Source organism: Collinsella sp. TF08-11AT (genome assembly GCF_003437035.1).
In the GTDB taxonomy this organism is placed as follows: Bacteria; Actinomycetota; Coriobacteriia; order Coriobacteriales; family Coriobacteriaceae; genus Collinsella.
Genome location: NZ_QSRL01000009.1, coordinates 20,007 through 77,677 on the forward strand (window position 1 = coordinate 20,007; position 57,671 = coordinate 77,677).

Consider the following 57,671-nt stretch of genomic DNA (forward strand, 5'->3'; position numbering starts at 1 on the left):
CGGCACGTTTTGTTTGGGCTGCACGTTTTTGTTTTGGGAGATCCATTTGAGCCTCATAGTTATGTTCACGTTCGGGAACATAACGCCAGTTGCCTTAGCTAAGTTCACGTTCGGGAACATAGCCGTCCGCAGCGCAAGACGGCCCGGCTACTCAAAGTATTGGAACTTGTTCGTCGAGAAGGCGAACGTTACGACAAAGCCTTCGCCGGAGTCGGATGCCGCCGTGACGTCGATGCCCATCTTGGAGCATAGGCGCGCCACCAGGTAGAGGCCGATGCCCGTTGCGCGCTTGGTGGTGCGGCCGTTGTCGCCGGTAAAGCCCTTCTCGAACACGCGCGGCAGGTCTGCCGCACACACGCCGCAGCCGTTGTCCGCAACGGTGAGCTCGATGCGCTCGCTCGCCAGGCCCTCGTCCAGTAACGCGCCCGAAAACACGATCTTCGCGCCGTCCTCGCGCGCATATTTAATGCTGTTCTGAATGAGCTGGCCCAGGATAAACTCGAGCCATTTTTCGTCGGTAAAGACCTCGAAGTCGAGGTTCTCGCACACCGGAGCCACGTGCGCCGCAATGAGCTCGCGCGCGTTGGCCTTAATCGCACCCGTCACCAAGGTCTTAAGGTCCCAGCGGCGAATCAGGTAGTCGCGCTCCACGACTTCCGAGCGCGCGTAGTACAGCGCCTGGTCGATATAGCGTTCCACGCGAGCCAACTCGCGACCCAGGTCATCGACACGTGTTGGGTCATCTGCGCCGCCGTCGAGGTTTTCCAGAATCAGGTGAGCCGCCGCCAGGGGCAGCTTGGCCTCGTGGACCCAGCTCTCGATATAGTCGCGATAGTCTTCGGTCTGACGCCGGCCCTCGGCAACCTCGTCGCAGGCGGCTTTGCCCACCCGGCACAGGACCTCGTACTCGAGCTCGCCCTCGGCATAGGTTGGGCATTGCACCATCTCCTGCACCCATGCGGGACTCTCGAGCTCCTCTGCCGCGCGCTCCAACTGACGCAGAAAACGGCGACGGCGAGCGTACTCGATCACGATGCCGAGCATACCGAAGATAAAGGACACGCCAACCGCCACGACCACGATAGAAACGGGTGCGCCGGCGACCGTCAGCACAAAGCAGCTCAGCAGCACGCCGCACGTCCACACGGCGACGGGAAGCAGTGCATCTTTAAAGAACTTGCCAAACGACATAGCCGGCCCCTAGACCGAATAGCCTTGGCCGCGATGCGTCGTCAAATACCCCTTGATGCCGATTTTTTCGAGCGTGGTGCGCAGGCGGTTGATGTTGACGGTGAGCGTATTGTCGTCCACGAAGGCGTCGGAGTCCCACAGGTCCTGCATGATGGCCGAGCGCGAGACGATCTTGCCCGCGCGGCTCAGGAGCAGCGAGAGAATGCGCAGCTCATTTTTGGTGAGCTCGGTGCTGTCGCCGGTCGCCGTGTTGGTGACCATAGAGCGGGCGAGGTCGAGCTCCAGCCCCTTGTGGACGAGCGTGCTGCGCTCGCCTGACGCCGCGGTGCGACGCAGCAGTGCGTTGATGCGCGCCACGAGCACGCGCGCGCTATAGGGCTTGGGAACAAAGTCGTCCGCGCCGAGCGTCATGGCCATGACCTCGTCGATCTCGGTCGTGCGCGAGGTGAGGACGATGATGGGGACCTCGGATTCGCGGCGAACCTCGTGGCAGATATGCTGGCCGTCCTTGACGGGAAGCGTGAGGTCGAGCAGCACCAGGTCGGGCGCGGCGGCGAGAATATCGCGCGAGACATGCTCGAACGATTCGCAGGCCTCGATTTCAAACCCGGCGCGGGCAAGGATGTCGACAAGCTCACGACGAATGGGCTCGTCGTCCTCAACGATATAGATTAGCGCCATGGATTCCGCTCCCCTCTTGGTTGTCTTGCCACCATTATGGCTGCGAAACTGCAGGTGCGCGCCACGCACGTCGCCAAGGTGACAGAACTGTTCGCGAGCGGGGGCGTTTTGTCCGCCTCGCACTCGCAGCGGTGGCGGGAACCAAAATGATTCTTTAATCCCCGTCCCAGAATAATCATTTAGCGGCGGGCGCGAAGCTTTTCGTAGCCGTCGGCAAAGAAGGCGACCGTCGCGGCATCAGACTCGGCGGCGTCGGCGTCGGTGGCAGGCACCACGCCGTGCTCGTCGCTTACCAGGAACAAGGCGCCCTTGAGCTGTGCGGGAATGTCTACGCGCGTGACCGGGATGCCCTTGGTCTGGGCCAGCTGCTCTATGAGCGTCGCCGTGCCACACAGGCACTCGTCCGCCGGCGCCACAAAGGCCAGCTCGCCGTTGTTGACGGCAGCGAGCAGCTCGGGCGCCACGCCGGTTTCGTCGGCCTCGGAGCGGGCCTCGGCGGAGCGGGCACGCAGCGCCTTGGCCGAAGTATCGGCCAGCGGCTCGTACTCACCCACCGTCATGGCGGCATTGCCGTTAACGTCGATCACCAGCATGAGCACGCCGTCGTGCGCGGTGTAATCGCCCTCGGCAAGCGACCACTCAACGTGCTGCTTGGCCCAGCTGAGCATGTTATGGGCAAGCGGCTCGCCCTGCACCAAGCGCTCGGACAGCGCGCGAATGTGACGGTTGAGCATGGGCACCTTTTTGTTGGACATGCGCCAACGGCAGATAAGCGCGGGCTTGTCGAGCGTAAACTTCTCGACCGCCTCCTGATTGGCGCAAAAGTCCTCGTACGCACGCTGGTCCTCGGCATTGCCAAACAGCTCTGCATCATCAATCTGGGGCATGGTCATACCTTTCGTGTTAGTCATTCCGTCCTCTTATACCAAAAAGACGGCCCTCCAAACGGAGCGGCCGTCTTTTGCAGAGATAATTTTAGAAGCGAGGCGGTCCAAGGGACGAGATAACATCCCATCCTCCCCAGTCAACCTAACAGGTCGGCGAGGGTTGCCCAGGTGCCGCAGATTGCCGTGAAAGAGGAGCGACGCGTACTTGGGTACGCGGGCGACGAATGAGCGACAAGGTGCGGTGGTTGGGCAAGCCGCAGCGCCACCTCCCTACTTAATGGCGGAAGTGGCGCGCACCCGTGAAGACCATCGCAATACCATGCTCGTTGCAGGCCTGGATGCTCTCGTCGTCACGCTTGGAGCCGCCGGGCTGGATGATGCAGGTCACGCCGTGCGCGGCAAGCACGTCGACGTTGTCGCGGAACGGGAAGAACGCGTCGCTTGCGCAAGCAAAGCCGCCCTTCTCCACGCCCTCGCGCTCGCAGAAGTCCTCGGCACGCTCGCAGGCAAGCAGTGCAGAGTCAACGCGGTTAGGCTGACCCGGGCCCATGCCAATGCCGGCCTTGCCCTTGGAGACCAGGATAGCATTGGACTTGACGCCCTTGCAGACCTTCCAGGCAAACTCGAGCTCGGCCATTTCGGCATCGGTGGGCTTGCGGTCGGTGGGGAACGTAAAGGTCGCGGGATCCTCGGTCACGTGGTCGACTTCCTGCACCAGCATGCCGCCGTCGATGGAGCGCAGCTCCACTTGGGCACCGTGGTCCACGCCGCCGGTAGCCAGCACGCGCAGGTTGGGGCGCTTGGCCATGCGCTCGAGCGCCTCGGCGGTATAGCTCGGGGCGATGATGACCTCGACGAACTGCTTGTTCTCGTCGGCAAAATGCTCAACCAGCTCAAAGGGAACCTCGCGGTTGCAGGCGATGATGCCGCCGAAGGCGCTCTTGGGATCGCAGGCGAAAGCGCGGTCGTAGGCGGCCGTGATGTCCTCGGCAACGGCGGAACCGCAGGGGTTCTGATGCTTGAGGATCACGCAGGCCGGCTCGTCGAACTCGCGGACCAGGTTCCAGGCGGCATCGGCGTCCAGATAGTTGTTGTAGCTGAGCGGCTTGCCCTGGATCTGCTCGGAGCCCACAAGCGGGAACTGAGAGCTCGCGGTGTTCTCGCAGCCCTCGGCAAAGCGATAGACCGTGGCCTTCTGCTGCGGGTTCTCACCATAGCGCAGGTCGTCGACCTTCTCCAGCGAGATCTCGAGCTTGGCAGAGGTGTCCGCCACGTCGCTTGCCTGAGCGGCAAGCCAACGGGAGATAGCCGTGTCGTAGGCGGCGGTAGTCTGGTAGACCTTCACCTGCAGGCGGCGACGGGTGGAAAGCGTGGTGCAGCCACCGGTCTCGCGCATCTCGGCCAGGACGGCATCATAGTCGGCCGGGTCGGAGATGACGGTAACGCTCGCGGCGTTCTTGGCGGCAGAGCGCAGCATGGAGGGACCACCGATGTCGATGTGCTCGATGGCATCCGCAAAGGTGACCTCGGGGTTGGCGACGGTCTTCTCGAACTCGTACAGGTTGACGACGACCAGGTCGATCAGCTTAATGCCGTGCTGGGCGGCCTCCTGCATGTGCTGCTCGGAATCGCGGCGGGCCAGCAGCGCGCCGTGAACCTTGGGGTGTAGGGTCTTAACGCGGCCGTCCATCATCTCGGGATAGCCCGTGAACTCCTCGATGGGGGTTACGGGAACGCCCGCGTCCTCGATGGCACGAGCCGTGCCGCCCGTAGAGATGATCTCGACGCCAAAGTCATCAACCAGCGTCCGTGCGAAATCGACGACGCCCGTCTTATCGGTAACCGAGATCAACGCGCGTGCGATCTTCACATCAGATCCCATGCAGTCCTCCTGTCTGGTACGCCGCCGTGCTCTGTGAGTCGGTGATACGTCGATCTGCAGCGCTCGCGCAGCGGCATTGAAAATACTGATTCAATGTAGCGCATCGAGCGCATCGATGCACCCCGCAACGGGCGCATGTGCAGAAAAAGTTTGCGCGCGGAGGGGATGGGCGCAGCACCGGGCGCGGTGAGTTCATGGAACACAGGGGCACCATAATTAGATGCCAATGGCGTGGTAGAACTGTGCTCGATATGCATCCGCAAAAGAAAGAGGCACTATGGTCTCGCGGGTTCTCTACCGACCGTTTGACACCGAAGACTTCGACGCCATCGCGCTGATTCTGCAGCAGCTTTGGCATAACAATTCGGATAACGATGAGTACAACCGCCTTGAGGCCGCGTGCGACCTTGCCTACTGCCTTTCGTCGTCGACGTTTTCGCAGGTTGCGGTGATTGACGGTCAGGCGCGTGGCATTTCGCTCGCGCGTGCGGGACAGAGCTCCGGCGCCACCGTTAAGGAACATTGGATGGATACCGAACGCGCGCTGCTATCGCAGATGCGTGAGCTGGAGCCCGATGCCTGCGCCGAGTATCTCTCGTTTGTACGCGCAACCATCCGAACCAACAACCGTCTGCTCGAGAGCAGCCCGTTGCCGCACGACAACGAGGTCACGCTGCTTGCCGTGGATCGCGATGTCCATGGTCTGGGCGTTGGCACGGTTCTGCTCGATGCCGCAGTCTCGCACCTGTCCTCGCTTGGAGCGACGAGGGCGCACCTGTACACCGACTCCAACTGCTCGTGGAAGTTCTACGAGTTGCACGGCTTTAAGCGCACGGCCACGCACCGCGCCAACCGCGAAGAGCGCCGCCACGCCATGCCGCGCGAAAGCTTCCTCTACGAACTCGATCTAACAGCCTAGCCCAAGCAGCCACACCTAGTCATTTAAGAACGTCCCCAATGACTGATCCCCAACAACTAGTCATTTAAGTCTGTCCCTAATGAGTGGCCTAGGGGGTTTGTAGATAGCCGTGGTCAAAATACATCAAATATGAGTACTGTTACCTTTTTAGTAGCAGCGATTCGGGGCATTTTTGATGCTTATAGGCATGACGACCAGCTGCACGAGCTGACGTAACTCCCCAAATGTTCAATAAAATGAGCTCCTAACGAGAAGTACTCTCATTAGGAGCCCATTATTATGTGCAAACATATGTGACCAACGCAGCAACAGTACTCATATTTGACATTTTTTGTCCACTGCCCCTTGCGCGAAGGTCCTCAGCGGAAAGTTTGACCCGTTTCGATGCACAAAAATGGGATGAATCTTCCCTGGCAACCGCCCAGAAAGATCCACCCCAAAGCAAGCGCTCGCTAGAACGTTCCGCCGCCGCCTCCGCCGACGCCGCCACCGCCGCCACCGGAAAAGCCGCCACCGCTGCCGCCGCTCGAGCTATCGGAACTCGAAGCCAGCTCGCGGATGGTCTCGTGATACACATCGTTGAACGAATCGAGCGGAGACTCGTTGCCGTAGTGATGGTAATACCACCAGTAGCAGGGGTAGTTGTCGTAGAAATCGTCGCTGTTGCGCAAATCCGCAGGCACGGCCTCGGCCAGCTGTCGCAGCACTTCTTTCGAAACGCCCAGGGCAACGCCCATCACCAGCAGCTTGTTCCACAAGATCAGGTCGCTGGGGACGGCCTCCTTCAGGCGCGTAAAGTCCTCGAGCCAATGCTTGAGCGCCTTGCAGCGAGCCGCCACCTCGGCGCCCTCCGGCGTGTAGCGACGGAAGGTGCAGCTCAGGACAAAGCCCACGATCGTGACGGGGATCGAGATCATAGCGGCGCCGACATTGGCATCCGCAAAGTCGGTATAGATCAGAGAGCCCAGAATGCCAAAGACGATGATGATGCCGAGAACCAAGCCGGCAACCAGGGCGATGGTGCCATCCGATGCGATAAACTCGCGCGCCTCCAGCTTGCCCTTAACCGTGCTCTGATAGTCCTCGAGCTTGTCGCCAACAGATGTGGTGCGCTCGCTAGCGTACTCCTCCAGCTCGCTAAACGTGCGCGAACGGACTCCGTCCTTATCGGGCTTAACGCCGGCGAAGAAGACCTTGAGCACATCGCGATCGATGCCGTCCTTCTTGGCAGCCTTCCAGGCCTCGTCGGTCACTGTGATGCGATACGTCTGCTCCTCTTTTTCGCGACGGAGCAGACCCTTCTTCTTGGTCTCGGTCGCTTCTTCCAGCTTGATCACGCGGTCGTCGGTAAGCTTCATAAGCGTGGCGATATATGCCTGATCGGGCACCTCGTTCCAGCTCATGAGGGCCGAAAGCACGGCGGGATGGTCGGCCGAAGGCACATCGCGGAAATATTCGTCCTGGAAAAGCGGCTTGGGCTTGCGGCGGCGCAGCTTGAGCACAACGATTGTGCCGGTAAAGGCCACCGCCGCGACAACACTTAGCACGGCAAGCGCATTGGCAATCATGCGAGCGTGAGCGCGGCGAGCGTTGGCCTCGTCGGCCCATTCCTTCTCTTCGCTCAGAATCGTCGACATGCGCTTTTCGCCCGAGACGGCAAGCTGCGGCACCCAGTCGCTGGGGAAGGCGATGCGTGCCTCGGCGAATTCGCCCTCATGCACGCAGGGAATGGTATAGGTGACCATGGGCTCGTCCGCATCGAGCGACACGTCGCCCGTCAGCGGGCCGTGGCCCCATGCGCGGAAGTTATCGCCCTTGACGGCAGCCGTCCCGGCAGCGGCATTTGCAAAGTAGACTTCCATCTCGACGTCATCGGAGTCCGCAGACCAGCCGTCACCCACGAACTTCCAGTAGAGCTCGGCGGTATCGGCCCAGTTCATAACCGCACCGGTCATGGTGTAGCTCACGTAGTAGATTGCGCTGTCGCCGCTCTCGTGAGGGCTGAACACCTTAATCTTTACGCCGTCGTCGGACTGTTCCACCGTGTAAACGCCGTCGTCGCCTTTATTTGCGCTGTCGACCTTGTTAAACGCAGTGTCGTCTTCCTCGACGCTCAGCACATTGACGACCACCGAGCCGCCTTGCTGGTTAGAGCCTGTATTGATATCCCAATACACGCCGTTAATGTCATCGTCGAAATCGAACTGGCGTCCCTCGACAACGGTCAGCGAGCCATCGGCCTCAACCGTGGCACCGATATAGGTTTGGCTCATGGAGTAGCCGTCGGCGTGCGCGACGGCAGGCAGCAGCAACAACGCAAGCGCGACGAGTGCGCAGACGGAAGCGAACCGCGCAAACAGGCGGCGCTGCCGACAGGGCTGGGCAACGGGGGCGTTCATAGGCACATCCTTTGTCTGTGGTACCAGTAGCGTCATTGTCCCACGTTTGCGAGTTCATGTGACGAACATCTAGGTCAGCGGAGCGTCAAAACGGGACAAAAGTCACGCCCGCCGCCGGCACCTGGGGACGTTCCTTATCTGCCGGCAATCTGGGACACTCCTTGGCATAGCCCGCTCCGGCAATAGATACCACTTCATAGCTCCATCACAGGTGTAGCGGCTTTGTGTGGGCGCGGCATGCGCTGATTGAGCCGCCAGTTGAGGGGCATAAAGCAGTTGAGCGAAAACGGTTTGCCCCTTTGCCGTCCGCTTGAGGATCATGTCCCCCTTTTCCGCGGAAACCCCGGCAGTTGCGAAGAGCTGCCGGGGTTTCCGTCGTTTGAGGGCTAGATTGATTGACGACGATTAAGGCGCCGAGCCGGTGGTCCGGCACGCGCAACGTGTGGCCTCAGCAACTTGCAGGCCACGGCAGCGTCTCCCCCACCACGCCCCGCGCTATACTCGTCCGCATGGACATCAACGCACGCAACATAGCAACAACCGCCGCCGACGCGCCAACGACGCCGGCCGCTCCCGCGCCCGTCGTGGGGCGCTTCGCCCCGTCGCCCTCGGGCCGTATGCACCTGGGCAACGTGTTCAGCTGCCTGTGCGCATGGCTTTCGGCCCGCAGCCAGGGCGGCAGCATCGTGTTACGCATTGAGGACCTGGACGATCGCTGCAAGCGCCCGGAACTTGCCGCCCAATTGATTGACGACCTGGCCTGGCTGGGGCTGGAGTGGGACGAAGGCCCCTACTACCAGCACGACCGCCTAGACCTGTACGAGAGCGCCTTGCGCCGGCTGAAAGACGCCGGCCTCACCTATCCCTGCTTTTGCACACGCGCCGAGCTCCACGCCGCGAGTGCACCGCACGCGAGCGACGGCACGCCCATCTACCGTGGCGCCTGCCGAAGTCTTTCGGCCGAGGAGGTGGCCCGCCGCAGCGCCCTGCGCGCCCCGGCCACACGTCTGCGCGTGCCCACCGTCGACGACCTCGCAGACGACGTGATCGAATTTGTGGATCGCACGTACGGCGCCCAATGCGAAGCACTCGCCACCGAGTGCGGCGACTTTTTGGTGCGCCGCAGCGACGGCGTGTTTGCCTATCAGCTAGCCGTGGTGGTCGACGACGCTGCCATGGGCGTCACCGAGGTCGTGCGCGGATGCGACCTGCTGGGGTCCACGCCGCGCCAGATCTATCTGCAGCACCTGTTGGGACTGCCCACGCCGCACTACGCACATATTCCGCTGCTCATGGCACCGGACGGCCGCCGCCTTTCCAAACGAGACCGCGATCTGGACCTGGGCGAACTCCGCGCCCGCTTTGGCACGCCCGAAGCGCTGCTGGGCTGGCTCGCCGGGCAAACGGGCATCGCGCCGGACACCACGCCGCGCTCTGCCGAGCGGCTGGTCGAGCACTTTAGCTGGGACGTCATCCGCGCGCACCGCGAGAACATCACCGTAATGGCCGAGTAGTCAAACGCCCTGCCCCCTTCACTACCCCCCCCCGACGAGTGCGTAATTCTGTATCTTGTTATGTACGGAATAGTTCCGTACAATGATGCAAAGGAGGTTTTACCATGCCAACGATTGAGAAACAGCGCCGTATGGATCTAAGGCTGACCGAGCGTCAACGCCTTACTTACGAGCGCGCCGCGGCCTTGCGCGGGCAAACTCTCACCCAATGGGCCACGGCTCACCTTGACGAGAGCTCCGCACGTGACATCGCCGAGGCGTCAACAACCTATCTTTCTCCTGATGGTTTTGATGCATTTTGCGAAATGCTCGACTCAGCCATGCCCCAAGCCGCAAAAGCGTTGCTCGACCGTAAAGCGATTTGGGAATGAGCACGTTTACCAAGCCCGTTCAACTCCCCGTTGGTCAAGGCATCGAGGCTTTCCACTGCGGTAATACCCTTGTAGACGGATGGGCTAAAAACAGATCAGCCTCGGCGCGAAGAAGAGGGTCGGCGGTTATATACGCATCGTATTACGACGGCGCAGTCGCCGGGTTCTATACGCTATGTACGCACTCCGTAGCTCGCGAAAATGTTGACGGAGGATGGTTCGTTCGGAACTCCCCCTCCCAAGTTCCCGCAGTGTTGCTTGGAATGATGGGGGTTGATGAGAAATTCAAGGGGCTTGGTCTGGGAGCATCGTTGCTCAAAGATGCCATCGAAAACGCCTTGAAAATTTCTGCCCTAGCGGGAGCGCGAGCTTTGGTTGTCGATCCAGTAGATGATGAGGCGGCAGCGTTCTATGCGCATTTCGGCTTTGCAGCCCTACCCGGCACCAACCGAATGGCGTTGAAACTCTAGACCGCCAGCAGCATCTCCTCCAGCTCCCAGTATGCCTTAAGTTACCCTACAGATAATGACTATTGCCAAAATGTAGGGTAACTACCCAAGGCATCATACGAAGAGCTCGCTATGCCTGCCCCTACGCAACGTCCCAGGGCTGGAGCTCGCCGCCCAGGCGAACGATGCAGTCGTAGAGCACGGTGTGGCGCTCGGCCGGGTTGGCATCCCGATGAAAATGCCCGTAGTACCAGCGCTTGTAGTCCAAGCGATCTTCCAGCTCGTCGAAAAATGCCGTAAGCCGATCGACAGCTGGATAATTCCAGCCAGGTGCCGGATAGAGCGTGGGCGAGAGCATGCGCGTGGAGCAGGTGTGGGTGATCACGTAGTCGACCTTCCAGCCCACGCTATCGAGCTTTGCCCGCGCCTCCTCAAAGTTGCGCTCGCCCGGCAGCTCCTGCGGCCACCAGCTGGAATACGGGATGCGGTATTCCTTGTCCACACTCGTGGCGCCGCCCATGGTAAAGATCGTCGACCCACCGAGCTCAAAAACCTCGCCGCGCGTCAGGCGCCGTATAGGCGAGGTGTCCGACAGGCGTTGCGTCAGTCCACCGTGCCACAACTCCAGGGGGCGCTCCGCCCAATGGTCGTAGCGTTCGTGGTTGCCGTCGACGAACAGCACGGTATAGGGGCGCGACTCCAGCCAGGCGATATCGGCGCATTCCTCGGCAGAAAAATCCCACGGAAAGCCAAAGTCTCCCGCGATAATCAGATAGTCGTCGCTCGTCAGACTATCCCCAAGCTCCCAGTCGCGGAGCTTTTGCATGTCGATGCCACCGTGGACATCACCCGTCACATAAACCGTCATCGGATCACCACTTCCCTCTTATAGGCTTCGAGATCGTGCTCGATCTGCTCGTCGCCCGTGGCGTTGACCCACCACGGCCATTTAACGCAACACGCCGGCTCGTCGACCTGCGCAAACCACGACTTGAGCTCCTCCAGGCTCACCGGGGCGTAGCCGTTGGCGTCCACGCCCACGTCATAGCGCAGCAGCCCCTGCCTAAGGTTGAACGTGTTGTACGCGCCGCCGCAGCTGTGGATATGTCCGTGAAGATGCCAGCCGCCGTGCGACATGCCTTGCCAGTCGACCATGGGATAGTGGCTCAGCACGATTTTTTGGCGGTCGATCTTGAGCACACAAATGGGCGGCTCGACGATAAAAGCATCCGCCACCGCAGGCTGCGTCCAGTCTTTGTCGTGGTTGCCAGGCAGCAGATGGACGTGCTTGCATGCAATGCTCTTACGCAGCTCGTAGGCGTCTTGCACCGTCATCTTAAAGCTGAAGTCGCCCAGAATATAAAGCTCGTCGTCCAAAGCGACCTTGCTATTAATGTTGGCGACCATGGCGTCGTTCATCTGCGCACCAGTCGACCAAGGCCTGTCGGCGAGCCGCAGCATGTTCTCGTGTCCAAAGTGGGTATCGCTGGTAAACCAGATCATGGGAACCTCCTAACGCTGTTGCCCAGAATTTCCACTCGCCGCCCCACCCTACTCATCGGTGCATCGCGCCTCAATCGGCACGATATCTTGGTAGATCAGGCGATGCTTGTCGTCGCGCCATTCATCGTCATGGTAATGGCCAAAGAACCAGGTGCGGTAGTCGAGTCGCCCGTCGAGCTCGCCCAAAAAGGCCTGCAGCGAATCGTCGTAGAACTCGCGATTGCACTCCATGCACAGCTCGTCTGCCAAATCGACCGGCGCCTCGTGAGTCACAACATAGTCGACCTTCCAGCCCACACGATCGAGCGAGGCGCGACAGTATTCCATCTCGCTCTCACTCGGCATTTCCTCGGGCCACCACGTCTTTCCCTCCCGGCGCCACTGTTTGTCATGGCTCGCGGCGCCACCCATGGCGAGCACCGTGTTCCCCGCGATGTCGAACACCTCTCCGCGCATCAGGTGCAGCACATGCGGGCGAGCCTCGTGAACGAGGCCCCCGTTCCACTCTCGGATCGGCAGCCCCGCCAGCAGATGATAGTTCTCGTGATTGCCGTCGACAAAACACGTAGTCCAGGGCTTGGACTCAAACCAGTCGAGCCAGTATTTGTCGGTGTTTGAGCCACTCCATATAAAGCCAAAGTCGCCGGCAACGATCACCACGTCATCGCGCGTCAGCGTACGGCCCAATGGCCAAACGCGCGACGAGAAGCGGCTCGCCCCGTACTCGGCAACACCGTGAACGTCTCCGGTAACGAAAATGGACATTAAGCGGCACCTCCGTGCTGTGCGACTCTAGACAAATCGATGGCAGAAATTGCGGGTCTGCCCCGGCATCTGCATCCCTTAGGGCTTACCCCTCGTTCTTCCATCCAAACGGGTCAAACACCCAAAAGATCAGATCGAGCACGCCGCCGGTCATCATGGCACCGGCAAGGGCGATGATGACGTGCAGGGAACTGGCACTTCGGAGCACGTCGAATGGCCCCAGAACAGCCAGCAGCGCGATCGCTGCGCCGGCTGCGCACAGCGCGAGACACGGCCCCGCGTCCTTGACGCACTTCTTTGCGAGATGTTTGGTGTTGTCACTCATCGATATCGAACTCCTTAGAGGGTCGCTGTTCAGATGCATGCCGCCGCGACGGAGCATGACGGCAGGTTAAGTGTCACATGTCGTGCGGACACGTTTTTAAACCCACGCGTCCGCAGGGACCCATATCCTTGCAGAGCAGCCCTGAAGAATCTCCTAAACCGCCGACGGGCAACATGCTGAACAGGGGATCTTTCCTCGCTTGAGCGCGGTCGCCAAAGGCACGCTTGTTCTGATGGCGTTTTGAGGAAGGTTCTTGCATCCAGCAGAGCGGTGATAAATCTTGCCGTTCTTAGTGACGATTACCTTGATTTTTGAGGTATCCACACTGCGGGGCTCGATGGGCGCGGTCGCTTCTCGATGAGCCGACGCTGTTTTCCAAGGCTTGCCTCTCGAAAAACCAGAATCGCAGAACCGATTGATATAGCTGTCGAAACATCCATCGAACAGCAGCCCCGTTGCCAGGCCCGCCATGAATCCACAGACGATCGTGGCCTCTCCCCTAATTTGCATATGTCCCTCCTTAATCGCTCTTAAAGAACAAGGCAGCGCGCGCCGCATGGAGCCTCATCACCCCCCACGGTACGCGCCGAAAATGGCCCGCAGTCCCTTCTGTCCCTAACGAATCAGCTGGCGGCGTTTATCGGACAGGAAGACACCGGCGGCTACCAGGACCGTGCCGCCGATAACGAAGGTCTCGCCCAGCAGGTCGAACGCATCGCCCGTGGCAGGCATCGCCGTCTGCTGCGTCGCAATCTCGGTTGTTGCCACCGCATGTTTGGCCTGGTACGTCACCTGCGTAGCGGTCTGAGCCTGCTCGCCATTCCCGCGTTCGGCGGCCTCTTGGCGAGCAATCTCGGCGTTGAGCTCGGCAATAGCCTGGTCGAGCTCGGCCTTGGCGGCGGTGTAGTTTGCAAGCGCCTCCAAGTATGCCGGCGCCACGGCATCCGTCGCAGCCACGGCGGCATCGAGCTCGGCCTTGGCGGTCGCGGCACGCTCGGCGGCATCGTGGGCCGCAGCGATCTTGGCGTTGAGCGCCTCGTCCGCATCGTCAGCGCTGCCATTGACGATGGCTTCGGCAAGATTGACGCTGCGCAGGCGGGCAACCGCGGCGGCAGAGGCATCGCGGGCGGCAGTTGCATTCGCCACGGCATCGCCAGCCTCCACCACGTCGTACTCGGCATCGCTCACGGCCACCTCCGCAGCATCGAGCGCGACATCGGCAGTGGCTTTGCCCTCTGTGGCCCTGGCAAGTGCCGCAGCGGCATTCTTAAGCTGAGAGGCACGCCCGGCAGCTGCATCAGATTTTGCCTGAGCCGTTGCCACGACGGCGTCGGCATCGCTCGCAGCCTGCTGGGCCATATCGAGCTCCGCCTGAGTGGCAGCAGCATCGATGCCTGCCTGATCGGCATCGCCTTGGGCGGCAAGAAGTTCGGCCTCCGCCACGCGCTGATTGGCACGAGCGTCTTCGAGTGCAGACGATGCCGCATCAAACGCACGCTGAGCAGCGGCGATATCGGCTGAGTATGCCGCCAGCTCATCCTGGGCCGCGGCAAGTGCATCCTGCTTTTCGTCAACACCGGTACGAGCGGCGTCCAGCGCGCGTTTGGCAGCAGCCGCCTTGCCCTTGGCAATGTCGAGCTCGCCAGACTTGGCAGCCACGGCATCCTGTGCCGCCGCAACAACGGCGTTGGCAGCGCTCAAATCGGCGCGGGCATCGCTCACGGCACGCGCGGCGGCATCAGCTACAGCTTGTTTCTGCTCCACAGCAGCCTGGGCATCAGAGGCCTTGGCAGCCGCAGTATCGACGTCAGCGGCAGCACGCTCAACCTGGGCCTGCTTTGCCGCAACGGCCTGCGATGCAACATTCACCTTGTTGCCCGCATCCTCGGCAACGCCCTGCGCCGCAGCAAGCTCCTTGCGTGCCGCGTCCACGCCCTGCTCGGGATTTGCCAGAGCGTCACACCACGCGTTCAACGCAGCCTCATACTCTGCAACCGTCATCGGATTGAGGTTATACGGCTTGTACCATTGACCAGAATATACAAATGTCTGCGCCTGTGTACTCCCGTACAGCGTCCCTCGCGTGCAAACGCCCATGCCCGTCACGGTGTAATCGGGGTTGATCACGTTGATGTAATGGCCGACCGAGGGGCTTGATCCACCGTGCAGTGCGGCGTAGTTATCAATCTGGGAGCTATGCGCCGTATAGAAATCGTAAGCGGCCTTTCCCGTAAGGCCCGATGCGCCCAGCGAGGCGGCGGCAGCATCAAAGATGGCCTTCTCCTGATCGACCCACTGCTTAAACGGATTGCTTCCGTAGTTCCACGCCACATTCTCGCCCACGTTAAACTGCTGAGCGTGCGCGACTTTCGTATCCGAGAAGTTCGCATCGGCAATGGCAGTCGCCATCATGGCATACGTCACCTTGAGCTCGCCTAGGCCAACGCTTGCGCGATACTCGTTGCACGCTTTGAGCCACACGACCGCCTGCTTCATATTGGTCAGGCTTGTCGCGTCGACCTCCTCGCCCACCTTGTTGTAGTTAGCGAGTTTGCAGTTGAGGATGATATTCGCCGCATCGTCGGCGCCCACACTTTTAAAGAACGCGATAGCACCCTGACGGTAATTCTCCGCCGACGCGTTCGCCGTTGCCTGAGCGGCATCGAGCTTGGCCTGGGCCTGAGCCACAGCCTGATCGGCCTGCTGCTTTTGGGCCTTCGCCTGATTGAGCGCCTTGTCTGCAGCGTCTTTCTCGTCCTTGGCTGCCGAGAGCTTGACCTGGGCGTCGGCCAACTCCGTAAGCGCGGAGGCATGATCGGCCTTGGCCTGGTCAAGGGCGGCATCGGCTGCCGTCTTGGCGGCAGCCGCGTCATCCAGCTTGGTCTGGGCATCGGTGGCAACCTGCTGCTGATTGGCAACTGCCTGCTGGGCAGTCTGCACCTCGCCCTCGACGGCAGTCGCCTCTTGCTCGGCGGCGGCAAGCTCGCCCTCGCGCTGCGCCTGCGTGGCCTTGGCGGCCGTCAGCGCCTCGGACGCAGCAGTCACCTTTGCCTTGGCGTCCTCGTACTCCGGGCCCGCAGCGCCCTGCTCGGCTCGATCCAGATCGGCCTTGGCCGCGTCATAGCTCGCCTGTGCGGCGTCCACGTCCGCATCTGCCGCGGTCTTTGCCTGCTGAGCTGCCGAAAGCTTGACCTGCGTTTCCCGCTGCTTGGCAGCGGCGGCATCGGCAGCCGCCTGGGCATCCGAGAGTTTGGCTTGCGCATCAGCGGCCTGCTGCTTTGCCTGCTCCAAATCACTCGCAGCCTGCTCTGCGGCCGCCTGAGCGGCGGCTACGGCCTCGGGCGTGGCGTCGGATGCAGCAGCCTGTGCGGTCTCAAGCGCAGACTGGGCATTGGCGGCCGCCTTCTGCGCGGCAACCAGGGCTTCGTCCTTGTCCGTCAGGTTCTTCTTGGCGGCATCGAGCGCAGCCTGAGCGTCCTCAAGCGTCTTGACATCCAAATCGGCCTTGTCCTGCGCAGCGCCCAGCTGCTTTTCCAGCCCGGCCGAGGCAGCGGAAACCGCGCTATCACTTGCACCGCGGGCCGCGTCATAGACGCCCTGCGCCCGCTGCTGGTTGGCGGCAGCAGCATCGTAGGGAGCAGCAGCCGCTTCCAGATCGGCCTTGGCAGCAGCAGCTTTGGCACGCGCCGCATCAACTGCAGCCTGCAGGTCGGCGACCTTTTGCGCCGCAGACACAGCACCCGCGCCAGCACCGGCGGCCGCAGCGCTCGTCAGCGGCGACATCACCGCAGCCGTTGCGCCCGCAGCGCCAATGCCATCCGCACCCTGCGCCGCCGCGGCCAGGGGCGACAGCAGCGAGCCGCCCGTCATGGCAATCGTCGCCGCAGCAACTGTCGCCACGCGTCCAGCCGCCTTGGCCTTACCCAAAGCCTTGCCGTTCATGTCCTTGTTCATGTTCTTGCTCATTGCCGATTCCTTCCCACGGTGAGCCGTTGTTTGCCACAGATAGTCGATCTGACTTGCCCCATTAAAAAGAGGTGATAACGGGGTAATTAAATTGAGCGAATTGAATCGTGATGAAACTGATCTCCGCAAAAACCAAACTCATAGTTCCGCTCGCGCTCAATCTCATCTAAATACTCGAGTTCTTCGCCGCATGGCTTCTCTTCATCTAGAAATACAAGCCCGTTCTCTGCGCGAGAGCCGACAGTGCAACCAAAGATAGTCTCGAGATTAATGTAACCACTATTATCGTTGTTAAAGGAGAAACTGCTGGTGTTCATGCTCAAGTCCCGTCTACATAAACTCAAATTGCTGTGCTTGGCCTCTTTTAGAGACCCCATCTCATACGCTATGACTGCAGTATATGCGCTCCGCTTGTATGTTGCAAGAACAATTTTAGTTTTCTAGCACATATAACTAATCTGTTTCCTCACGAGCAAATACCACACTCCCCCGCCGCGCCCTCACGCGCGGCATATTCGTTGAGATACTTCACCGGAATCGGCCACCTGGAAGGAGCCCCGTGGCGCGAAAGCCCCTCATTGACCAGCTGAACCAGCAGCTCGGACAGATCGTCGCCTTCGAGCACCTCGACCGAGCGCACATGAATCGACGTTGCCAGATCCTCCTTGGTGCCGTTGTTGACGCCCACAAAGTAGCAGGTCAACCCTGCACGTTCAAACGTTCCAATACCGTAATAGGGCGAGTTGTAGCTCTCGAAAAACTCCTTCTTACGACCCGCCTTACCCGTAAGCTGGTAATCGCGCACCAAGGTCACAAAAGTGTTGGAGAAGGTCGTCAAGCCCGTGTCCCGCACGCGTGCCAACATAGATCGTTCGCCTGCCCGCACGTCAAAGATGTAGGCATCCTTGTCGAGTTTGCCGTCCGACGTCAGCAGTTCAAGCTCCATCTCGTCCACAGGACCGTCCTCGATGGGATGCGAGGTGTAGTCCATGGTCCCGTCGACACCAATCGTTAGCGTTGCGAGGCGTTCATCCAGCTCAACCTTATCCTTCTCCTTGCGCGGGACATTGACCACGCCACAGACCGTCACCGACCCAACGCCAAAAGAGCCAAGGTCAAACGCCTTCACCCGGCCGTCGGCAACATCCTGCTTAACCAACAGCTCTTTGAGCATGGCGCCCAGGATTCCCTCCTGTGCGCCGCACACCTTTGCATTCGACGCCGCCTTAAACAGCGGCTCGCACACGTCCGGCGTCACATGCTGCTCAACCACGCCAGCGTGCAGGGCATAGCCATCGTTCTCGGCGACCTCGTTGGGCACCATGACGATATTCCACGCCAGCGGATCCACATCCTTCCCGCCATACGACGCGCACACGCCCCACGAGGAATCGTTGAGTCGATCGACCAACTGGCGCGCCACCCCAGCAAGCCCTTTGTGCGCAAACGACACCACAACCCGCTGTCCCACCGCGCGCTCCGCAACCACGCGGGCATATCGCTCGCTTTTCAATACCTCGTAGAAGCTCTTGCGCGGATACTCCCTGAGCGACACCCGGGCAAAGTCGCCGTACCGGCGCTCGAGGATCTGCAGCTCTCGGTACAGGATGCCCTTCTTGGTATAGGCGACCTTTTCCGCTTGGGCCGAAAACGTAAGATCACGGCGCTTGGACGGCTTATCGCCCTTGGCGCGGCGCAGGATGTACTCGTCACGTTGTCCGTGAGCCAGCACCACCGAAGCCACGGGCGACAGCCTGTAACCAACCTGGCTGTTAATCTTCTCGAGCTCCTTCTTGTCGCCTGCCGCACGACCGATGAGCACCCGTCGCTTGGTAAACGTTCGGATCTTAAGTTCGAAGGTGCAATCCTCGTTGATAACGGTCTCGACCGTCTCAATCTTGGCAGGGCCCGTTCCAGCTTCCTCAATGGCGTCGCGGCGAGCACCCTTGGCGCTTACAACATACAAGTGCCCCGTATCATTGGGAATCTCGTCCTCGATCCCCTCAAATTGCGAGCACGAGTTGAACAGCAGACGCAATGCGATGTAATCATCCAGCTCGTTCCAATGAGTTTTAATCGGAACCATTTGCTCATGGTCGAGCGAAGCGCTCAGGTCACCCGTCTGCGCGCCCGCCTTGACCATCAGAAAGACGCGGTTGTCCTCGAGCTGCGTAAGCGCGACGACCTTACCTGTCTGGCACACATCGGCCATAAAGTTTGCCACGGCATGCTTGTCCGCATCGCCGACGTTGCACCAAAAGACCGAGTAGCGCTTCTCGGCAGCCGCGGCATCGAGCTGCAATACGAGCTCGGACACAGCGATGTCTCCCAGACCACACGGCTGGTTATGCTTCGATTGCACGGCCGATCGCCTCCATCATCTCCAGGTTGATTGCTCCATCAGTTGCCATATAGGGGAAGGAGAACACCATCCCCTCGTCATCGATTGGCTTTTGGCGGAGCTCCAGCGCCGCCTCGTCAGCCAAAACATTGACGATCAGCAGCCGCTTCGCCCCGACTTTTTGAGCCTTTGCCTTAAAGCGCTCTGCGTCCGTAGTCTCGCCGCCGGAGCGCCTGTAGGCCTCGTAGGCGCCGATGCGATAGTGCTTAAAATCGATCCACACGCCGGTCTTGTTGCCAGCGGCATCGAGCACCTCAAAATCGCCGCCCGTCTCGGCATGGGCTGCATCGCCACGAGTAAGCGAATAGCGACCGTCGTAATACGCCTCGAAGATGGCCCTGCCGGCAGACTCTCCCAGTTCTCCCAGGTATACCGCCTGAAACATATAGGGTGTCATATGTGCCGTCGCCGCCGGCTGCAGCGTCGCGGGCACCCCGTCGCGTGACCAGCGCTCGCGCACCTCGCGAATCGAAAGCAGCTCGGGTACGCGCGCCGCCGCTTGGCTTATCTGACGAACCGTCGCGCCCTTTAATCCCTTGTCGTAGCGGCAACATTCCTCCAGGCGAGCGGCAATCTGCTCAACAGGCTCGCCATCGTAGCTGGGAAATTCAAAATGCGGCACCTTACACGCTCCGCCCTGCGCATACGCATAGCCACTCGCGGCAAACGGCATGTGCAGTGCGGTGCTTTTGCGTGCAGGATAGCTCGCAAGCTCCTCCCACGGCAGGCAAAAATGATGCAGATAAAAATTGCGCTCGTCATCGAAAGCGGCCAGATCTTCCTCGCGCGCATCGAGCGAGGCAACCTTCCACGCCAGCTTTTCGTGCTTCTCTTTCGCCAGGTTGTTCCTAAAGGCAGCAAGGTTCTGCTGCTTACTGGCAGCGTGCTGCTTCTTGTCCGCCATGTGATTGTTGACGGCCGCACAGGCGCCAACCACCTGCTCCAGCTCGTAGCCCATCGGCAAATCGTGCAAGAACGAAAAATCGCAATCGGCGGCGATTTCGCGATCGAGCATTACCTGCACATGGAGCATCTTTACGCTCGTACGCATCAAGCGGCCCACCGCCTGCGCCACGATGCGAGCGCCTTCGACCTGGTACGAGAGGGTGTCGCGCACCGGCAGTTTTCCGCCGGCGCCCGCCAGTACCGTGCGCACACGATGGCGCTTCTGGATAAACGGAATCTCACCGCGCGTCACGAGCTCCTCCTGTTCGACCACGCCAAGCAGCGCCTGCTGGTCAAACTTCTTTGAGCTCATATCGACTCCCCAAGCCAAGCGGCTCGTGGGCGACTCCACGTACAGAAAATCGAGGTCCATCTTGGGATGTCGCCCATCGTTGCCAAAACCACAATCGACCTGGCGCACCGTGTTGCGCAGGCTCTCCGGCACCTCGTATTTAAGGTTCTTGGAAAAGCCACCAGCGGCAAGGTTGATAAACATCAGGGTCGGCTCTCCGTCCTTCAGACGTTCCTGAGCGCCGTGCCAACCTTCCTCCCATCCCGCAGCGTTAAAGCACGGCACCATATCCTTTGCCTCCTCGAGCGACTTCTCGTACGAAGCCTCGGGATGCTTAACGTTCCTAATCACCAGTTCGGCAACGATTTCGCGGGCAAGATCCAGCGCCAAACTATTAAAGTCGCCATGGTTTCCCATGTGTCGTGTCGTAAAGATGGCTCCCGCCTGCTGCTCACTGCGCGCCACGCCACGCGCCCAGGCGCTCACGGCAACGAGCGTCTTGCTCAGACGCTTTAGTTCAAACTCGATGCTTTCGGCATCGCTCGTGGTCACCCTGTCGGCAATCTTTCGGCGCAGGCACGCCGCAAGCCCTTCGCTCACGCCAATCTGGTCAAAGAATCCCATCACATGCTCGTACACCTCGTCGGGCGACACGATACCGCCGCCATAGGCGCCGCCGGCCACGGCCGCCATGCCGGCAAGCTTCTTGGACTCGTCAACCCAAACGACGTCGACGGCGTACATCGTTGCCGCCTGCTTGTTGAACAGCCTGGTCTGCCGCACGATCTCCTGGTTGAGCTCGCCAATCCAGGCATCTTTACGAACCACGCCATGCACTTCGTCCAGGTAATCCAGGTCAAAGTTCTTAATAGTCGGTGCATTCCAGGTGGCGCTCATGCACACACAGGGAGCCTTGGCGGCAATGGATGCCAGATACGCCTCGGGCATGCGCTCAATGCCGTGATTAGTCAGGTACGTGGTAAACATATGGTCGATGGTGGTTTCCATCACCAGGTAGTCAACACCACGCGCATACATCGAGTCGTCAACGGCATCGATTTCATCGTTCTTGCGGTCCTTAAAGAACAGCGCCAGCATCAACGAATTCCAGAAGTATTTCTCGTTGGTCTGGTCGTTCCTAATGCCCAGGGCATCGATGATATTCTTGCGCGAAAGATCGTCCTTGTACGAAATGCTGCCGTAGTACAGCTTGTCCATAAGCGTGGCACAGCGGGCAAGATGGCCCACCACCATCCTGACAAGGCCGCGCGCACGGCGCACCGCCTTATTGACGGTCTGCTGCTCGTCCGTCCCACAAGACGTAATCATGTTGCGGTTGCGGCGAGTATCGAGCTCATAGCGCAAGGGATTCGACAGGCCATCGCCCACCGAAATATCGTCGCTGCCAAACAGATGACGACCGGCAAGCTGCTCGTCTTTCGCCTTGTCAGACAGGGCAAAAGGCTGCTGCAGCTCCATATCCTGAATACACGCAGCGATCATCTTTTGAATACGCTTGGCACCCTTGGCGATCTCTTCGGCAGCCGTCTCCACACTTGCGCGCGAAACCTTGCCCGTTGCCGCGTTTGACCCCTCGTGCTCGCCCGAGGTCGAGGCATGCGTATAGACCGCCATCCACTGGTCCCGATTTCCCAGCAGCAGAGGATCAACCACGCCGCCATTAAAATGACGGTCAAGAATACGCAGCATCTCGTCGGGCTGAAATTTCATATGTCCCGCCGCCAGCATCGACAGCATATCGGCCTTCGCATGGTCGATCTCGTCAAAGATAAACAGGCATTCGTCGGCAACCGCTGCGTTAAAGAACACAACGCCCGCTTCTGTCACCGTATCGATTCTATTGACGAGCTTTTGCGGCGTGCATGCAATTACATGCGGCGCGCGCTTATCGTTAAGCAATGCCGAGGGCCAAATCCGGGGAATCTCCTCAATGCCACGCGTGATGCTCTGGCGTCCACGGCTCACCGCTCGACGCAAGCTCGCGTCTGCCAACGCCAGCTTATCCCACAGCCCTGGAGTCAGGCGGTCGACAACGCTTCCCAGACGCTCCTTCTTGTCCAAAAGGCCCAAAAGGTCATCGGCGACCTCCATCACACCGCGCCACGCGTGCGCAATATCGCGAAGAACGGCCTCGTCCTTTGCTCCAAAGGGGCATGGAATATCGCGCGGCCTTACGCTGCCCTTGTCAAACGTGGCGTCAATCCAGTTTTTGATGTTCTCGCCCGCTCGCGGAAGATCGAACACCATGCGCTCCGCATCATCGTCACTCATGCCCTGCTCAACCAACAATTCGCGCACGTTTGCAACATAGTTGTCGCGGTTGTCCTTACCCGGAACCACAAACACCAGAGTACGGCGACCGGGACATTTATTAAAACAGCCCGACTCATCCCAGCCGCCGGCAATCAGGTCTGCCGTGACCTGCTCGGCCGTGTAGTTTTTACCCGAGCCCGTTGTGGCGCCCAAAAAGTACAGGCCGTTGTTGTCCTGATCCTTGGGGACAAACAGCGCACGCTCAAAAAAACTCGCGCATCGCCTTTTGGCGCGCAAGATAGGGAGAAAGCTCCTTGTCGCCCGCAGACGACGGATTCGATTGACAGTTCAGCTCCCACGTAGCCATGGTCAAACCTCCGATTTAGTTGTTGCATGTGTTGAATACCATCCCGTGCGGACAAAAACTCACGCAGGGCGGCTGAGCGATGGCATCTATGCCGCTTGAGAAAAGAAAGGAAAGAGAAGCAGTCGGCGACTACTCGCACGAAGCGAGCAGCTTCTCAAGATCGCATTCCAACGCCTCGCGCTCCTCAGCGTCGATCACCGCGAGGGCGACACGCATCAGGGACACATCGGCGGCAAGCTCCTTTACCTGGTCGGGACGCTTGCTAAAGTGGTCGTAAATCCGCAGGGCCTCCCCGGCCGCCAGGTACTGCCACTTTTCCAACGAAGGCTTTTCGGACCTGCTCATGGCATCGACCCACTCGCCAAGACCCTGAAAACCGTTGCCCGTAGTCGTGCCGTTCATAACCACATCGAGCGGGCTCAGCAAGCAATCGGGCGATTTTTTGTACACCAATTTGGTGAGCGTAAGCACCTGAGCAAGGTTGCGATACTGTTCCTTGTCGGCATAGAGCACGTCGTTGTAGCAGGCGCACGCCTTAAGCAGCTCGTGGGCGGCAATGCGCTCCGGCCCATCAAACGGAACGCCGCGCAACAACACCCCAGCAAGATCGAATGCCTTGCCGCCCTGCACGATCTTGTCGAGCGCCGAACCGTCCACCAAATCCGCCAGCCAAGCAAACTCAGGCTGATACGGCTTATGCTCGTCCTCGTCCTCATGCTCCATCCAGTCGCTTACCAACGCCAGGGCTTCAATCTCTCTCCCGTTCAGAAAGGGCGAATTCTCCCCCATCTCTTCCTGCAAAAAGCCCCGCGGCTCATGAGAGCGCTCGTACGCAACCGCAAGTTCCCCGTCGCTCACGACCAAGGTCGCACGGGAAATATAGGTATCTTCCCGCATGTCCCTCCAGGCGTACATCATAAGGGGACGCAGTTGACGGAGCATGCCGCGCGCGCCGGCACCTTCCTTAACCGCGCGCTTCGCCGCAAGGCGAGCAGCATCTGCCATCAGCTCCATCTTGGCGCCATTTCCCATCATGTTGTTGTACTTGGGCAGGTACTGTTCATACGCAATCTGGACCAGATCGTCCACGCTCAAGGCGTTAAAGTTAATCACCGAGCCAATGCGCCCGCACAGCTCGGACATAATACCCCAAGTCTCAACATCCTCGATGGTCGCACTGTCTCGCAGCTCGTTTGCCGATTTTGCGGCGGTGCACACGGCGGCATACGAGGATCCGAAGCCGACCGTGGTGCCAGACTTGTCACTCAGGCGCTTGCGCACCAGAGCATCCAAGCCCATAAAGGCGCCGCCCAAAATGCAAACAACCTGATCGAGGTTGAGCGTCTTAATGGCCGCACTCTTGGAGGTATCGCATTCAAACGGCATCTCCCCGCCTTCCAAGAGCTTAAGGAACGACTGCGATGGACTAAAGCTTGATGCAACTTCGCCCCCATCGGGCTCGGCACGAACTGCCTTGTCAAACTCGTCAAAGAGCACCAAACAGATATCGCCGGGATTGGCAGCCTGATAGTCCGCGACCTGCGACAGGCAGTTGCTCATGCTGGCACCGCGCCAGCCCTCGCCCGTCATGGTGGAGACATCGAACACAAACAGCTTGAGCCCCGCGGCATCCGCCACGGCCTTGATGGTGTGGGTCTTTCCCGTGCCAGTGGAGCCCATCACCAAAATGGCAGCGGGCGAAAGAACGTCGCGCGGGTCGGCGCCGCGTGCCAACATCACGCAGCGGTTGACCTCAAAGCTCAGCGCCGTCACAAAGGCCTCCAAGCTTCCTTCGTGGCCAATAACACTCTGACGCGTCTGCTCCACCAGACGCGTAGGCGCAATTCGATTGAGCAAGTCCTGGTAGCGATCGATGTTTCGATACTGCTTCTGAGTCATGGGCGCCTTCCTTTCCATATTGGTTTTCTTTCCTTCGATGTGGGCCGAGCCCTTAAACCACTACAGTGCCAGCGATGTCGCCGACTCCAGATAGATCACGTTGCCCGGCTGGGTAAAGACCGGAATGTGGTAGAGCAGCTGCAAAATGCCCTGCTTGAGCAGCGGAAACAGTGTGGGATGCAACACTTCGTACATCAGGGCACCAGCCATAAGAGCGGTAAGTATGGCAAGCAGCAGAAGCTTTTGAGCGTTAGAGAATACCGACATGGTCGTTCCTTTCTTCATGCGAGATATTTGGATTGCGTTGTGGGTTAGCGACTCATAGCGATGGCAATGCCAATAACCGTGATAACCACGGGGATCGCAAGCGATGCAAACAGAATCCCGGCAAAAAGGCCCACCACCAGCGCGCACACGATGATGACCAGCGTGGTGGGTACAAGCGCAAGCAGAGGAGTAACCACGCAGGCGGATGCAAAGCGAAGCCCGTGGAACTTGTGCTCATCGGGAAATAGAGCGTTAAGGACCCCTTCGACAATTCGCCACTCGACAATCGTTCCGATGGTTAAGACAACCGCCCAAAGCAGGTAATCATTTGCACGGGAATCCGAAGCCATCTTTCCGGTGACGCCAGCCCAACAATCAAATGCCGCGGTATAACCCAGCAAACAGACGATCGCGCAGACGACGGATGCAAATGCGCCCGCGCTCTCGATTGCACCGAGCAGCTCGCACATGTCGGATTCGCGCCCTCCCGTTAACAGCACGATCCATTTGTGGGCAAGCGCCGCAACAAACGCCGCGCCCAGCACAACCCAGTACACCCTAAACGCCACCAGGCGCCATGAATGGAGCGGGATCACCGTGTTGCTCTCACTAATCTCGAACATAAACCCGCCGAGCCACGTCGTCAGCAAGCACATCATGTCGATGGCGACCACGTAGAGTACAACCGCAAAGACGGTTTGCAGAATCATGCCGAAAATATTCATCGCCGTTGGCTTCTTGGGGGCGTCCGGCTCGATTCTGTACATGTCGTATCCGTTCATTAGCTGTCCTTTCGTTGCTGAAACAACTAGTTGGTTTATCCACTGTAGCTTGATACAACTAGGAGATATGCAAATCTCTTAGTGTTAGTATCTAGCGAAATATTACCCAATGCGTACGGCCTCATACGCACCATTCGATTTTTTTCTTTTTCATTTGAGTGCCCCGTCTGAAAAACGCCGCAACTGCTCTTCTTGTAGACTGAAGGCAATTGAGCCGCGACGGGCCAGTCAGCGAACCGCGCAATATAGGGAATATGCAGGAGGTGCGCATGCTCAAAACTAAAGCAGAATTTGCAACTCTTCGCTTAAACGAAGATCTCAAGCCATATATGAGCCGATATCTATCGGATCTTGTGTCTCATATGGTCGAGAAATATCAGCCTTCGTCGAGAACGAAAAGGCTCATTGAACTGTGCTGTCGCGATTTTGAGTTTTCGAGCGAGCACGTCGATGGCCCCTCGTGGTCTGTTTTGGGGATTGACCTCAAGCGACCTTCGGCCGCCTCGTTTGAGTTTGAGGACCGCGTTTACAACGAAGCAACCGACGAATGGGATTATGTGCCCGCTTGCGTTTGCAAAAACCGAGTCAAAGTCCCGACGTCGACGTTTACTGCCATCGAGGAGAATATCTTTTTATACGACTACGAGCAGGACGCAGCCTCTCACACGTACGAATCAGCACTCATTTACTGCAGGCCCCCCGAGCTACGACCGCTATCCCAATTCCCGGCATCTATCGATGCGGCAAATGCGCGAGTCCTGGATTTCCTCAGAACGCGCTCGAAGCAGCTGCAACGCAGCGCAGGCATCCCCGATCTGCTTTCGGTCACTGAGTGGTACTACATCTTTCTTGCGGCATCCATTGCCTGCTCTCAGTCCCATGCCACGGCCGTCATTCAGATTTCGGACCGTCTGTTCAATCTGGCGCGAGCCGTAGATGGACGTCGCCTTCTTTGTGACCTCGGCCTGCTAAAGAGCATTGTGCTTCTTCCCAACACCATTGCCAAAAAGGCCGAGGGTCGCGCGCTGCTCTTTATTGGCGACGGCGAGCCCAATGATCCGTATTTCCTTTTTGACGGCAGGAGCTTTGACGACAAGCAAATGACCGATGAGATTCTGCACCAGCTCCTCGATTCCGTCGACCGAGCCTACGGCGATCAAAAGAATCCAGTCTATTGGCATCGGCTCGAGGATCAGGGCAACGGCATATATCCCCTATTACCCAATACAAAGAGCGGATCGTTCGACGAGAGAATGTTCATCCCCCTTGGGTCGCTAGCGCCAATCTACCGCGGCACCGCCCGCAGCGTTGTAACCAAACTGCCCGAATCAGATCCGACAGACAGTTACCAACAGCACGACTGCTACTACCTGTCGCTAAAGCATCTTCATGATGGCGCAATCATTGCCGCAGAAGATGTACTTGAGCGTGTCCCCGATACAGATATCTACGATGTAAGCCGTGTAGACTACGAAGATTTTCGGAAGGCCAAACCGATCGACGCCCGCGAGGCGAGCCTTCTCATATCACGCGTCGGGCCTCCATTCAAGCTTGCCCTCATCACGCCAGGCCACTTTTCTGTCGGTTCTGAGCGCGCCGTGGAGCGCGGTCTTTTGTTTGAGAGCATTGTCCCCTGCGACGCCATGTTCTGCGCTACCTTTGAGGACGAGCTGCTTGCCCAGTTTGTCCTGGCATACCTGTCGTCCGATGAGGGGCAGAAGAAACTGGCGGACACCTCGCACGGAGACGCGCTTGTGCAACTTGCCCCAATGGACCTGCGAAGCATGACCGTGCCTGTTCCCGGGCGAGCGGAGCAGGAGCGCTACGCGCTAGAGTACGAAGCAAAGCAGCGCGCCTACGAGGACGCCCTTAAGCAGGCGGAACATTACGCTGCGAGCAAGGGAACGATGTAGCGACCGAGATTGGCAGACTGTCCGGACTTTTCCGACGGCCTGTCAATCAGGCGCGCCATTCAGCGCGGCGGCTAGAAATTGTCATCGGACTTTGCGCTGGCTTTGGCTGCCTCTTCGCCCGCGATCAGGTCCCTAACCGTTATATGCGCACCGTACGTAGCATCCTCAATCTTTTCCATAACATCAGGGTCGCAAGTTCCCCAAATATCTTTAAGGACTCGAGCCAATCCCCAAGCGGCGCTGAGCAGGACGTCAACATCCTTTAGATCTAAGTGGCTGACCGCAAAGGGACAGTACTCGCGCTCCAGCAGATAGGTGTCAACGGCGCCAATTGCCTCAGCCACGTACCGCTCAAGATCGGGATGGGGATGGAAGGCGCACAGCGCCTTGTGCGGATCGGTCGGCTCAATCAAATACAGCGTTGTCGCATCCTCGCATTTCTCGAGCGGATAACGCTCAACCGCCTTCTCCCAACTTTCATACCAAGGATCGGCATCGCCGTCCGTCATTGACTTGCAAAGATCAATCGCCGCAGAAACAGTCGCACACGAATATCTATAGCTGGCGTCTTTCTTAAACTCATCATTGAGCTCGACATCGCCAGACAGCTCCGCCTCCATGATCAGGAACGGACCATCCTCATCCGTAACGCTCATGGGGTAGTTGTTGCACTCATAGTCCGGATACATTTTGTCTCCAATCAATCGTTCGGACACATTAATGACCAATATCGAAACCGCGCTCGCGCGGAGGGACGTCGTCCTCGCGCCAATCTGCAAGTTTTTCTCATCGCGTGAAAAGAACTTGCGATTTCTGCAAGTTCTTCTCACGCTGCGATAAGAACTCGCATGATCGCCCCGCTACCTGCGCCACGAGGCAGCAAGGATAATGGGAATCCCGGCAAGGCACACCACCAAGGCTACGGCCGCGAACGCAAGCGCGATGGCCACGCTCGCGACGACATAGGCCACGGCAATGAAGGCCAGCGCCAGCAGGCAGGCAAGCAGCTCGGCCACGTAGCACAACACCAGGTTCGAGCTCGCGCGCTTCAGCAGGACGTCGGCAAGGCGGACAAGCTCGACGGCAAAGCCGCTGCCGAAATTACGGCCAGGGCCCTTGGCAAGGAACCACTTGAACAGGCACATCAGGGCGCAGCCCAGCATGATCATGATGGAAACGGTCCATACATTGTGCCCCGACTCAACAAGGTTCTGGTCACCCATCGCGCTGCCGTTGATGAGCCAACTCGTTCCATAGCCCATGAACAGCATCGCCAGCAGCAGGCAGGCGCTTACCGCGGCAAGAGAGCGCGACACGCGCCTGCTGAACACCGGAGCTTTGCAGCTGAGCCCAAACCCCTCGCGAACGCGCCAGACGGCATGGTAGGCAGGGTAGGCCGCGATGAGCACGGCCACGAGCAGCGACGCCCAATCGGACCCGGGTGCCGCTGACGCGTACTCCGCGATCGCAGAAACTGAGCAGTTGGTGTGGAACGACTCGTTCAGAAACAGCGCGACCTCGCCCTTCCAAACACAAAACGGAGCGGCGACGGAGGCGATGCCGGCAACGGCAACCGCAGCAACGACAATAAGCGGTGCGCCCTGCACGAGCTTGACGACCTCGCCCTTGGCGGTGCGGGGTGAAGCTTCAACGGTGCTGGCCGAAATTTGGATAGAAGTGTTCATGATCTTCCTTTCAAAGAAGGCTACGTTCGCAAGCTAATGTAAGAAAACACTGTCTTCGAGGGATTGAACAAGACTGTTGCCCTCAGAGACAAACAAACGTTGCTATCGGCATATTGGCCGCTCGGGTACTTCATCATTACGCATCTGTAATTCATCAAATCGCAGGATCTCATTACGCTCAAGCAGAACAGATTGAATAAGCTCATGGACAGCGGCATTGCGGTAGCACAACGACTCCCACGTGGCCAACAAGCCGTCAACAACTCCCTTGTAAGCAACAGAGGAGTCCTCGAGCTCATAGGCAAGATCAATTGCCTCGTCAACTATCTGCCTCATCTGCAAAAGCGTGCACGTGAGATCCGCCTCACTCGACTCGTCGCAAATATAAATACAATCGGACTCAAGCATCTTTGAATCTCCCTTCGAACAACTGACACCTGCAGAATAGTGAAAAGAGATAAAAAGCAACCCGCAATCTACCGCTATATAGCGGTAGATTGCGGGTTAAACCATAAAGCGCACTTAGCCTTGGGCCAAATTACGACTTAGATTCAAATAGGTCGCATATCTCTTTGGCTTTCGCCAGGGGATACTGCGCGTAGTAGAATACGTCGCCGTTCTTTTCTCCGCACACAAAGACTGCGCCCAGCCCCAAGCCTTTAGCGGACGGAACTTTGCATTGTTGTACGCTCTCTTCGCCTTCATCGAAAGGTCGCAGATACCCTTGTTCCATCAGAATAGTGTTGGCATCTTCAGCCCTAATCCCTGAGCCACCCTCTCTCAGTATTTTCGAAATCGAGGCATAGCCCTTAGCGCTTGCCTGATCCATTGAGTAACAGACCGGCAAACGCTCGGCCCCCGCAAAAGCCGCTTCGTAAGCAATACCCTCTCGCATGATTTCCACACTCTTATGACCAGATTCATCAAGCTGAAAAGCAACGAAAAGGCATCGAAGCGCCAGCCAGACCTCGCCCGCGCTAACCATCTCTTTTCGGTCGGTGTGACAGGCGCTATTACGAAATTCAGTAAATCGACCCAGTGTTTCGCCGAGTGTCCTCCACCAGTCCCCCTTTGACGCCTGCGTCAATTCAGCATTTTCAACTCGAACAGAGGATGCCAGTAGCTCACTCTTTTTTTCAATTAACCTTTTGTATTGACCGAGGTTAAGGCCCTCAAGCTCCTTGAGTGGCTTTCTTGCAACAACATAATCGGGAGCAATGGCCTTCAAGGTCGGCAGCAATTTCAAACGCAAGTATCTCTCCGCCGCACGGCAGAACATTAGCAGGCAAAATGCGCAATCTGAATCGCTATCGGTGCCAACACTGCCAATGCCAAATATCTTGCACAGAAGAAGCCCCTGCTCGATATTCTCAAGCACCCTATTTTTGCCATTTTGGTCGCACTCGCAATCAGCGAATGCGCTTTGAAGAGCTTCGCGCGAAGAAAAGCCTATGATTCGACAGTCTTCTGCATCCAGATTAAAGCTTTTGAACGCTTCGCCCACGTTGTCCAAATAGGAATCGGTGTTTACATCAGGGCACCAAACATCTTTATTGTCATCTTTCTTGTCGTCTTCATTGATATGTTCCTCGTCCGCGCCAGCTGTCTCCCTTGGAAGAGATTCTCCTCGCGGCAGCATATCCTTGGCTGCATTGAGTTCCTCAATAGCGCCGGTTTTCTGGTAATTTTCCCAATGCACAACCCATGCCGTATCGAGAATGCGCTTCATCGTTGCAACGTTCTCGTTAATCTTCCACGCTGCATAGTCGGCAATTACGTAGAGGCGATACTTGGCTCGGCTTGCCGCAACATTCACGATATTTGGGTTTACAAACTTGATTGCGCCCTCACAACTGCGCCTTGTATCACACCCCAAGACAAATACCACTTGATAGGCTTCTTTACCTTGGAACGTATGAACCGTACCAATATTATGCTTTGCGAAATATTGCCATGCATCTTTGTCAGCCACTTCAGTCCTAGCACTTAACAGCCGGTCCTGAAGCCCCCTGACAACGGTTTTAAACGGAGAAATAATATAGAGACTTGGAATAACAATTCCCTCGGACTTGCCCGATTCGCAAGCTTTTTTCTCAGCCGTAGCTACGGCCTTATCAAAAGCGTCCTTGACAATCTCGAACACTCTATCGCCCTGGGCATCAACATAATGATCGCGATTGCCACGTTCAAATCCCGTAACATTGATCCACTGTGAGGACTTTAGATAAAAGCTGTCAGCGAGATCCTTTTTTGGGCTAGCCGTCTCGTTAAGCATGGAGCCCTGATACGAGATCTCATTTGAGATATCGAACATGGGTGATATGCAGCGACGGTGAACCACAAGCGGGCAGCCAATCCATTGATCATCCTCGCCGTTGCTGCGCAGGTGGCCATAGGGGTTAACGGCGTCGGCAAGTCGCTGGACCGAAGCCATATCCCCCTTATAAGGTAGTAATACTTTTTTACCGAGGACAGCGCGGAGCTCCTTAACATCCCCTGTGATCACAGGCTCAATCTGAGAGGGGTCACCGACAATCATTGCACGTCGACTGCGAGCAAGGGCGCCCAAAGCAGCATACGGCACCGCCTGTCCCGCCTCATCTATTATCAGCAGGCCAAATAAAGGGTCTTTCCCAATCTGAATGTCCTCAAACATGCGGCCAATCGACGCAAACGTGGAAGAAATCACTGGGGTAAGCAAACTGAGCGTCTGAAAGAGCGCAGGGGCCATACTCCTTCTATCGGCTTGCGTGAACTCTATTAACTCCTTTTTACCAGAATCGACGCCCTTGTCTTTGGCTCCCCAGTATGTTCGTAGAAGCGCAATGTTATTCCGCATACATTTTGATTCAAGGATGAACTCGCGTGTCACCTGCAATGCATAGAGAAATAGCAGGTTGCGGTCCTTTTTTAGGTCAGGGTCATCGGATGGATTATATAGATGAGTCTTTTTTCGGCTTTCGCTATCCCCCTTTGAGATGCACTCGACAAAATGCCCATTAATCGTCTCAACAGATTCAGCACCATCAACTCTGTTGCGCTTTTGACCTTGGATCTTCACCCACAAAGAGGATAGTTCCTTCTTTTCATTCTCTAGTTTTTCGTATTTGTTCTCGAATTTCGTACGCAGCGCAACAAGCCTCTGGTCCGGTGCGGTTTGCAGCATAAAGGAATCGAGCTTCTCGCGGCTATCGGACAAACGGCCCCTATTGAAGATGCTCCCGATCAGCCCACTGGCCTTTTCTTCCGCATCGCGCAATTCTGCTTCAAGCCTATTCCTTCTCGCCTCATAATCAGCAGTATCCTTCGCAATGTCATCAAGATATTTCCGGACATCACCTGCGGAACTGCCTTCAAAAGGACGAGACAGACATACCGTTTCGGTTGTCAGTTCTTCAACTATCTCTCGCTCGTCCTTTTGACACCTACAATTCAATTGGGACAAATGCTTCTTGCGGTTCAGAAGTTCGCGCTCCCCGGCTGCTTGCTCCTCCATTCTGTTGAATCGATCGGTTATCTTTTTGTATTGAGCAAGAAACAGCTTCTTCGCCTCAGAAAACCGTCCGCCCTTTCCCAGCCCGCCGTTAAACTGCAGCGAAGAAAGCTCGCAATCTCTGAAGTTATTAATATTCCTACGGTTTCCCAGACATGCCGCAACCATAAGCCCAGGATGCGTAGGGTCGCGAAGATTGCCTTTATTGTCAACGAGCGCCGAAGAGAAATAGAGATCATCCACCGGTTTCTGCTCGTTTTTCTTTCCCCAAACAATGTTGGACAAATCTGACTCTAGAAACTCCTTTTTCTCAGATTCGTCAATACCCTCCAAAAAGGCCTTCCCATCAGGAAGCTCTTTGGCGATGTTCTCAACTGCTGCATTGTTTGTCGAGCAGACCAAGATGCTGAGACTTTTTATCGCATCTCCCGTTCTGCCCTCTTTGAAGCGATAAGGATTCTTGGCGTACTTGAGATACCGTTTGCTAAGTTCTACCTCTTCGAAGGCGTCATCGGGCTTGTCATATTCGCACAGCAGACGGGCTTTTTCGACAACGTTAGCCGCAACGATATCCTTGAGCAGGGTTGTTTTTCCCGTGCCCGGAGGACCGTTAACCGACATAACGTCGTTTGCCGGGTATTTGCGTGTCGAACCGCCACGACCAACCGCAAGATTTACCGCCACTTGTTGCATCAAACTCAAGGAGTATTTACTCGGCCAGCGACCGATAGGTGTAGCGCCGGCTCCCAACACTTCAGAAAAGAAGTCTGCACGATCAGCCAGATCTTCATCGTCTTCGCCGTCCAGAAGATCGATCTCTCCGCAGGCAGATTCATTCCTCAAGCCACCTTCAAGGTATGCGGCGACAAGAGACAGCGATCCCTCACGAAGATCGTCGAAAGACCCTGACTTGTTGCACAGCTCATTTATCATGGAAATGTCTTTTGCGAAAAATGAGTGACAGAGTGATTGGTCGAACGTTGGACACGCATCGTCCCCGCTGTCCTTTGGCTTCATTGCTCTATATTCGACAAGCAGCCTTGAACACCACTCGCTGATACGTTTAGCCCCGTCACCGTCGGGAAGGCAGCTGGCTATCCCCTTAATCATTGGCCGGACGCAACTATTGACAATGCCCCTAATGACACCATATGTCAGCTTTGTTCCAACGAGTTCTTGATTGAGCTTCTTGCAAATATCGTCCTGCTCTTTCTCAAAGCTACCGATGGCATTTAGGCTATTCCCGACGTTCCTCTTCAACCACCAAAATAAGGAGGACAACTCGAAGCTGACAAATTGACCATCAGGACTCACACCTAATAGTGCAACCGTCATGCACTCATCCTCTTTTTCGATTTCATTCCCCGGTTTTTCTGCAAGATAAGTCATGACCGCTTCGCGTGGAACGGAGCCCAGGTGACAATAAATCGTTGAGATCGGCCAGTTTTCGCCGTTTGTGACACTATCCGTACGCTCTCTCGCTTCTTCAGAAGGCGTCCTTAGCTCCTGGTCGTCCCGCTCTTCAGGGACAAAGCAGTCATCAAGCATTCCTTTTCTGGGCCTAGGCGGGTCCTTTTTCTCTTCGGGTTGGTCGCCTTGGCTCAAAAAATCAAGCAAATACCAGTAATCTAACGCATCGCCAATTGCTTGCTTTTTCTCAGCAGGGGTCATTTGAATCAGTCCTCGCACTCACATAGATACATTTATGTCCAATAATGTCCACAACGTCATCGCGCAATTTCTTTGGTTGAAGTATCTCAAACACATCGAGCCACTTCATTGCCCATGTTTTCATGCCATCATACGACGCCATAAACGAATACTCTGGATTTGGATGCCCGTCCTGTGTCTCGCGCCGAAACCCATCGTTTCCGGCAAATTCGGCTAAAAGATACTTCTCCTTTGCTTGGTTATGACACCTTACGTGAACCGTAACGATGTCGTCACTAAACATCCTGTTCACGCCAGCACAAGAGAACCTTTTTGCTTCTTCGGCCATCGCCTCAAAATGACCTTTTGCATCGTCCGATGGTCCAGCAATGGTTATATCCCGCAGGCTATCAACTCGAATTGCGTCAAAAGACCTCGCGGCACCCTTGTGGCCCACAAACAGGTAGTAGTAGCCATCGTGCATACATAGATGATATGGCGTATGACTATGCAATCGCCCCTTATCAGAAGTTCGAAAGCGGACTCTCTGCCTTTGGCTAATGGCCTTTTCCAATAACTTCAAATTTGCAAGCGTTGCTTCCATATTTGCAATTCTGCCGCTTTTGAGCAGAGCATTTTCTTGAGCCAAACGATCTTCGATCTGCCGTCTTTCTTCGCCGCACAGTAGGCGAAGAACTGCATGCTCAAGTACGTCGGCTCCACCCACGCCCGTAGAGGCTTCAATGAGACGGCACAGATGCTCAATTTGCGCACTATCAATTTGACGCTCTATGCTGTACAGGCGCTTCGCATTTTTAGGTGCAGATTCCCCATCGCCATTCGTCAGCCGCTCGCCCTTACAAGCCAATCGACTTGCAATCACCGTGTAGAACGGATTCAGACAACTGTTGTCGAGATCGATACTATTCATCTCGGTTAACGGACTGGCGCCCGCATTATTGCAGAGCGAAGGCTTTTTTTGATCCAGAATCAACAAGTGCGTTCAATACGCCCTGCACTGTGTCGCGCTTAACTTCATAGCCATAACGGGCTTTAAGCTCCGCCATTATGTCAGAAACGCTCAACCCTTTGCCAAGCCCAGCATCAGTTTCCTCCAATAGGATACGCTCGACATATATCGCCAGCTCCTTTGGATATGCTCGGTGATTTCCCTGGATTTTCGGTTGAACCATAGCCGCCTCCAATCTGAACAATCAACATTTTACTCAGTCGATATGACCAAGAGATTGAAAGTGCCGCTATTTAACGGTGAACGGCGAAGCCATCCATAAAGGGCTCCGCCGTTCACAAATAGATTAGCACAACTCGTATACGACGTAATGACTGTTAGGGCGCACTCGCAGCAAACTTGAATCACCTTGATTGGCAACCTCGAGCAGAGCCGAAGGCGACCGAATGCATCCTTGTTTTTATTCATTGGCGAGCTACAATCAACGCAAACCGACCCATCGATATTTCTCTGCAGGCATCGATTGAAATAGAGACAACAATGTTTGATTTAATTAGCGAATTCAATAAAACTGTAGCCGAGCATAATGTCGATTGGGTTGCTAAGGGATTTGCTTTTCGCGACGAAACCATCTATCCAATCGGATATGACACGAAACTGCTCGGAAGAATTTTCGAGATGCTTACCGAGCCGTTGCTCAAGGAGATTGCCGACGACTTCGGGTTTACGCTAACGACCCCAGACAAACAAAACTACTATCCGGACTTTGTACTAACCCCTCAAAACGAAGAGGGGAATCGAATTGCTGTCGATGTCAAATCAACTTATCGAAAGCACCTAAAGAGAGGAGGCATTGCTCCATATAAATTTACACTTGGATCATATGCATCTTTTCTGCGCGATGGGAGGAAGAACATCCTCTATCCCTATAATCAGTTCTGCAAACACTACGTAATCGGATTCGTCTACGACCGAAACGACGAAATAGAGAGCGCACGTCCCTGCTACCCCCTTAACCAATTAAAAGAAATACCCGAACCCTACAGCAATGTTGAATTCTTTATTCAAGAGAAATACCGCATTTCAGACTTCACCACCGGTAGCGGCAATACCGAAAATATCGGAACTATTTCCTCGAATTCAATCAGCCCATTCACTCAGGGTTCAGGGCCTTTTTCAAAGATGGGGAACGATGCATTCGAACTTTATTGGCGAAACTATCCAAAATATACAGCGAAAGAAAAGAGTTACACCGACTTTCAGGGATTCAGAAGATGGGTCGAAACAAACGTTATTGAAATTGATTCAAGCCTACGCGATCGAATTCTCTCCTATGGCGATGTCGTCAACGACAGCCGGGGCGACAGAAAGTAACGGCTATTAGGAGAAAAGTGGACGAAGGAAAGGGAAACACGAGATTAAAGGTGGACTAGGGGACGTTATTCCATCTACTTCTATATCATCATTTCCAGCACATGAACCAAGTAAGAGTTATTTCTTAGGCCTTCACGAGAAGCGCTTCGATCATTGAATTGCGTAAGCTCTGCTTCGAGCCGACGTGATAAAAATGGGAGAATTCAAAGCACTCAAAATCACTCCAACAGTTTTCAATATGCTCATTCACCCTGTACTTATTCTCTTTCCACATGGAAAGATAGACATCCGCCTGAGTCGCATGAGCAGCATCAGCCAGAGCAACAGCTTCAGACTCTGGCCATTCACCCACATAATTTGTATCGCGGCCGATATAAGGAGGGTCGAGATAAACACAGTCGCCTTTTCTTGGCGCCCGCATAATCTCTTTCCAATCGCAAGATTTGAACTCCCAGTCTTTGCCTTCCATGGCAGCCTGCACCCTATCAATCTGATTGCATATCTTAGTTATATACGACCTGGAAAAACGCTCGGGCTTCTTGCAAAATGGAACGTTAAACATCCCGCTCCTATTGAAACGCATAACGCCGTTAAAACAGGACCTATTTAAGAAGATAAAGTCATACGGTGAATGACTTGTATTGAATCTGTCCCTTACCTCGTAGTAGTATTCCGCTCCACCAGTACGCAACATCACAGATTCGCGTTCAAGGTATTCCCGCATAGACTCTGATGTTATTTCATGCCGCTGCACGCTTCTATAAAAATCAATAATGTGTTGATTGCGATCACCGACCACCGCTCTCTGTGGACAAACGTTAAATAGCACAACCCCGCTCCCCAAAAACGGCTCGTACCATATCCCCTGCTGCTTATCCCAGTTTATTGTCTCCTCAATGAAGGGGACTAGCTTCGTTTTAATTCCCTGGCATTTAATGGGGGGAACAATTACCGACATCAAACCTCCGATGCGCCGTCCATGTTCAGACTCAAGGATTTTAGTTTAGACGCTAGCTGGGACACAACACACGTTGCGCACATCAATATCCCTTTCCTCAACCCAAGAATCGGCAGCGAAGCATGGCACGCACCCCCATATCCATCGTTAAGCCAAATAAAGCCAATACTCTTCGAAAATCATTCCTAATAATTAATAACGACCCTCAAATACTAAAAATGTCTCCGGATAACGAGGACGCTTAAGCAACGTCTTAACAACAATCGCTTTCAACTCGGGCTTTCCATACGGACCCCTACCCCTTAAACACCATATCGTTGTGATATTCAATAAACTCAGCTCTTGGGGCGAATCGTTTCGGAAGCGTAATCGGCTCTCCGTTGTAGCGCCACAAGTACTCGTCCTCAGGAGTTTCGTGCTCGACCACGCTAGACACCACTATCTTTAGGTCCTTCGTAATGGTGATTAGTCCCCGGTCGAACGCTTTATCGTGCAATGCGTTCAAAAGCAAGCCGTTGTCGGGCGCGAGTCGCTCCGTCTTTGGATCAGAGACTTTCCAGGGCTTGATATGGCTAGCAACCAACAGAGCCTTGTTCGTTAGCCCCGTCAAGCAGCATCTTGAATCGTAATTGACGAGCAGGGTATTTCGAAAGAACTCCTGGTTCACCCGCATCGAAACAATTGCCTCGCGCTCCTTGCCCTCTGGCAAATCAAAGCCGATCGTCTCTTTCAGCTCATCACTTAGCGGTTCTTTAAAATCGAAACGGTTGAGGAAAACCTCAGTCGCCTCCTCGACAAGCTCATCACCAGCAGAGGAATACTCAGCCCAAACCATCTTGTCCATTTTGCTTGCATGGGTCATTCCAACCTTGCCGCGAGCACGTCGACGCTCATCGAATGATGCAAGGTTCCAGATTTTTAGAGCAACCGCGCCCGGCGTTCTGCCAATGGCCTTAGCTAGCGCCTGGACATCCTCGTTTGTATCATCAACCTTTTTCGATGGTAGGGCGAGGTACAGAAACAGAGCCGCAAGGGTTTCTTCCCTCGACCATTTGCTTCCACGACCAGCCATGATTGCTCCTCGCCCGCGCACCGCTCACGTAATAGGTCCAGGATAATCCCGCGGGGGACCGCGGCCGCCGCCTTTTTCTCATTCGTCGGTGAATGATTGAAACAACGGCACCTCCCTGCGCTCCTCATACCCTCGCTCAAGTTTCTTCCCAAGCTCGGCAGCGCAGCGCTTCGTTTCCTTAGAAAACAGGTCATCGATAGCCCTGTCGATTCGCGTGCAAGTCTGCCGGTGCTCGTTCTTCCAGGGCAGGTTGAGTCCCAAACTCGCATCCCAATAGCCGCCGAGTTTGGCGTTGATCACTTCCTCGGGATACAGCACGTCGCGGCGAATCCCTTCGATCGCCTCGTCCTCGTCCATATCACAGGCTGTCTCGCCCTGCACGAGGCACTTGCGCAGCTCCTTTTGCGCCCGGATGCTGTTCAGCATGCGAACGCACACCACGGCCAAAAAGCGGTAGCGCTCGCACAGGTCCCACTCGCCGCCGAGCCATACGCGATAGCCCAGCATTTCGCTCGCGGACTCATCATCCATCAAGATCAATTCCCACGGACGTACTTTGGCGAGCACATCCTCACCTAGCATTTGAACGCCGCCGCGTGTAAAGATGCACGGCTCCACGTCGTAATAGCCAAAGCCGTGGCCTGCACCACGACGATTGATGACGTGCTTGGGCAGCAGGACGATATTGTCGCTGGGCTCGGGGTCAACCTTGCGCAGCTTTTTGACCTTGCGGCGGGCGCGCTTTAAGCTGCGCTCGTTATCGACACGGCCGCGGCCGTCCGGCTTGCCGCCGTATCGCAGGGCAACCTCGCGCGCCAGGATCTTTGTGTCCGCAGCGCACAGCAGGTCGCTCACGGTGGGCAGGTCTTCCCACTCAATGCCGTCGACATCCCAAATCCTGCTCATGTTCAACCTCTTTCTGGCCGTTAAACTACGCGATCGTTCGCCCCGCTCTATATGCCCACAAGATATGAGCCCCGCTAGAGCGCCTTCTTACTCGGAGCAATCGCCTCGTCCACCAGACCCAACTCCAGAGCGCGCCTGGCGTTGCACCAGCAGTCGCGCTCGGTGAGCTCGTGGAACTCCTGGGCGCTCAGGTTGCCATGCTCGGCCAGCAGCTCGTCCAGCTCGGCGCGCATGGCCGCCGTGTGCTGGGCCACGATCTCGATATCGGTCTGCTGCGCCATGCCCGTGCCGCCCATCAACTGGTGGATGAGCACTTGCGTGTGGCGGTATACCTGGCGGTGGTCGCCGCAGGCCAAGATCACCGCGGCCATCGAGGCCACGACGCCCTCGCCCACCGTGATCACGGGGCAGTCGAGCGACTGCATGGTGTCGATGAGCGCCAGCCCCGCCGTAACGCTACCGCCCGGGCTGTTGATGATGAGGGTGATGGGCTCGGTGGCGCTCTGATGCTCCAACACCAGCATGGACTTAATAAGGCCATTGCAGGTCACATCTTTGACCTCGCCTTCCAGCAGCAGCACGCGGCTGTTAAGCAGCTCACTTGCCATATCGACGGCGGCAACGCGACCGTCCTTGGACTTCTTGATAATGCTAGGCTCACGATACATAACGGACATGGTAATTCCCTTCTAAACGGAATCGGTAAGGAAGTAAAACGAGGCCGCACGGCTAGCGGCCAATGGAAGCCGTGCGGTCAAATAGGCAAGATGGAGCGCGCGAAGCTGCAAGGACTAATCCCTCAGCCACTTGGCCGCATTGGGATGGTCGCCGCAAAAATACTTCTTGGCACGGAAGGGGCGCATGCCGGTTACTTTGACCAGGCAGTCGGTACGCGGCATAAGCCCCACCTCGCCCGGGGTTATCACGCAACCGCGCACATCGACGGCAGTACGCTCGGCGCCCACGTAATTGGTGCCCAGAACCGACTCGCCGCACAGATTGCTTATGTACTCCTGTGTCGCGATGTTGCTGCCGCCGCCCATATAGATCAAGCTGTCGCAGTTATCGAGGATGGTAAGCGCTGCGGATTTGCCGTACGCACCATCGAGCTGACTCAGCGATTGCGCGCACATCAAAAAGCTAATGCCACGGCTGCGCACGGTCGCAATACTCCGCTCAAAATCGGGAATGCGGCCCACGTTGGGAAACTCATCCAGAATAAAGTGCACGTGGCGCTGCAAATGCCCGCTGGGGTTGGAATCAGCGCGGCGCTGGGCCAGGTTAAACAGCTGCTTAAGGGCAACGTTCGCAAGCCATGCATTGGTCGAGTCGTTGTCGCTCACCTTAAGATCGATTACGCGCTTGCCCTCGTCGATACGGTCGAGGCGCATCTCGTCTTTCTCAAAGACGCGCATGAGCTGGGGGGTCTTAAGCCGCGAGATGGTCGCGTTAAGCGTGATCAGAATGCTCTTAAGCGTTCTATCGGCTGCCCCGCGAAAATCACGATACTGTTCAACGCCATACAGGTCCGCGTTCGCAGAATCATACTTGCCAAGAAATTCCTTGGACTCCACCTGCTCCACAAGGTGATCCAGCGGAAATCGTCCCTCGCCATCTCCCGTAACCTTGATGAGTGCCGCCAGCTTAAAGACGTTGTTCATCTTAAGATAGCGTCGCGGAGCTGCGGGATCCCCGTCCGGCGCAAATGTGCCGGCAAGGCACTCTAAGAGGAACAGGATTCCAATAATCGCTCGAAGTAGCAGATCGCTCGCATTGTCCCAAAACGGATCGTCCCTAAAGCTACGCCTGTCAGGATCGACCCCCTCCATGATTGACGCCACTGTGGTGGGGATATCCTCGACATCCATCACGTAGCGCAAAGGATCGTACCCGGACGACTGCTCGGGATTGATGGTGTCGAGAACCGTTACCTCGTAGCCGTCCTCCTCGAAGCCCTTCCCCGTACGGCGCAGCAGCTCGCCCTTGGTGTCCGTGACCACATAGCAGCACTCGTGGTGATTGAGCAGGTTGGGCAAAATGAAACTCGCCGTTTTGCCGCTGCCGGTACCGCCAAAGGCAAACACATTGTTGGACACGCTCGTCTCCCAGTGCTTGTCGCCCTCGTAGAAAGCCACCGTGGCACCTTGCGCCAAGATCACATCGCGCTGCTCATCGCCGGATGACAGCGTCTGCATTTCCTCCTTGGTCGCCCACTTCTTGGTCTGATACTCCGTTTGCTGCGCGGCCTCGTAGCCGTACATCTTAATGACCGACATTGCACGGCCCCTTTCTTGTCGATAGTTCTGCGTGATTGCTAGGAAATACGGTCGACGTCTGCGCCCTCCTTGGGGCTCGTCGCACACGGCAACTTGACCGCACCGTCAATCAGACGCTCGGTTTGCGCCACATAGCTCTCGCGCGCCGCGATTGAGACTGACCCGTCGCGCAGATATGCAAGCAATGCATCAATCATCAGCTTGTCGAGCAGGCCATACTCTTTGGCCTGAGCGAAGTTGAGGGTGTAGCGGTCCTGGAGCTCCCGTACCTTAGTTGCCAAATCGATTTCCATCTTTTCCTCCATGCAATAAAAGTTCTCCCGATTGTCCGAAAGAGCCTCAAACGGGCGTTTGACGCATAGCTCAAAGTTGAAACGCGGACTGGTATCGAATACGTGTCTCTGCACCTTGAGATAGCGCTTATAAAACATGACGGCATCGTCCTCGTCCGCCGTAAAACCGCGCGACCCATCGCGATGCACGTGGTCGCAGGGTCTTTTGTAGTCAATGCTTCGCACAAAGCGAGACAGAATATATCCACCTTGTTCAGACGAGTACTTCATACCTGTCGTAACCTGCTCGAACATGCGCACACCGCTCGACTTAAAGCGCGGATTGCTTCCGTGCTCAAACATGCCAATTAAGATGGCCATGCAGTGCGCGCAGTTATCGCGCTGGGGAAAATACAGCGACAACAAAGCGAGCGACGCTGCGGCCAAAAGCTCGCGGGCCTCGTGCACATCGTCTCGATACTGCTCGGGCACCAGCCCGGGAATATCGGGCGAGTGCTTTTCCAGCACGTCAACGAGTGCCTTGGCCAAGCGCTCGGTATCCTGCTCGCCGCAGTACGGATACGGAAACGGCATCTCTGCCTTCCCGTTCTTTTTGCACATGCTGCGGAGATCTTCGTCGATCGTGTTGAGGAACACCTCGTAAATGCTGTCTTCATTCTTCATGAATGCTTCTTCCTATCCGGTTGCGGATGTTTGTCGATAAGTCTGTTCTATGTTTTAGAATGGTCTGAGGCATGGACGATGACAATCGACCTAACCTGTAGCTTCGTTAGTGAAATCACCCTGCTTGATAGCGCAGTTTACCTAAAGGCTGTGTAGCGATTGCATCAAGCAGTTTGTATTGAGTTGGTTTTGGATTACTTCGAGAATAGCACAGTGCTCTGTTCTCGTCATTAGAAATTATCAAATTTTTCTGCTAATATATAACCCACTAAGAAGAAAGGGCTCTATACATGCGTGAAACAACATCATTGCCACGTCTCACCGCCGCCGCCCTCTCACGCGCGCTTAATCTGGAGCAGGGCAGCCGTCTACTCACCGTCCGTCTGCCTGGCGCCATCGACTGTAAGGCGCTTCGTGAATGTTTCAGCCTGAACAGCAACGGCGTACCCGATATTTGCGAGCTTGAACCCGGCAGGCAGGGCGCGGGCAATGGCGATGCGGCTCCGGTGTTTATCGACGCATCGGGGTATTACCGTACGGGCAAACACGACATCGAAAAAGAATGTATCGCCTTGATCGATTACTTAGAGCCCGGCTACCTCGATTTCTGTGACTGGGGTCCCTTTATTTGGTGTCTGTATGCGCTCGCCCTTTCGAATCGCACTCGCGCAGCCGTAGTGCTGCCCGCCGACCTACTCGATAAAGCCGAGCAGGCGCGCACGATCCTGATACGCGAAGGACTCATCGAGAGCGTCGTGTATTTGCCACTTTCTGAACCCAGGCCCTACATGACAAGCGCGCTTCTCATATTGTCTTCAGGAAATCGCAGCGTTGCATTTCGCAGCGCAATCGAATCCGGGCCGCGTTTTCGATATGTGACAGAAACATCGTATTACTCAGATATCACCTTTTCCATCTCCCCCGACTGGGCCCGCATTGATACCAATACGCCCAGATCAACGCCTATCGAAACGTCCACTTTTGCCACGCGTGAATTGCTGCTGCATCGCGCAGCCCTCTCAAAAGGCAAAATCAGCCTTATCAGCCTCACCCGAAACTACAGGGCTACGCTCGGTGACGCTTTTACGCGAGTAGCTCCATTTATGCCCCGCGAGAGCACCACATCAAACGACATTGATGCAATCGAGGTACGCCGCATCTCATCTCAGGATTTTCAAGATGGCAACCTTCTACCCGCATATGCTGTAGAGAGTGCAAATAGCTCGGATTCCAAAATCGTAAAGGTGAACCCCAGCGTTCTCGATCGATATGAGCTCCGCGCTGGAGATATCGTCATGCCACGCATGCTGGGTCGCTACGGCGCGTCCAACCTGCTCGTCGTCAGCGCCGATGACGCGAAGCAACACCTAGTTGCTTCGCATAACACCACCGTCATTCGCCCGTCGTTCCAAACGATGACCGAAGAGGAGCGCGTAGTGTTTTCGGAGATAATCGTTGGATACCTTACCGAAGGCCATGGGGCACAGCTGATTCAAGCATTAACCGAAGCAGCCAGCATCCGCGCCATCCGCCCTAACGACCTGTTCGAGATCGAAGTCCCGCCAGCGCTCGACCCGCGCACGCGCGAGTACAGCGAATCCATCAATCGCTTTGCCGAGGTCGTAGAAACAAAGAAACAAGCCGAGGCTGCCGTCGCCCAAGCCCAGCGCAACCTCGAAGTCGCAAAAAAGACCATCACCGAAGTGCTCGACCAAATCTGCGAGTAACACATAGGCAGCAGTAACGCCCCAAGCCGGCGGCGGGACCAGCTCCTGCCGCCGGCTTAACTGTCTGGGCTACTCCCATCCCGTAGTCTGGGGATTCCATTTGCGCACATTCTCCGAACGATCGAAGCACGGAGCATACAACCGATTGACGACCTCTTCTGCTCCAGTGATACTCCCCGCGAGATCAAGTACCCCCGCCTGCCTTGCCATCTTCACATACTGCGCAGAACCATTTTGTTTCCACCAGAGAGGCGCCACGAACTCTTCCGGCATTACCACCTTGCGGGCAGACGCTTCTTTCTCGACTCTCTCGACAAGCGTAGCTCCATCGACGAAGCAAGTTCTCGCGTACACCAAGATGTCGACTATATCCTTGATTCGCGATGAAGCACGGCCCTCATGTATCTCTATCATTGCAAGCAATTTATCTGCAAGAGCGCTCTCCACTCGGCATACTCGATAGTCGCAGACTGGAAGCCCCTCGATATTCAAACGATCGATCGGCGCAAGAACCTCAGGCTCAAGTCCCCGCACTTCATCAATTACCAAGTCAATTGAAATTGGCTGTAGCTTCTTGGTTCCCATAAAGGGGGTGAACCACACCTTAGCACCGCACCGATACTCATCTTCTTCTTTGATCCGCTCTGCACGATCAAAGACAAACGAAACGAAATCGTCCAGATCAATCGAAGCCGCCTGCACCAGATCGGCAATAGCATCTTCGAGACTTTCCTCTTGAGCAACCAAGTCGATATCTCTTGTGACACGCGCATCGAGTGTTCGCGCCAGGACGCTTTGGCCGCCCTTGAGCACAAAGCTGCCGTCATCTTCTGAAAAAACGCGACATAGGAAGCGATGAAAGTAGAAACCGACGATCGCCCGATTGGTATCCATTGGCGATTCTCTTGCGGCATTCCTAACAGCCATCTCCAATGCGGCAGGCGTTTTGTACTTCACCATGTCCTCCGTTTCGCATTACCCGTTCAGTACCATCAGCAAAGGCCTCATTAGTTCGCGTCGTTTGGCGGTTTTAGAGCTCTCCTTTACGAGTTCTTTCAGCCGCTGTATATCGAGCCCTCGCCCAAGCGCGTCGTGATAGGCATCGATAATTAATGAGGGGTCTTCGCAATCGAGGCAAAGATCGACAAGCGTGCGCTCGGGTTTAGTTGCCGGCAGGCCGTCGAGCCAAACGATATCCCGCTCGGCAATCTCGCGCTTTACAAAAGATAGGGATTCGCTTCTCGTATTGATGCGCATGGGCGCGGTCATCCTGTAGGGGGACAGATAGAAATCGCCCATTTGCTGCAGGTTCGCCGCAGTCGTACCGCTCACGGCAATGCCATCCCACTGGCGCTTTCTCTCCCACGCGCAAAGGGAAGGATTGGTGAGCTTCCAAAAAGCGTTGAGCTCGTCGGTGTCTCGGCGCTGTGTTCCAGCCATCCGGTAGGCGCCGTGGCATATCCGCTCAAGACGACCCGCACGGCATGAGTGTGCCAGCGCATCTCGAGAGATGTCCATGCGAGCCGCCTGAGCTGTGGTGAACACGCCCTCGCTCTCAGAGAGCTCACTTATCGCCGTTATGTTACTAAAGTACTTCATGTTGCAATTGTAGGATATTTTCATACTTTTGCAACGTAGTTTTGATCCATGCGATCCATACACCTTTCTTATCCCATTTCTGCCGCCGGCTTGATACCGGCTCACCATCCCCCGCTATCGAGGTCTAATACTTTTCCGTGAAGTGAGCGTCTGTTTTTGGACCCCTGGAGCATCCGCATTTTTCGGCGGTGAAATCGCAGGATTCCGGCATTAAAACCGCAGGAAACGACACGCTCAGAGTGTCGATGCTTCGGGGGTCCGATTTAGCTCGTTCACTTCTCGGAAAAGTATTAGACCTCGCTGCTAGCTACCCAGAAGGACACCTCTCCCTTCCCCACCGCCACCCAAAAACTCATCCAACATTAATCTTGGCTCAAGAATCGCTTAATCTATAACCTGCACTATAGAGTTCGACCAAGGGCGGAGCGGTGCAACGCAGGCCGCCGAACACAACGCTCGCGCCTGGGTAGATCGCCCGGCGTCGCGCCCATCGAACGAAAGGAAAGGTCATGGACGACCTCGAAAAAGTTGAAACTATCCGCACCAAGTGCAACGTGAGCTATACCGATGCCAAGGCCGCGCTCGACGCCTCCGACGGCAACGTTCTGGACGCCATCATTTGGCTCGAGTCGCAGGGCAAGACCCAGACCACGTCGGCGCACGCCGCCACCGAGTCCGCGCCGGCCGACGAGCCCTCGGCCGAGATGGTCGCCGCGCAGGTCGCCTACGAAAAGTCGAGCGAAAAGACCGACTTCTCCAAGAAGATGGACGGCGTGTGGGAGTACCTCAAAAAGCTCTTCCGTCTGAGCCTGGACACCAAGTTTATCGCCACGCGCCGCGACGCGATCATCCTCAACATCCCCATCCTGATTCCCATCGTCGCCCTGTTTGCCTGGGGCGCCACGATATGGCTGATGCTGCTTGGCCTGTTCTTTGGCATGCGCTACCGCATCGATAGCGACGGCGACGTGCCCGGCAGCATCAACAACCTGATGGACAGCGCTGCCAATGCCGCGGACGACATCAAGCAAAATCTGAACGACGACAAGTAATCGCAGATGGGGGCACGTATGGCACGAATCCTGATCGTAGAGGACGAGGAGAAAATCGCCCGCTTTGTGACGCTCGAGCTGGAGCACGAGGGCTACCAGGTGGAGCACGCCGCCGACGGCCGCACCGCCGTGGACATGGCGCTGGAGCGCGACTATGATCTGATTCTGCTCGATGTGCTGTTGCCGCAGCTCAACGGTATGGAGGTACTGCGGCGTATCCGCAAGCGCAAGGATGTGCCGGTGATCATGGTCACTGCGCGCGATGCCGTGATGGACAAGGTTGCCGGGCTCGATGCCGGCGCCGACGATTACCTGACCAAGCCGTTTGCGATTGAGGAGCTGTTCGCACGGATCCGCGTGGCGCTGAAGCGCTCGGAGGCCGTGCGGACGGCTTCGGGCGTTAGCGGCGCTGGGACCGGGGAGGGCGCTACGGGTGCCGGTACCGCCGCGACGTCCCCGGCTAGCGACTCGGCCAAAACCTCTGCCGTGCCCTCCCCCGCCGTGCTCACCGTGGGCTCGGTTGCGCTCGATCCCGACCGCCGCGAAGTCATCGTTGGTAGTTCAACCATCGTACTCACGGCCCGAGAGTTCGACGTCCTCGCCCTGCTTATGGCGCATGCCGGCACCGTGCTCACGCGCGAGCGCATCGCGCACGAGGCGCTGGGCTACGAATACGTAGGCGACACCAACAACGTCGACGTGCACATCGCGCACCTACGCGCCAAGATTGAAGACGCCGGCGGCGCCCGCATCATCCAGACCGTGCGCGGGGTGGGCTATGTCTGCCGCGCATAACGCCGAGACCAAGCGCGTCACCTCCATTGCCCGCGCCATCAACTGGAGCTACATGTGGCGCCGCCTGATGAGCTACGTCTGGCTCGATCTGTGGCTGCTGGTTGTTGCGGCGGCGATCCTGGTCTATGGCTACAACCAGACGCTGCCCGACGGCGCGTTTACCGCAGGCTGGATCCCCGGCGCCACCGTTCACGGCATGTCGTTCGCGCCCGCGCGCGGCTTGGACCTGGCCACGCTCACCTATACCGTCGAGCTTGCGCGCACCACCAAGACCTTCCCCCTCGCGCAGGACCTCATCGCGCTGTGGCCCCTCTATCTTGTCGTTGCGGGCGGGCAAGTCATCAGCGTGCTCAACATGCTCAGCGGCGCTCGCCGCGTGCGCCGCACCATGGCACCGCTCAACGACCTGGCCCTGCGCGTGGACGAGCTCGGCCGCATGCAGCTCTCCGGCGGCAAGATGGAAACGCTGGAGCAGGCAATCGAACGCGCGAGTGTCGACTCGCCGAGCGTCACCACCGGCGACGCCGACCTGGCGAGCATCGAGGTCGCGCTCAACCGCCTGCTGCGCCAGATGCAAGAGGCCAAGCTACAGCAGATGCGCTTTGTCAACGATGCGAGCCACGAGCTGCGCACGCCCATCGCGGTGATTCAGGGCTACGTGAACATGCTCGACCGCTGGGGCAAAGACGACCCGGACGTGCTGACAGAATCCATCGCGTCCCTCAAGGCCGAAAGCGAGCACATGCAAGAGCTCGTGGAGCAGCTGCTGTTTTTGGCGCGCGGCGATGCCGGCCGCACCGTACTGAGGCGCGTGGACACCAACATGGCCGCACTGGTCGGCGAGGTGTGCGAGGAATCGCAGATGATCGATGCCGAGCACACGTATCGGCTGGCGTACGACACTGCGCTCGCCAGCGACCCGCGCTGCGATGCTTCTGTCGACGTGGCGCTCGTGAAGCAGGCCCTGCGCGTGATCGTGCAAAACGCCGCCAAGTATTCGGACGCGGGCACGTCCATCACCTTTGGCGTAGCGCAGGATACGGGCACGGGCGCGATCGACATAAGTGTTGAGGACGAGGGTATCGGCATGAATCAGGAATCCGCAGCTCACGCGTTTGAACGGTTCTACCGTGCCGACAACGCACGCGATGCCGGCGCGCAGGGCTCGGGTCTGGGGCTTGCCATTGCCAAGTGGATTGTCGATAGCCATGGCGGCGTTATTGGCGTGACCTCGGTCGAAGGCGTCGGCAGCCGCTTTACGATTCGCCTGCCACGGTAGGAAGCCCCTCGGCGTAAAAAAGGGATAAGGCCATGCGGCCCTATCCCTTTTGTTCGTTATGGCAGTTTGTGCGCTACTCGCGACACAGATGCACGGCGAAGCCGGCGAACTCGCGCTTAAAGTACACGAGCTTGGTAGAACCGTCGGGCAGCAGCGCGCGCGACTCCTCGTTAACCTCGAGCCCACGCTCGGCAAACCACTTCTCGGCCGCATCGATGTCGTTGACGGCAAAGCCGATGTGGCCCTTGGTGCCACGACCGTTCTGCTTCATGACCTCGATCAGCGAATCGTTAAAGTACGAAACCGGGGTCTCGATAACGGGCAAGCCCATCATCGTCGAGAACAGCTCCGCGATCTCCAAGGCGTCTGCCGGGTCGGCGGCGTTGATGCCCACATGGGCGACGCGCATGCCAAAGAGCTCGACCGGATTGGCGTTCTGCTCATTCATACAGGCAGCGCCTACTGAGCCATGACGTCGAGAACGGCCTTCTCGGCAGCAACGCGGTTCATGCCGGTCATGAAGGGCACGCCGCTCACGTACGGGCAGGTGAGGCCCTCGGGGGCAACGGTGGTGGCGATCAGCAGGTCGGCGCCTTCGTCGCAAGCGTCCTTAGCCTCGGAGATGGCGCACTGCACGATCTCATACTTGCCGGCATAACCGTTGGCGTCGAGCATGGTAGCGACCTTCTGGGCAACGAGCGTGGAAGTAGCAGCGCCAGCACCGCAAGCCAAAACGATCTTCTTCATAGGTAATGTCTCCCTTCATGGTTTACTTTAGGTAAGTGTACCGCAGCGAGCGATGGTGCTCGGCCTCGATGCACTTTTGTACCAGTTTGCCTGCGCGCTGCGTATAATACATCTAGTACGTGTTGTCATACCGCTTGTTTTACGAGCGACTAAGGACCCTAATATGCCCGATTCCCGCACACTCTGGACCGCCGTCGTCATTATTTGTATCGCCGTGTCGGTGTTCTTTAGCATCAAAAAACGCACCACGTTTAAGCACCTGCAGCAGCTTATGGCCGCCAAGCAGTGGGACGAGTTCGATCGTTTGCTCGACGGCAAGCTCACCAGCATGCTGTACCCGCGCTACAACCGCGACTACCTGCGCCTGAACTCCTATCTGTTGCGCGAGGACCACGAACACGCCAACGAGATGTTCGACCTGTTGCTGGGACTCAACCTGCCCAAGATGCAGCGCGTCGACCTGGTAATTAAGGCCTTTAACTACTACGTTGGCCAGGAGGACCGCAAAAAGTCCAAGGAGTTGCTGCACGAGATCAAGGGCTTTGAGGGCGGTCAGGCCGAAGCAGTCGCGCACGAGTGTCAGCTGATGTACGACACGATGATCCTCAAGCGCCACAATGACATTCCCGAACTGGAGCGCATGCTCAAGGAGGCCGGTGACGACAAGGTCAAAAGCTGCCGCCTGGAATACCTGCTGGCCCTGCAGTACAAGAACAAGGGCGACGAGGCCAAGTTTGCCGAGTACTTGGAAAAGTCGGGCCAGCACTCGATGGCTGTCAACGCGTAACGGGCGGCTTGTGCTAGACTTCTAGTCTCACGGGGGCGTGGCGGAATTGGCATACGCAGGAGACTTAAAATCTCTCGCCGCAAGGATTGTGGGTTCGAGTCCCACCGCCCCTACCATTGGCTTTTACGGGCCCGTATCTCCCAGGGATGCGGGCCCGTTTCTTTTGCACGCCGGTGGGGCTCGAACCCGCGAGGGGGCGAGCGTTAAGCAAACGCGGAGCGTTTGTAGCGAGCCGACGAGGGCGCCGGCAGGCGACCGAAGCCGGTGCGTATTTGCGAAGCAAATACGCAGACGTCCCACCGCCCCTACCATTGGCTTTTACGGGCCCGTGTCCCCAAGGGATGCGGGCCCGTTTCTTTTAGATGCCGTCAACTGCAGGGCAGCTAATTTGGGACGGGGCTTTTTTGACTACTTTTCCGCCCACCCAATGAGTTTTCTGGGACGGGGATTAAAAAATCATTAGGTACACAATGATTTTTTAATCCCCGTCCCAGAAAACTCATTCACGGAAAGGCTCGGGCGGACCATGTAGCTAAAAAAGCCCCGTCCCAAAAAGACTACTTTTAGAGTGTGCTGAGAGTGGGGGTCCAGGCGATGGTGGGGGTCGCGCCGTCGAGAGTCTCGTTGATGGTTGCTGCCATGCCGGCGAGGAGGCTGTTCTCGCTTACGGTGAGCGTCTCGTAGCCACCAGCGCGCATGAGCTCGCGAATCACCACGGCGCCGGCCAAGATCACGCCCGCACGCTTGGGCTGCACGCCTGGCAGCGTGGCGATGCCCGCAACGTCCAGCGCAGACATGCACTCGATAGCGGTCGAGACCTGCTCCATCGAAAGCTCGCGCAGGTGCACAAAGCTCGAATCGTACGGCTCCAGCTCGTGAACGAGTGCAACGAGCGTGGTGACGGTGCCACCCACCGCGACCAAGCGCTCGGCGCGCTCAAAGTTGTTGGGCAGGCTCTCAAAGTACGCCGTAAACTGCTCGTTTGCCCAGTCGGCAGCAGCCGCAAGCTCACCTGCCAAAGGCGGCAGCGCCGAGAAAAACCGCTCTGTTACACGACGGCAGCCAATGTCCAGCGAACGCGTGCCCTCCAGCGCAAAGACCCCGCGCTCCGGAGCGTATACACCCGTCGCAAGCTCCGTCGACCCGCCGCCCGAATCCGCGACGATGATGCGCTCGCCCGCAAAGTCGTGCGCCACACCAAAAAACGTCAGGCGCGCCTCGACCTCGCCCGGAATCACCTGCGGTTCGAGCCCCAGCTCGCGCAGGCCGCCTAGCAGCAGGGCGGCGTTGGACGCATCACGCGCGGCGCTCGTGCATGTGGTGCAGATGCGCACGGCCCCAAAGGCACGGGCTTCGTCCACAAACATGCGGCACGCAGCGAGCACGCGCTCAACGGCCGCCTCGCAAAAGCGCCCCGTCGCGTCCACGCCCTCGCCCAAGTCGGTGATCTCGGTATGCTTGGACGATTCCACGATCGCCCCGGCCTCGACCTGCGCCAGCACCAGTCGCGACGACACCGTTCCCAGGTCGATCGCGGCCACCTTATATCGTTTGCACTCTGCCATTGCGGGCTCCCTTCCGGGCGTTACTCGCCTACTCGCCGCTGGACGCGACCGTCTGACCCTCGACGCCGTTAAATCCAAACAGCATGTCGAGCGTCTGAATGTACCACGGCGCGTCCTTGCCGACTTCTTCGATCTCCTTGGCCACCTCGCTGGCCTTCTTGGCGTTCGACGACTTCTTTTCAACCGACGACGAGTCCGAATCATCGTGCAGGCCAAAGACATCAATCCTAGTCTCACCAGGCATCACCAGGCCCAGGTCCTCGGACGCCGCATCCTTGATGCCCTCCTCCGAGAGCAGCTTGTCGACGCTTTTTTGCAGCTCGTCGTTATATTGCTCGCGAATCTCAACCTGCTTGGCCAAGATGTCGCTCGAGCGTTTTGCCACGTACAGGTCGCGCACGGGGAAATACAGGCTCACAAGCGCCAGCGCCACCACGATACCGATAAACAGCAGGCGCAGAGAGCCATGCGTAAAGTCATAGATTGCCTTGACCACCGCATTGTCGTTGGCGTAGCGCATAAAGTCCGCGCCCGAAAGACGGCTCGAGGGCCTGCTCGACCTGTCATGCGTCTGGGCCGAGGGACACGACGCATGCAACGAACGTGCCGGGCGCACCGGTCCATCTGCCGAAGTATTCACTTGAGCATTAGGGCGCGAGGTACTTGTCGGGCGCTGCGTGGAGCGGTCGGCGCCGGCGTAGGCGGACCCACCGAGCTGCACCGTGCGCGCACGGCGAGGCGACGGCTCACGCGAACCGGCGGAATAGTACCTGTTGTCGTAAATCTGATCCATGTGCGCCTTGTGCGGTTGAGGTTTGTTTGCGCTAAGTCCTTTAGTTATAGCACGAGCATGCGCACCGCCTTCGCCAGCCTTTGCTCGACATAAAAAAGGCGCTGAGCCGTGTGGCCCAGCGCCCAATGGCGGCCATCAGAAGTGGAGCGGAGCCGAGTCAACCCCGCCCCGCGAGCACCGCTTGTTTAGCGAATGTTGTAGAACGCAGCCTTGCCGGCGTAGCGCGCGCTGCCCTCAAGCTCGTCCTCGATGCGGATGAGCTGGTTGTACTTGGCGATACGGTCGCTGCGGCACGGAGCGCCCGACTTGATCTGGCCAGCGTTGACGCCCACGACCAGGTCGGCAATCGTGGAGTCCTCGGTCTCGCCGGAGCGGTGGCTCACGATGCACGCATAGCCGGCCTCCTTGGCGGTCTCGATGGCCTCGAGCGACTCGGTGAGCGTGCCGATCTGGTTGACCTTGACCAGGATCGCGTTGGCGGCACCCAGCTCGATGCCCTTCTTGAGGCGCTCGGTGTTGGTGACGAACAGGTCGTCGCCCACCAGCTGCACTTTGTTGCCAATGCGGCGGGTAAGCTCGACCCAGCCGTCCCAGTCTTCCTCGGCCATGCCGTCCTCGATGGAGATGATGGGATAGGTGTCGACGAGCTTCTCCCAGTAATCGACCATCTGGGCACTCGTGTACTCCACGCCCTCGCCCTTGAGCTCGTACATGCCGGTCTCGGCGTTGTAGAACTCGGTCGAGGCCGGATCCATGGCGTACATGAAGTCAACGCCGGGCTTAAAGCCAGCCTTCTCGACGGCCTTGGTAATGTACTCGAACGGCTCGGCGTTGGTCTTGAGGTTGGGCGCAAAGCCGCCCTCGTCGCCCACGCCGCCGCCCAGGCCCGCCTCGTGCAGCACGCCCTTGAGGGTATGGTAGACCTCGGCGCACCAACGCAGGCCCTCGACAAAGCTCGGGGCGCCCACCGGCATGATCATGAACTCCTGGAAGTCAACGTTATTGTCGGCATGGACGCCACCGTTGAGGATATTCATCATAGGCGTGGGCAGCAGGTGGGCGTTGACGCCGCCCAGGTACTGGTACAGCGACAGGCCCGCCGACTCGGCAGCGGCGCGGGCGACGGCCAGCGACACGCCCAGGATGGCGTTGGCACCGAGCTTGGTCTTGTTGGGGGTACCGTCCGCGGCAATCAGCGCGGCATCGACGGCGCGCTGGTCGAAGGCGTCGAGGCCCACGACGGCGTTAGCGCACTCGTTATTGACGTGCTCGACGGCCTGCGAAACGCCCTTGCCCAGATAGCGGCCCTTGTCGCCGTCGCGCAGCTCACATGCCTCAAAGGCGCCGGTCGAAGCACCCGAAGGCACCATTGCGCGGCCAAAGCTGCCGTCCTCGAGCACGACCTCGACCTCGACGGTGGGATTGCCGCGGCTGTCGAGCACCTCGCGACCGTAGACGTCCAAAATATCGCTCATGTTGTCTCCCTCTCACTTGGAAACGGGTTGAATGCTTGGCGACACGGCTTGCACGCTACAGCGGCGCGCAGGTTCATAAGTTAGCCTTATCGCACTTTTTGCATTATGCCCTAAGTTAGCCAAGGGATACAATCTTTTTAAAAATAATAGGGGCGATGGGACAAGTCCGTCCCGTCGCCCCCGCAGTCTTACTCCTCTGCCTTTGCGGCATCCCAGAGGTCATTGAGGCCGTGGGTCGAAAGCTCGGCCAGATCCACGTGGGCGTCGGCCGCCATCTGCTCCATCGCGGCCCAGCGACGACGGAACTTGGCCGTGCTCGCGCGCAGGGCGCTCTCGGCGTCGATGCCCTCTTTGCGTGCAACGTTGACCAGAGCAAAGAGCAGGTCGCCAAACTCCATCTCGCGCTCGGGCGAGCCGGGGGCCTCGGCCTCAAACTCGGCACGCTCCTCGGCAACCTCGTCCCACACGTCCTGGACCGTCTCCCACTCAAAGCCCACGGCCGCTGCCTTGCGCGACACCTTCTGGGCCTGCATCAGCGCCGGCAGGTGCGTGGGCACGCCGTCGAGTAGACCCTCGGGTGCGGCCTCGCCTGCCGCCACGGCCTTGTCCTTGGCAGCCTTCTCGGCAAGTTTGACCTCGTCCCAGATCTTGAGCACCTCGTCGGAGCTCTCGGCATCCGCATCGCCAAACACGTGTGGGTGGCGGCGAATGAGCTTGGCGTCGATATCGCGTGCCACATCGGCCAGCGTAAACTCGCCCGCGTCCGCCGCAATCTGCGCATGCAGCACCACCTGCATGAGCACATCGCCCAGCTCCTCGCGCAGATGCGCCACGTCGTCCGCCTCGATGCAATCGAGCGCCTCATAGGCCTCCTCGATCATGTTCTTGCCGATGCTCCGATGCGTCTGCTCGCGATCCCACGGGCAGCCATCGGGCTGACGCAGACGCCAGATGGTCTGCACCAGATGCTGCAGCTCGACCGACGCGTCGACCAGCGTGGACAGATCGCGCGAGCCCTCGGCATTTTGCTGAGCCATGTGCTGCGCCATGGTTATTCCTCCTCCAGGATCACGTGGCGGAACGCGCCGCCCTCGTAGATGCCGTAGCTGTGCGTACCGTCCTTGGGAATACTCACGCTGCCGGGATTGAAGAGCCACAGGCCCGGGTGCGCCTCGCTTGCCTCGTTAACCTTGATGTGCGTGTGGCCGTAGACGAGCGCGGAGCCCTCGGGCAGCGCGGGCGCGTGGTCGACGCTGTTGTGCATGCCGGCGCCAAAGACGTGGCCGTGCGTCAGGAACAGCTCGCGGCCGGTCTCGTCGAACAGCGTGGCGTAGTCGGCCATGACGGGAAAGGCGAGCACCATCTGGTCGACCTCGGCGTCGCAGTTGCCGCGCACCGCGATGATGCGGTCGGCCAGGGCGTTGAGCAGCGGAATCACGCGCTTGGGGGCGTAGTCGCGCGGCAGGTCGTTGCGCGGGCCGTGGTAGAGCAGGTCGCCCAGCAGCACGACGCGGTCGGGCTGCTCGGATTCGATGGCGGCGACCAGGCGCTCGGTCCAGTATGCCGAGCCGTGAATGTCGGAAGCGATGAGGTATTTCATGGTGGTCCTTTCGGGTAGGGTTGATGGGGGCTGAATACGGGGTCCGGCGGATGTGGAGCCCATCTACCGTGTTACTCGAATCGTAGCGCCGCGCTCTGAGCCGCCTGCATCACGCGTTGGAGTGGCACGCCATGTTCGCGGGCAAGACGGGCGCAATCCTCGTACTCGGGAGCCGCGCGCTCGCTGCCGTCTGGCAGGGTCGCCACCTTAACGGATACCTCGCCCCAAGGCGTCGCTACCTGCTCAAAACGACGCGGCAGGCAAACGCGTTCCATCACCTGGCGACGAACGGCGTTGGTCGTGGTTTCCAAAAAGATAATCGTCTGCAGGCGTTCGATATCCTCATGCGAGCAGATCACCTGCAGCTGCCAGCCGGGGCGGCCTTTTTTGCAGTAGAGGGGCAGCCAGTGCACCTCGCGGGCGCCCGCCTCGCGCAGGCGGTCGGCGGCATAGGCGAGTACCTCGGGCGACGCATCGTCGATGTCGCACTCCAGCTTGACGATGGTTTCGGGCGCATCGGTCTCGCGGGACAGCGGAGATGTACTTCCACGTTGCATACGGTCCGGATCCTTTCCGCACGGGCTCGTTTTATTCACCCAAACGCTAGCACATCGAACGTGGCACAGGCGTGACTTTCGTCCGTCGTCGCCCTTGCCCCTATCCAAACATGTACGTCAGCCTCCAAACATGTCATTTTTTGTCGGTTTTGGAGGCTGACGTACACGTTTTGGAGCGGGCCGCACACGATCAAAATTGCGCCCGCATTCCGTCCACCACAAAGTTCGCCGCACTCAACAATTTTGAACTTTCTACGCAGTTCATCGGCTAAAAATTACCCTCGGCATACTTACCCGCTGCACGATGTTACTCTAGTTGCATTTGGCTAACTAAGCGGCTGCCGAGGACCCAGCCCGGCACCG

49 protein-coding genes and 1 tRNA gene are annotated in these 57,671 nt (G+C 57.5%); 12 read left to right on the forward strand and 38 right to left on the reverse strand.

Annotated features, from left to right (window positions below; genetic code table 11):
* Positions 1 to 147: 147 nt before the first annotated feature.
* The 4 genes from DXC79_RS06785 to purH all read right to left on the reverse strand — a co-directional run bounded on the left by DXC79_RS06785 (position 148) and on the right by purH (position 4,641).
* Positions 148 to 1,191, reverse strand: coding sequence for a sensor histidine kinase (locus DXC79_RS06785; RefSeq protein WP_117564916.1), 1,044 nt, complete (start codon positions 1,189 to 1,191; stop codon positions 148 to 150).
* A 9-nt stretch (positions 1,192 to 1,200) separates the two neighbouring features.
* Positions 1,201 to 1,872: a response regulator transcription factor gene (locus DXC79_RS06790; RefSeq protein ID WP_117564915.1), complete on the reverse strand. Its 672-nt coding sequence runs from the start codon at positions 1,870 to 1,872 to the stop codon at positions 1,201 to 1,203.
* Positions 1,873 to 2,051: 179 nt separating this feature from the next.
* A complete protein-coding gene (locus DXC79_RS06795; RefSeq protein ID WP_117635613.1) occupies positions 2,052 to 2,783 on the reverse strand; it encodes a hypothetical protein in 732 nt (243 codons plus the stop codon).
* Positions 2,784 to 3,033: 250 nt separating this feature from the next.
* Positions 3,034 to 4,641 (reverse strand): bifunctional phosphoribosylaminoimidazolecarboxamide formyltransferase/IMP cyclohydrolase, encoded by a 1,608-nt coding sequence (purH, locus tag DXC79_RS06800; protein ID WP_117635614.1) that lies wholly within the window; start codon positions 4,639 to 4,641, stop codon positions 3,034 to 3,036.
* A gap of 277 nt (positions 4,642 to 4,918) precedes the next feature.
* Here purH and DXC79_RS06805 point away from each other — a divergent pair, with 277 nt between their 5' ends.
* On the forward strand, positions 4,919 to 5,560 hold the full coding sequence (locus tag DXC79_RS06805; protein ID WP_117635615.1) for a GNAT family N-acetyltransferase: 642 nt from the start codon (positions 4,919 to 4,921) through the stop codon (positions 5,558 to 5,560).
* A 452-nt stretch (positions 5,561 to 6,012) separates the two neighbouring features.
* On the opposite strand, the gene DXC79_RS10055 is transcribed toward DXC79_RS06805, so the two are convergent.
* A complete protein-coding gene (locus DXC79_RS10055; protein WP_158550985.1) occupies positions 6,013 to 7,959 on the reverse strand; it encodes a DUF2207 domain-containing protein in 1,947 nt (648 codons plus the stop codon).
* Positions 7,960 to 8,354: 395 nt separating this feature from the next.
* Between DXC79_RS10055 and gluQRS the strand changes: the two genes are divergently transcribed.
* The 3 genes from gluQRS to DXC79_RS06825 all read left to right on the forward strand — a co-directional run bounded on the left by gluQRS (position 8,355) and on the right by DXC79_RS06825 (position 10,314).
* Positions 8,355 to 9,473, forward strand: coding sequence for a tRNA glutamyl-Q(34) synthetase GluQRS (gluQRS, locus tag DXC79_RS06815; protein WP_255413268.1), 1,119 nt, complete (start codon positions 8,355 to 8,357; stop codon positions 9,471 to 9,473).
* Positions 9,474 to 9,577: 104 nt separating this feature from the next.
* The gene (locus DXC79_RS06820; RefSeq protein WP_117635616.1) at positions 9,578 to 9,844 is read left to right on the forward strand and encodes a DUF1778 domain-containing protein; all 267 of its coding nucleotides are present in this window, start codon (positions 9,578 to 9,580) and stop codon (positions 9,842 to 9,844) included.
* A complete protein-coding gene (locus tag DXC79_RS06825; RefSeq protein ID WP_089572440.1) occupies positions 9,841 to 10,314 on the forward strand; it encodes a GNAT family N-acetyltransferase in 474 nt (157 codons plus the stop codon). Before DXC79_RS06820 ends, DXC79_RS06825 begins: the two co-directional genes overlap by 4 nt.
* A gap of 121 nt (positions 10,315 to 10,435) precedes the next feature.
* Here the strand turns inward: DXC79_RS06825 and DXC79_RS06830 are convergent, their stop codons facing one another.
* The 11 genes from DXC79_RS06830 to DXC79_RS06880 all read right to left on the reverse strand — a co-directional run bounded on the left by DXC79_RS06830 (position 10,436) and on the right by DXC79_RS06880 (position 26,079).
* Entirely contained in the window at positions 10,436 to 11,161 is a 726-nt protein-coding gene (locus DXC79_RS06830) for a metallophosphoesterase (RefSeq protein ID WP_089572441.1), read from the reverse strand.
* Positions 11,158 to 11,796, reverse strand: a complete 639-nt coding sequence (locus tag DXC79_RS06835) for a hypothetical protein (RefSeq protein ID WP_117635617.1) — start codon at positions 11,794 to 11,796, stop codon at positions 11,158 to 11,160. Before DXC79_RS06835 ends, DXC79_RS06830 begins: the two co-directional genes overlap by 4 nt.
* A 48-nt stretch (positions 11,797 to 11,844) precedes the next feature.
* Entirely contained in the window at positions 11,845 to 12,561 is a 717-nt protein-coding gene (locus tag DXC79_RS06840; RefSeq protein ID WP_117635618.1) for a metallophosphoesterase, read from the reverse strand.
* Between the two features lie 85 nt (positions 12,562 to 12,646).
* Positions 12,647 to 12,886, reverse strand: a complete 240-nt coding sequence (locus DXC79_RS06845; protein ID WP_117635619.1) for a hypothetical protein — start codon at positions 12,884 to 12,886, stop codon at positions 12,647 to 12,649.
* A 153-nt stretch (positions 12,887 to 13,039) separates the two neighbouring features.
* On the reverse strand, positions 13,040 to 13,396 hold the full coding sequence (locus DXC79_RS06850) for a hypothetical protein (protein ID WP_117635620.1): 357 nt from the start codon (positions 13,394 to 13,396) through the stop codon (positions 13,040 to 13,042).
* 105 nt (positions 13,397 to 13,501) lie between these two features.
* Positions 13,502 to 16,852 carry a CAP domain-containing protein gene (locus DXC79_RS06855; RefSeq protein ID WP_117635621.1) on the reverse strand — a complete coding sequence of 1,117 codons (3,351 nt, stop codon included), beginning with the start codon at positions 16,850 to 16,852 and terminating at the stop codon, positions 13,502 to 13,504.
* Positions 16,853 to 17,318: 466 nt separating this feature from the next.
* Complete coding sequence (locus DXC79_RS06860; RefSeq protein WP_117635622.1) at positions 17,319 to 19,214, reverse strand: hypothetical protein; 1,896 nt, start codon at positions 19,212 to 19,214, stop codon at positions 17,319 to 17,321.
* Positions 19,198 to 23,061 carry a hypothetical protein gene (locus DXC79_RS06865; protein WP_117635623.1) on the reverse strand — a complete coding sequence of 1,288 codons (3,864 nt, stop codon included), beginning with the start codon at positions 23,059 to 23,061 and terminating at the stop codon, positions 19,198 to 19,200. The genes DXC79_RS06860 and DXC79_RS06865 overlap by 17 nt, the downstream gene beginning before the upstream one ends.
* Before the next feature lie 199 nt (positions 23,062 to 23,260).
* Entirely contained in the window at positions 23,261 to 25,030 is a 1,770-nt protein-coding gene (locus tag DXC79_RS06870; RefSeq protein WP_158550986.1) for an AAA family ATPase, read from the reverse strand.
* Between the two features lie 60 nt (positions 25,031 to 25,090).
* Positions 25,091 to 25,297: a hypothetical protein gene (locus tag DXC79_RS06875; RefSeq protein WP_117635625.1), complete on the reverse strand. Its 207-nt coding sequence runs from the start codon at positions 25,295 to 25,297 to the stop codon at positions 25,091 to 25,093.
* Positions 25,298 to 25,341: 44 nt separating this feature from the next.
* Entirely contained in the window at positions 25,342 to 26,079 is a 738-nt protein-coding gene (locus tag DXC79_RS06880) for a hypothetical protein (RefSeq protein WP_117635626.1), read from the reverse strand.
* Positions 26,080 to 26,333: 254 nt separating this feature from the next.
* Between DXC79_RS06880 and DXC79_RS06885 the strand changes: the two genes are divergently transcribed.
* A complete protein-coding gene (locus tag DXC79_RS06885; RefSeq protein WP_147327484.1) occupies positions 26,334 to 27,992 on the forward strand; it encodes a hypothetical protein in 1,659 nt (552 codons plus the stop codon).
* 71 nt (positions 27,993 to 28,063) lie between these two features.
* Here the strand turns inward: DXC79_RS06885 and DXC79_RS06890 are convergent, their stop codons facing one another.
* The 6 genes from DXC79_RS06890 to DXC79_RS06915 form a co-directional block, all read right to left on the reverse strand.
* On the reverse strand, positions 28,064 to 28,681 hold the full coding sequence (locus DXC79_RS06890) for a hypothetical protein (protein ID WP_117635628.1): 618 nt from the start codon (positions 28,679 to 28,681) through the stop codon (positions 28,064 to 28,066).
* A 171-nt stretch (positions 28,682 to 28,852) separates the two neighbouring features.
* A complete protein-coding gene (locus DXC79_RS06895) occupies positions 28,853 to 29,677 on the reverse strand; it encodes a hypothetical protein (RefSeq protein WP_117635629.1) in 825 nt (274 codons plus the stop codon).
* Positions 29,678 to 29,779: 102 nt separating this feature from the next.
* Positions 29,780 to 30,085, reverse strand: a complete 306-nt coding sequence (locus tag DXC79_RS06900; RefSeq protein WP_117635630.1) for a hypothetical protein — start codon at positions 30,083 to 30,085, stop codon at positions 29,780 to 29,782.
* Between the two features lie 130 nt (positions 30,086 to 30,215).
* Positions 30,216 to 34,841 (reverse strand): ATP-binding protein, encoded by a 4,626-nt coding sequence (locus DXC79_RS06905; RefSeq protein WP_117635631.1) that lies wholly within the window; start codon positions 34,839 to 34,841, stop codon positions 30,216 to 30,218.
* The gene (locus DXC79_RS06910) at positions 34,828 to 35,817 is read right to left on the reverse strand and encodes a WYL domain-containing protein (RefSeq protein WP_158550987.1); all 990 of its coding nucleotides are present in this window, start codon (positions 35,815 to 35,817) and stop codon (positions 34,828 to 34,830) included. The genes DXC79_RS06905 and DXC79_RS06910 overlap by 14 nt, the downstream gene beginning before the upstream one ends.
* The gene (locus DXC79_RS06915; RefSeq protein ID WP_117635633.1) at positions 35,777 to 36,013 is read right to left on the reverse strand and encodes a hypothetical protein; all 237 of its coding nucleotides are present in this window, start codon (positions 36,011 to 36,013) and stop codon (positions 35,777 to 35,779) included. The genes DXC79_RS06910 and DXC79_RS06915 overlap by 41 nt, the downstream gene beginning before the upstream one ends.
* A 176-nt stretch (positions 36,014 to 36,189) precedes the next feature.
* Between DXC79_RS06915 and DXC79_RS06920 the strand changes: the two genes are divergently transcribed.
* Positions 36,190 to 37,164 carry a type II restriction endonuclease gene (locus DXC79_RS06920; RefSeq protein ID WP_147327485.1) on the forward strand — a complete coding sequence of 325 codons (975 nt, stop codon included), beginning with the start codon at positions 36,190 to 36,192 and terminating at the stop codon, positions 37,162 to 37,164.
* Between the two features lie 124 nt (positions 37,165 to 37,288).
* Here the strand turns inward: DXC79_RS06920 and DXC79_RS06925 are convergent, their stop codons facing one another.
* From DXC79_RS06925 to DXC79_RS06950, 6 genes are all read right to left on the reverse strand, one after another.
* A complete protein-coding gene (locus DXC79_RS06925) occupies positions 37,289 to 38,122 on the reverse strand; it encodes a Dam family site-specific DNA-(adenine-N6)-methyltransferase (RefSeq protein WP_117635635.1) in 834 nt (277 codons plus the stop codon).
* A 295-nt stretch (positions 38,123 to 38,417) separates the two neighbouring features.
* Positions 38,418 to 39,194 carry an HNH endonuclease gene (locus DXC79_RS06930; RefSeq protein ID WP_117635636.1) on the reverse strand — a complete coding sequence of 259 codons (777 nt, stop codon included), beginning with the start codon at positions 39,192 to 39,194 and terminating at the stop codon, positions 38,418 to 38,420.
* Between the two features lie 78 nt (positions 39,195 to 39,272).
* Positions 39,273 to 40,100 carry a hypothetical protein gene (locus DXC79_RS06935; RefSeq protein ID WP_117635637.1) on the reverse strand — a complete coding sequence of 276 codons (828 nt, stop codon included), beginning with the start codon at positions 40,098 to 40,100 and terminating at the stop codon, positions 39,273 to 39,275.
* Between the two features lie 74 nt (positions 40,101 to 40,174).
* Positions 40,175 to 40,777: a ClpP family protease gene (locus DXC79_RS06940; protein WP_117635638.1), complete on the reverse strand. Its 603-nt coding sequence runs from the start codon at positions 40,775 to 40,777 to the stop codon at positions 40,175 to 40,177.
* A 114-nt stretch (positions 40,778 to 40,891) separates the two neighbouring features.
* Positions 40,892 to 42,376 (reverse strand): VirD4-like conjugal transfer protein, CD1115 family, encoded by a 1,485-nt coding sequence (locus DXC79_RS06945; protein ID WP_117635639.1) that lies wholly within the window; start codon positions 42,374 to 42,376, stop codon positions 40,892 to 40,894.
* Positions 42,377 to 42,414: 38 nt separating this feature from the next.
* Positions 42,415 to 43,332 (reverse strand): hypothetical protein, encoded by a 918-nt coding sequence (locus DXC79_RS06950; protein ID WP_117635640.1) that lies wholly within the window; start codon positions 43,330 to 43,332, stop codon positions 42,415 to 42,417.
* A 290-nt stretch (positions 43,333 to 43,622) separates the two neighbouring features.
* Between DXC79_RS06950 and DXC79_RS06955 the strand changes: the two genes are divergently transcribed.
* Entirely contained in the window at positions 43,623 to 45,059 is a 1,437-nt protein-coding gene (locus DXC79_RS06955; protein WP_117635641.1) for a hypothetical protein, read from the forward strand.
* Positions 45,060 to 45,128: 69 nt separating this feature from the next.
* Here DXC79_RS06955 and DXC79_RS06960 read toward each other — a convergent pair whose 3' ends face one another.
* Both DXC79_RS06960 and DXC79_RS06965 read right to left on the reverse strand, forming a co-directional pair.
* The gene (locus tag DXC79_RS06960) at positions 45,129 to 46,016 is read right to left on the reverse strand and encodes a nucleotidyl transferase AbiEii/AbiGii toxin family protein (RefSeq protein WP_117635663.1); all 888 of its coding nucleotides are present in this window, start codon (positions 46,014 to 46,016) and stop codon (positions 45,129 to 45,131) included.
* Positions 46,017 to 46,034: 18 nt separating this feature from the next.
* Complete coding sequence (locus tag DXC79_RS06965; RefSeq protein WP_370445759.1) at positions 46,035 to 46,766, reverse strand: type IV toxin-antitoxin system AbiEi family antitoxin domain-containing protein; 732 nt, start codon at positions 46,764 to 46,766, stop codon at positions 46,035 to 46,037.
* 401 nt (positions 46,767 to 47,167) lie between these two features.
* On the opposite strand from DXC79_RS06965, the gene DXC79_RS06970 reads away from it, so the two are divergent.
* The 3 genes from DXC79_RS06970 to DXC79_RS06980 are packed head-to-tail and all read left to right on the forward strand — an operon-like array spanning position 47,168 to position 49,784.
* Entirely contained in the window at positions 47,168 to 47,710 is a 543-nt protein-coding gene (locus tag DXC79_RS06970) for a DUF4342 domain-containing protein (RefSeq protein WP_117635642.1), read from the forward strand.
* An 18-nt stretch (positions 47,711 to 47,728) separates the two neighbouring features.
* The gene (locus DXC79_RS06975; protein WP_117635643.1) at positions 47,729 to 48,505 is read left to right on the forward strand and encodes a response regulator transcription factor; all 777 of its coding nucleotides are present in this window, start codon (positions 47,729 to 47,731) and stop codon (positions 48,503 to 48,505) included.
* A complete protein-coding gene (locus tag DXC79_RS06980) occupies positions 48,489 to 49,784 on the forward strand; it encodes a cell wall metabolism sensor histidine kinase WalK (RefSeq protein WP_117635644.1) in 1,296 nt (431 codons plus the stop codon). The genes DXC79_RS06975 and DXC79_RS06980 overlap by 17 nt, the downstream gene beginning before the upstream one ends.
* A 73-nt stretch (positions 49,785 to 49,857) precedes the next feature.
* Here the strand turns inward: DXC79_RS06980 and DXC79_RS06985 are convergent, their stop codons facing one another.
* On the reverse strand, positions 49,858 to 50,232 hold the full coding sequence (locus DXC79_RS06985) for a VOC family protein (RefSeq protein ID WP_055252379.1): 375 nt from the start codon (positions 50,230 to 50,232) through the stop codon (positions 49,858 to 49,860).
* An 11-nt stretch (positions 50,233 to 50,243) separates the two neighbouring features.
* A complete protein-coding gene (locus DXC79_RS06990) occupies positions 50,244 to 50,531 on the reverse strand; it encodes a PTS sugar transporter subunit IIB (protein WP_055252380.1) in 288 nt (95 codons plus the stop codon).
* 163 nt (positions 50,532 to 50,694) lie between these two features.
* Here DXC79_RS06990 and DXC79_RS06995 point away from each other — a divergent pair, with 163 nt between their 5' ends.
* Both DXC79_RS06995 and DXC79_RS07000 read left to right on the forward strand, forming a co-directional pair.
* Positions 50,695 to 51,318 carry a hypothetical protein gene (locus DXC79_RS06995; RefSeq protein WP_117635645.1) on the forward strand — a complete coding sequence of 208 codons (624 nt, stop codon included), beginning with the start codon at positions 50,695 to 50,697 and terminating at the stop codon, positions 51,316 to 51,318.
* 31 nt (positions 51,319 to 51,349) lie between these two features.
* A tRNA-Leu gene (locus DXC79_RS07000) sits at positions 51,350 to 51,434 on the forward strand.
* A gap of 447 nt (positions 51,435 to 51,881) precedes the next feature.
* Here the strand turns inward: DXC79_RS07000 and DXC79_RS07005 are convergent.
* From DXC79_RS07005 to larC, 6 genes are all read right to left on the reverse strand, one after another.
* A complete protein-coding gene (locus DXC79_RS07005; RefSeq protein ID WP_117635646.1) occupies positions 51,882 to 52,883 on the reverse strand; it encodes a hypothetical protein in 1,002 nt (333 codons plus the stop codon).
* 28 nt (positions 52,884 to 52,911) lie between these two features.
* Complete coding sequence (locus DXC79_RS10200) at positions 52,912 to 53,676, reverse strand: septum formation initiator family protein (protein WP_233503046.1); 765 nt, start codon at positions 53,674 to 53,676, stop codon at positions 52,912 to 52,914.
* A 185-nt stretch (positions 53,677 to 53,861) separates the two neighbouring features.
* Entirely contained in the window at positions 53,862 to 55,151 is a 1,290-nt protein-coding gene (gene eno, locus DXC79_RS07015) for a phosphopyruvate hydratase (RefSeq protein ID WP_117635647.1), read from the reverse strand.
* Between the two features lie 188 nt (positions 55,152 to 55,339).
* Positions 55,340 to 56,200 (reverse strand): nucleoside triphosphate pyrophosphohydrolase, encoded by an 861-nt coding sequence (gene mazG / locus DXC79_RS07020; RefSeq protein WP_117635648.1) that lies wholly within the window; start codon positions 56,198 to 56,200, stop codon positions 55,340 to 55,342.
* A gap of 2 nt (positions 56,201 to 56,202) precedes the next feature.
* A complete protein-coding gene (gene yfcE, locus DXC79_RS07025; protein WP_117635649.1) occupies positions 56,203 to 56,751 on the reverse strand; it encodes a phosphodiesterase in 549 nt (182 codons plus the stop codon).
* Positions 56,752 to 56,822: 71 nt separating this feature from the next.
* A complete protein-coding gene (gene larC / locus DXC79_RS07030; RefSeq protein WP_089573585.1) occupies positions 56,823 to 57,308 on the reverse strand; it encodes a nickel insertion protein in 486 nt (161 codons plus the stop codon).
* Between the last annotated feature and the right edge of the window lie 363 nt (positions 57,309 to 57,671).

Coding starts and splice junctions, on each gene's coding strand:
- DXC79_RS06785 (WP_117564916.1), bottom strand. CDS start 1,191: ATGTCGTTTGGCAAGTTCTTTAAAGATGCACTGCTTCCCGTCGCCGTG.
- DXC79_RS06790 (WP_117564915.1), bottom strand. CDS start 1,872: ATGGCGCTAATCTATATCGTTGAGGACGACGAGCCCATTCGTCGTGAG.
- DXC79_RS06795 (WP_117635613.1), bottom strand. CDS start 2,783: ATGACTAACACGAAAGGTATGACCATGCCCCAGATTGATGATGCAGAG.
- purH (WP_117635614.1), bottom strand. CDS start 4,641: ATGGGATCTGATGTGAAGATCGCACGCGCGTTGATCTCGGTTACCGAT.
- DXC79_RS06805 (WP_117635615.1), top strand. CDS start 4,919: ATGGTCTCGCGGGTTCTCTACCGACCGTTTGACACCGAAGACTTCGAC.
- DXC79_RS10055 (WP_158550985.1), bottom strand. CDS start 7,959: ATGAACGCCCCCGTTGCCCAGCCCTGTCGGCAGCGCCGCCTGTTTGCG.
- DXC79_RS06820 (WP_117635616.1), top strand. CDS start 9,578: ATGCCAACGATTGAGAAACAGCGCCGTATGGATCTAAGGCTGACCGAG.
- DXC79_RS06825 (WP_089572440.1), top strand. CDS start 9,841: ATGAGCACGTTTACCAAGCCCGTTCAACTCCCCGTTGGTCAAGGCATC.
- DXC79_RS06830 (WP_089572441.1), bottom strand. CDS start 11,161: ATGACGGTTTATGTGACGGGTGATGTCCACGGTGGCATCGACATGCAA.
- DXC79_RS06835 (WP_117635617.1), bottom strand. CDS start 11,796: ATGATCTGGTTTACCAGCGATACCCACTTTGGACACGAGAACATGCTG.
- DXC79_RS06840 (WP_117635618.1), bottom strand. CDS start 12,561: ATGTCCATTTTCGTTACCGGAGACGTTCACGGTGTTGCCGAGTACGGG.
- DXC79_RS06845 (WP_117635619.1), bottom strand. CDS start 12,886: ATGAGTGACAACACCAAACATCTCGCAAAGAAGTGCGTCAAGGACGCG.
- DXC79_RS06850 (WP_117635620.1), bottom strand. CDS start 13,396: ATGCAAATTAGGGGAGAGGCCACGATCGTCTGTGGATTCATGGCGGGC.
- DXC79_RS06855 (WP_117635621.1), bottom strand. CDS start 16,852: ATGAGCAAGAACATGAACAAGGACATGAACGGCAAGGCTTTGGGTAAG.
- DXC79_RS06870 (WP_158550986.1), bottom strand. CDS start 25,030: ATGACTCAGAAGCAGTATCGAAACATCGATCGCTACCAGGACTTGCTC.
- DXC79_RS06875 (WP_117635625.1), bottom strand. CDS start 25,297: ATGTCGGTATTCTCTAACGCTCAAAAGCTTCTGCTGCTTGCCATACTT.
- DXC79_RS06880 (WP_117635626.1), bottom strand. CDS start 26,079: ATGAACGGATACGACATGTACAGAATCGAGCCGGACGCCCCCAAGAAG.
- DXC79_RS06885 (WP_147327484.1), top strand. CDS start 26,334: ATGCAGGAGGTGCGCATGCTCAAAACTAAAGCAGAATTTGCAACTCTT.
- DXC79_RS06890 (WP_117635628.1), bottom strand. CDS start 28,681: ATGTATCCGGACTATGAGTGCAACAACTACCCCATGAGCGTTACGGAT.
- DXC79_RS06895 (WP_117635629.1), bottom strand. CDS start 29,677: ATGAACACTTCTATCCAAATTTCGGCCAGCACCGTTGAAGCTTCACCC.
- DXC79_RS06900 (WP_117635630.1), bottom strand. CDS start 30,085: ATGCTTGAGTCCGATTGTATTTATATTTGCGACGAGTCGAGTGAGGCG.
- DXC79_RS06905 (WP_117635631.1), bottom strand. CDS start 34,841: ATGACCCCTGCTGAGAAAAAGCAAGCAATTGGCGATGCGTTAGATTAC.
- DXC79_RS06915 (WP_117635633.1), bottom strand. CDS start 36,013: ATGGTTCAACCGAAAATCCAGGGAAATCACCGAGCATATCCAAAGGAG.
- DXC79_RS06925 (WP_117635635.1), bottom strand. CDS start 38,122: ATGTCGGTAATTGTTCCCCCCATTAAATGCCAGGGAATTAAAACGAAG.
- DXC79_RS06930 (WP_117635636.1), bottom strand. CDS start 39,194: ATGGCTGGTCGTGGAAGCAAATGGTCGAGGGAAGAAACCCTTGCGGCT.
- DXC79_RS06935 (WP_117635637.1), bottom strand. CDS start 40,100: ATGAGCAGGATTTGGGATGTCGACGGCATTGAGTGGGAAGACCTGCCC.
- DXC79_RS06940 (WP_117635638.1), bottom strand. CDS start 40,777: ATGTCCGTTATGTATCGTGAGCCTAGCATTATCAAGAAGTCCAAGGAC.
- DXC79_RS06945 (WP_117635639.1), bottom strand. CDS start 42,376: ATGTCGGTCATTAAGATGTACGGCTACGAGGCCGCGCAGCAAACGGAG.
- DXC79_RS06950 (WP_117635640.1), bottom strand. CDS start 43,332: ATGAAGAATGAAGACAGCATTTACGAGGTGTTCCTCAACACGATCGAC.
- DXC79_RS06955 (WP_117635641.1), top strand. CDS start 43,623: ATGCGTGAAACAACATCATTGCCACGTCTCACCGCCGCCGCCCTCTCA.
- DXC79_RS06965 (WP_370445759.1), bottom strand. CDS start 46,766: ATGGTGAGCCGGTATCAAGCCGGCGGCAGAAATGGGATAAGAAAGGTG.
- DXC79_RS06970 (WP_117635642.1), top strand. CDS start 47,168: ATGGACGACCTCGAAAAAGTTGAAACTATCCGCACCAAGTGCAACGTG.
- DXC79_RS06975 (WP_117635643.1), top strand. CDS start 47,729: ATGGCACGAATCCTGATCGTAGAGGACGAGGAGAAAATCGCCCGCTTT.
- DXC79_RS06980 (WP_117635644.1), top strand. CDS start 48,489: ATGTCTGCCGCGCATAACGCCGAGACCAAGCGCGTCACCTCCATTGCC.
- DXC79_RS06985 (WP_055252379.1), bottom strand. CDS start 50,232: ATGAATGAGCAGAACGCCAATCCGGTCGAGCTCTTTGGCATGCGCGTC.
- DXC79_RS06990 (WP_055252380.1), bottom strand. CDS start 50,531: ATGAAGAAGATCGTTTTGGCTTGCGGTGCTGGCGCTGCTACTTCCACG.
- DXC79_RS06995 (WP_117635645.1), top strand. CDS start 50,695: ATGCCCGATTCCCGCACACTCTGGACCGCCGTCGTCATTATTTGTATC.
- DXC79_RS07005 (WP_117635646.1), bottom strand. CDS start 52,883: ATGGCAGAGTGCAAACGATATAAGGTGGCCGCGATCGACCTGGGAACG.
- DXC79_RS10200 (WP_233503046.1), bottom strand. CDS start 53,676: ATGGATCAGATTTACGACAACAGGTACTATTCCGCCGGTTCGCGTGAG.
- eno (WP_117635647.1), bottom strand. CDS start 55,151: ATGAGCGATATTTTGGACGTCTACGGTCGCGAGGTGCTCGACAGCCGC.
- mazG (WP_117635648.1), bottom strand. CDS start 56,200: ATGGCGCAGCACATGGCTCAGCAAAATGCCGAGGGCTCGCGCGATCTG.
- yfcE (WP_117635649.1), bottom strand. CDS start 56,751: ATGAAATACCTCATCGCTTCCGACATTCACGGCTCGGCATACTGGACC.
- larC (WP_089573585.1), bottom strand. CDS start 57,308: ATGCAACGTGGAAGTACATCTCCGCTGTCCCGCGAGACCGATGCGCCC.